A 45245-nucleotide genomic window follows, 5' to 3' on the forward strand; every position below is an offset into this window, starting at 1 on the left:
CTAAAGTATCCCCAGAATTAGCCTTTACATATCAATGAACTAACAGTATTAAAAAATGTGGGTAGTGAGGGAACATTCATGGTGTTTTGTGATCTTATGAATCGCTTAAAAACAACAGAACTAAACACCATGAATGCGTCTACTATTTTGCACAATATGCTCCGCGCTGTCACCCCTAACTCTATTCATAAAGCCAGATTTAATACTCTAGTCGCTGCCGTTAAATCTCTTTTGCACTGTCAGCAATGCACCTTGACGTCTATCGGCCGCAATTTGGATTCAAAAACAACTGAAAAACATGATATTAAACGTATTGACCGACTACTCAGTAACAATGAGCTTTTGCGTGAATCGATATCGGTTTATGTTCGCTTAACCCGTTTTGTGGTCACTGAAAAGCATCCCGTCATTTTGGTCGATTGGAGCCATGCTGATACACAAACCAAATACTGTATTCTGCGTGCCAGCATTGTCAGTGAAGGTCGCTCTTTAACCCTGTATCAGGAAAGTGCATTCAGCTTTCAATATCATTGCCCAAAAGTGCAAAAACGGTTTTTAAAGATGCTCAAACTGATCTTGCCGAGTGATTGCCGCCCCGTGATTGTGACGGATGCGGGCTTTAAAGTCCCCTGGCTCAAAGCCGTGCGGAACAATGGCTGGCATTATATTAGTCGGGTTCGTGGTACGGCACATTTGAAAACGCAGGACAGCGATGAGTTTATTCCATGCCAGTCACTATTCAAGAACAATCAGCGTAAGAGCCAGTATCTTGGCGCGACCGAGCTGACCAAAAGTGCAAAATATCAAACTCATGCAGTGTTGGTTGGCAAGGGACATAAGTTATTAAAAAGAGATAAAAAACGCGGTTATAAGGAGCCTTGGCTACTCGTTTCTTCTCTTCCAAAAAGACACCACTTTCTCGAAAAGGTGCTCAAGCTATATGGAATGAGAATGCAGATAGAGGCAGGGTTTCGAGACCAAAAAAGTGTTAGGTTCGGCTTAGGCTCAGATCTGCACAGAACGAACAAACTCTATCGATTAGACATACTTTTACTGCTCGCAACATTGGCTCATTGGTTCTCAATGATGCTGGGTGCTGTGATAGACAAAGCAGGAAAGACAGGGGCTTTTCAAGCTAACTCAAGCAAAAACAGGCGAGTAGTGTCATGGGCATTTGTTGGGTTGCGATACTTCAAAAAACAGTCCATTAAGCTGCGGCGGCGAGATTACTTGGAAGGGCTAGCCTATTTCGTACAGGTGGTAGTGCAACTCGATTGGAAAAATATGGATGTGAGTGATGTGATTGAAATTTAATAATTATTTTTGGGGATCCCTTAGGTTGTTAACGGTACTTCGCGCATTAACTTTGGATTTACCCGAAAGCTTAAGAAAGACTGGACCGCACTCGCACTCGTAGAATGGGGTGTAAACCCTGTTGGCAGCAGCGATATTATTTATAACAATCGTTTTGAGTCTATCCAGGATGAGTTTTTGTATAACCGTTTAGGTTACGCAGGGCTTTCGCATGAAAAGTACGGGCAACTAACTATTGGTAAACAATGGGGTGCATGGTACGACGTAGTTTACGGCACAAATAATAGCTTTGTATGGGATGGTAATGCGGCTGGTGTTTACACCTATAACAAAGACGATGGCGCTGTTAATGGCACTGGCCGTGGAGATAAATTAGTGCAGTACCGCAATAGCTATAACGATTTTAGTTTTGCAGTACAAGCACAGCTTAAAAACAGCGAATTTTATACCTGTGACGTAACCGACATTTCAGAAGAAGAATGTGAAGCAATTTGGAACTCTGGCGATAGTGCAGCCCAAGAAGTTGAATTTAATTACACATTTGGTGCGTCTGTAACTTATACCCCAACTAACATGCTAACACTTACAGCAGGTGTTAACCGTGGTGAGTTTGATTTAACGTTTGGCGATGGTTCTACTCGCAATGTTGAAGATTTAATTTATGGTGCAGGTATTATGTGGGGCAACATTGATGAGCCCGGCCTATACGTTGCAGCCAACGTAAATAAAAACAAAAACCACGACACAGATAACATTGGTCGCTTAATTAAAGACGCAATCGGTGTAGAAACATTTGCATCTTACCGCTTTGATAACGATTTTCGCCCTTTTATTGCCTACAACGTGTTTGATGCTGGTGATGATTACGTAATTCAGCCAAACTTTAACGCCGACCCAGACGATGTATTTAAGCGTCAGTTTGCTGTTATTGGCCTTCACTACTTAATTGACGAAGACACTATTGCCTACGTAGAAGCGCGTAAAGACTTTAGCGACTTTGAAAGCGATAACAAAGAGCAACAAGCACAAATGGAGCAGTCGGAAGATGACGGTATAGCATTTGGTTTTAGATATAAGTTTTAAATATAAGTTTATAAAACGACTACAACTTCCCTAAGCACAACCCTTTTAGCCCTTTTAACTGGGCTTTTTTTATTTTTCCATACTTTTTTCAATACTCGATTTTGCATTTAAGGCTATTTCAAAAAAGGCATTAACAGCCGCATTGGTATCTGCTTTTTTAATTTGTAATAGCACCATTCACGATGCCCCTATTTTTTACGTTTACCATTTTGCTGCTCATTACAATGAGCGAGGAAAACTTTAATTAATCACTCATAGTCCACACTCGGCATTTATAATTTTAGTGGATGTAGTTATCGCAGGCTTTATTATTTTGACTACCTCCTTGATTACTTTTTATAATTTGACTTTATTGCTAAGTTTAACGTTATAGAAATATTTAGTATGATGTGTTCTTTTGCTGTAAAGCCACCAGCCAACTTATATTAACTGCATTAAGAGTATAAAAAGAAGGTGAAACTATATTGAAATTGCAAAGTACTGACACTGCTTTTTACTGATCACAAATACCTAAGGCTGCTTAAAAGCAGTCACATATAGGTGTGGTATATGCTCATGGGTACTGACGGTATTCTAATTCAATAGTCATGTACTGTATATAAGAACAGTACATGTGATTGCTGTGAAAAAATAATTTAAACCTACCTTTCTTTGTAAGTCGTTAATAATATTGAACTAAGTAAAGTGTTATAAAGTTGATTCGTTATCATAAATAGATAAAACAACGATAACTGTATGTATATACAGTTATCACTTAAACCAATCTATCTTACTTTTTAATAAACGTACTATAACCAGCTAATGCCTTAGCCACACTAATTGATGGATTATCTGAATGCTCAGCACCTTTGTTTATATCACTTTGCCACACAAGGTTATTGTTAGGATTGGTTGATAAAGCGGCCTCTAAATTACTAAACGCTTTTAACATTAGCGGATGCTCTGCCCCGCCCACCGAAAGATATAAATAAGTAGGCGCCTTAACTTTGTTAGCTTGAGTAGTTAAAAACGCTTCTACATTATTAACCACTGTCATGTCGTCATACCAAGCCGCTGGGCTAAATGCAAAGTAGCCATTAAACAGTTCAGGCTTTGTATGCAGTGTATAAAGTACAAAGCTACCACCTGCCGAAAAACCACTTAATACACGGTTATTACTAAGCTTATATTTTGCCGATAAATACGGGAATAACTCAGTTTCAATAAACGCTAAAAACTTGTCGGCTTCACCATTAGGCTCTATAAGTGTTTCGCCCTCTGGGCGCGCTTGTGTATTTACATCTTGGCGAGCATAAGGAGGCACTAAATCGCGATTACGTGTATCTGTAAAAAACAAATTAGGAATAGACACCAATATAGCCTTATCCCCTTTTTCGCTTTTAGCTTGCTTTGTAAGTGCTTTGTCCCATGTGTCTAAATTAAAGTTACCATCGGTTTTAATAATTAACGGATACGCTTTTTTAGGATTGTAATTAGCGGGTAATCTTATAAACACTTTGCGCGACTCGTTAAGCACGCTTGAGTTAATTGTTACGTCTGTATAGGCCGATACATAATGGTTGTAATAACGTATGGCTAAAATACTGATAGCAAAAATGACTACGGCTAAACTTAAATTAATAAAATAGTGTTTTGTTATTTTTATTGCCATGCGGCATTCCTTTAAATGTTTAGGATTTATTTAATCGAGCTTAACCCATTGTTTTATTTCAAGCGCGGTCATAATAAGCTCAACCGAAAATGCGGCTAAAATCATCCCCATCACACGCGTTAAAATAGACGCGCCGCCAGTACCAATAAGCTTAATTATTTTACCCGAAAGCAGCAACAGTATTAAAGTAATACCCAACACACCAAGTGTAACAAGCGCTGTGCCTATTTGAGTAGTAATTGGGTGTATGTGGTTGTCGGTAAGTAGTATCACCGCCAAAATAGCGCCTGGGGTCGCCGTTGCGGGTATAGCTAGCGGAAACACTGCTATATCGTGATCAGGGTCTTGTTTAGCTTTGTTAGAATCGTTTCCAAATATCATTTGCAGGCCAAACAAAAACAATATAATTCCACCCCCTAACTGAAACGACACCAACCTAATTCCCATCGCATTAAGTATTAGCTGCCCTATTAAAATAGAACCCAATAGTACGCAACCAGCATAAAGCACCGTTTTAAAGGCTGTTTTACGACGTTGTTGATCTGTTAAATGAGAAGTAAGCGCAGCAAACAGCGCCATAGTGCCTATTGGGTCAATGGTAGCCCAAATAACAAGCGCATCTTGAGATAGTTTTTCTAGCATATAAAATCCTTGTTAAGCGTAAATATTTAATAAAACACGGGTAACAAATTCATTTGCTTACGCTTAACTATAATAGAAAGCCGTTATTTTTTGTATTTTATTTACACTTGAAGGCGTTGACCTTTCAGGATTGAAAAAAGATAAGCACTTATAATTGCCGTCTTTCGTTAAAGTGATTTATGCCAAATAGAATTTTCTCTTAAACTAAAACCTAACTTAATAAGTAAATTATGGGAACGTGCATTGTGTGCACTCACCTCAGCCGATAAATGTTTAAGCGCAATTTCCTTAAGTAGCGTTTCAATAAAACCGGTGACTACTTCAAACATTACACCTTTATCCCAAAAGTCAGGATGCAGCTCAAATCCTATAAACGCACTACTTTTACACGGGGTTAAATTATAAAGCCCACAAGTACCCATTAACTTTCCAGATATATTATGTTCAATTGCAACTCGAATTACTTCACCTTCGTAATATGCACTAATATCATCTTGTATTAATTGTTTGATTTGCGTTTTGCTAAGTGGTGTTTCGTAGTCGTTAAATTCTGACACGTGCGGGTGATTTAAAATATTAAATAAACACGCTGCGTGTTTGTGGGTAACTAAACGCAGCGTAACGCGCTCAAGCTTTGTGGTGTTAAACATTTTATTTAAGTGGTTATTTAAATTAGCTCTTTATGGGCACGCATTATTAACTTACCATACCCTATTAACAAGCATTATCTTTAAAGCAAAAAGAGTAAGAGAACGTAATGAGTGACGATTTTAAAGTAATACAACCCACTACCACAGTATATTGCCCAAAGCGCGGCGAAGGCTGGACCTTAACAGGCATTACTAATATTAACGAGTTTACCTCAGTAATGTTTGACGGCACACGCTATACGCTTCCAGCACGCGAAATAGTAGAAGAACTTCTTCCTAACCAATTAGCGCGTGAGCAAAATAGCTAACCAAACACATACACAGTAAAAAGGCTGCAATTTTGCAGCCTACTATCTAATCAACGAATTAAAATGCATCGTCTTCGCTGTAAACATTAACGTTTAGCTCGTCATCATTTTCAAATACCACAAACGAAATAGGCTTACAGCACACTTGGCAGTCTTCTATGTATTGCTCATCAATATCTGCTGCATCAAGTAATACTTCTATACTTTCTCCACAATAAGGGCAGCTTATTGATGTTTCTGTTAACTGGTTCATTTATCACCTGCTAATTTATATCACGAATGTTGTCACTTTAATGAACACGTAAGCATAATTCAACACCCCATTAAATAACGCATACTTGGCTAATCCAATTAAACCATGCTACTAACTTAAATAGTGATCTTGTTACTAGCCTTATCCCTATAAAACTTGTCAAAGCACAATATTTTTCACCATAGATAAATTAGTCAGCACTCTACAATGAAATTGTATTAGCACTTAGCGGGTCTAACTTTATAAGTATTTATAAACTCACAGTACAGATGGATAATTTTATGAAAAAATCACTTACGCTTGCATTAACATCTGCCGTTATTTTGTTTAGTACATTCTCCCATGCAGCTAAAACCGAAAAAGCCGTTCTAGCTGGAGGTTGTTTTTGGTGTATGGAAAGTGACTTTGAAAAGCTAGAAGGCGTAACCGATGTAATATCGGGCTTTACTGGCGGNAAACCCGACATACAATGGTAATCATAAAGGCCATTACGAGGCCGTAGAAATCACATACGATCCGGCCATAGTAAGCTATCAGGGCATACTTGATCATTACTGGGTAAATATCGATCCCTTTGATGCCAAAGGCCAATTTTGTGATAAAGGCCCTAGTTACTTAAGCGCTATATTTGTACAAAACGACGAACAACGTAAATTAGCCGAAAAAACAAAAGCAGCAGTAGTTGCCGAGTTCCCTAATCAAACTGTGGTTACACCTATACTAAACGCAAGCACCTTTTACCCTATAAAAGGGAGGGAAAGCTTTCATCAAGATTATTACAAAAACAATCCAATCCGATACAACACCTATCGTTGGCGTTGTGGTCGCGACAGCCGCCTAGAAGAAATTTGGGGCGAAAGAGCAACTCACTAGTATTTATTAAGCAACTAAATTACACCAACAAAAGGCTGCGTATTGTGCAGCCTTTTGCTTATCTACAAAGCTAGCTTTCTCTGCTTCAAAAAGTATACGAACCTTCATTATCAATAAATAGTATATTCTGTTTCCTAAAGCAGGCTGTTTATCTACTAAATCAAATACAATAAATTGCACTCCTAGATTGATATAAACAAAATTTAACAGCTGGAGTTACACAAAATGTTTGCCAACCAATTACAACTAGCGCGTGCTCTAGAGTTACCAACACGACAAGCCATGCTTCACCGTGAACCAGCAGTACAAAACTTTTGGATAAACAACACTGACCTAATTACAAACGCGTGGAGCGAATGGGAAGCAACATCAATAGATAGCTCAACGTTTACACTTGACGACACACTACTTGATAAAAACCTACGCGAAGCAGTAAAGCAAGCATGGGAAGATCCATCAAAAGAGCTAGCCGTAAAAGCGTTATTACACGAAGTAGCGCCTGATGTGTTTCAATTTCAATTTTTTGATCCTGAGCGCCTAGCTGTATTACGCGGATATTTAGAACAAGTATGGAATTCGCAAATTCCTATGCGCCCGCCATACGGCATAGTGTTAAATCGCCGTGGTGCCATGCTTGATAGCCGATCAGAAGGTTATTTAGCCGCGCCAAGCTTTCAAGCATTTTATAACGAAATACTAAACACTTATATGCGCCCTATTTCACGTATGCTGTTCCCGGAAGTTATGGGGTTTGATACACAAACATTTGGCTTTTCAATTTATTATGAGCCAAATACAGATTCATCAATTCGCCCACATACCGACGCATCAGCTGTAACGCTTAACATTAACCTAAATTTACCAGGCGAAGAGTTTACAGGGTCACAAGTGGACTTTTATCACCCGTACACAGGTGACATTAAATCACTTACCTTTAAGCCTGGTACTGCCATGTTACATCGAGGCAATATTGCACACGCAGCCAAGCCTATTACCAGTGGCGANGCGAACTAACTTTGTATTGTGGCTGTATGGGGAGCGCGGTCGATTACCAGCACAAGGTGCACCACGCATTCCTGTTGATGCTAAACAGCGCTGGACTAACCCTAACAAACCAAATGATGGCTACGCACCATTTTAAGTAAGCGCTTTTAACGTTTTAAATATATAAGGCTGCCAAATTTAAGCAGCCTTATAAAAATAAAGCTCATCCAGTAACCAACACGTTTTAAGTTTAGTAATATCAAAAAACCGCCCTATTCATAATCTATATTGTCGCCACTTATAACAATAGATAACACAAATTTTCCGTCTTGCTTTTCTTATGTCCCAGTACTTCGCTTAACAAAGTACAAAATTTAAGGGGATGTTATGTTTTTGTATTCAATTGATAAGCCACTGTAATGCTTAAGTTGGTAATTTAATAAATTGTGCTATCTTTTTACTATCTACATTATAAAAATACGAGCTAACATGTTGCTCCGAGGTACAATTGCCATAGCAATATTGGCAATTTCTGCTGCTAATAAAACCTATGCAAACGACACAGACGTGCAATTTAGTGGTTTTGCATCCTTAACACTCAGCTACACGGACGATTCAGATATTGGCTTTGCATCGAGTTATTCAAATGTCAACGAATCTGGTTTTTCAGCAACGCGAGATTCAATTTTAGGTGGGCAGGCTAATATATCACTCTCAAAAAATTGGGACTCTGTGTTTCAAGTAGTTATTCAAGATCATGCCTTTAAAAGCTTTGATAATTTTTTAGAGCTCGCCTTTGTGCGCTATCGCCCTACCCGTCATTGGGCTATTCGTGCAGGCAGGTTAAATAGCGACCTTTACTTACTATCGGAATACCCTTACGTAGGATATGCCTATTTATGGGTGCGCCCGCCTCATTCGTACTACTCGTTTGCAAACATTGCAGGAAATTTCGATGGTGTAGATGTGGAATACAGCAAAGCAATTAACGACGGTTTTTTACGTTTAAAGCTCGCATATGGAAGCTCAACAGCCAAGCTACAAGCCTATAATAACGACTTTTTTATTGATTTTGATAACTTAACCACCTTTAGCGCAACCTATACATTAGATGCATGGACTATGCGTTTTTCATTATCTAAATCTGATTTTGGTGACTATAAGTTAACCTCTTTAGATGAGTATTTAGCCGCACTCAACTCAATACCACAAAGTATATGGCCGCAAGCGCAAAAAATATCAAACAAATTTAACACCAAAGGTAACAGTATAGAATACGCCGCGTTTGGGCTTACTTACGATCACAACAATTGGCTAATCCAATCTGAGGTGGGTATTTCAGAATCCGATTGGATAGTTGCTCCGTCAGTTCTTAGTGGCTATATTAGTGCAGGTTACCGTGTAGATAACGCAATATTTTATACAGGTTTTACAGCGGCTAAACACCGACATGACGTAATAAAAGTAAACGATCCTGCTTTTCCGCCAAGCACTCCCGAGCAATTTTCAGTGCCTATACAACAACTCGCAGTTGCCAGTCAGTCTGCTGTTAAAGTTACCAATGTTCACCAACACTCAATTAACGTAGGCGTAAAATGGCAACTGTCTGAGCGCATAGCATTAAAAGCCCAGTTAGACCGCTTTGATATAAAACCTCAAGGCGCTGGCTTATGGAGTCTTAGCAACCCTTCAGATGTTGATGAGGGCCACAAAGTACATATACTTAGTCTAAATGCTAGTATGGTGTTTTAATGATGAGCCCTCGTAACTTTTTTATAACTGCATTGCTGCCCTTGTGCCTGCTTTTTATGAGCTTTTATGCTAAATCTACAGAGTTTGTAGTCGTGGTTAATAAAAGCAATGCGATTAACGCATTATCAAAACGAGAAATTATTGATATTTACATGGGCAGGTATTTAACTTTCCCTGACGGTGAGACCTCAAAACCGCTTGATTTGCCCGCGCAATCGACATTAAAAAACGACTTTTACTTAAAACTGGTTAATAAAGACGAGCAAAAAATAAATGCGTATTGGGCAAGGCTTTTATTTTCAGGGCGCGCAAAGCCACCCACGCCTTCAACATCGGTAGAAGACGCAATAAACAAAATAGCAGCATCACAATTTGCAATTGGCTACATTCCGCTATCGCAAGTTACAGATGCAGTAAAAGTGGTATACACATTTGATTAAAATTATTAGCCAAAAACTCTACATACGCGTCGCTATATCAATTGCGTTAGTTGCTATTGTTGTGTCTTTAGTCTCGTCTATGCTCTCTTATTACTCAGGCTTTAAAGAGAAAAAAAACACAAATTACCTACTTGTTCAACAGTTAGCGCAAACAATGGAAAAAACAGCCGCTATTGCCGCTTACTTAAATGACAAAGAATTAAGCCAAGAAATTATTAACGGCCTACTCAGTAACGACTTAGTGCAAGGCGCAAGCCTAGAAGGAGAAGTAAACCCTAAAGGAGAGATGGATTTATTTATTGCAAAAGGCTCTACTAACAAAAAAAATGAAGCTGTTTTAATTAAATTAGTTCACCCCTTTATAGAAGACACTTTTATAGGTGTACTCGCCATATACCCTGACGATAACTTTATTGAACAACAAGCACAGTCAGCGCTTATAAAAGAATTTATCTTAATGCTGATTCAATCCATTGTTATCGCATTTTTTGTATCGCTGGTAGTTCAGCGCTGGCTTACACAGCCTATTCAAAACCTAACCGACAGCTTTGCTAAAATAAATCCAAGCGAGCCAGAAACCCTTAAAATGCTAACCTTCAAGCAAGGCAAGCGGGACGAAATAAGCCGTTTAACCCAAGGTATAAATGCCTTAATGCACGAGCTACATTTAACTATTAGTAATGAGCAAACACTGCGTAAAAAAACTCAAGAGCTAGAAGCTAAATTTAGACTTATTTTTGAACAAGCCAGCGCAGGTATTTGTTTACTCGATGACAAAAACATTATCACCACCTTTAACCCTGCATTTAAGCATTACTTTACCGTACCCGGTGAAGAAGAATTACCAACCTTGCATTTTCCTGAGTTACTTAGCAATGTAGACGAATTACAATGCCTACTGGCAGATATTCGCTCTGCTAAAAACCCACCACAAACCACCTTAGATGTAGAGTGTAAAGTTGGCTATAAAACGGTATGGTTTCATTGTTTATTTGTAAGGTTAACAGACCAAAGAGATACCAAACGAAACCCCAAACAAGAGCAGCTAGTAGAAGTAATTTTACACGATGTAACCGAGCGCGCAGAACGCGAACAGCAAACCCGCTTTGAAGCCGATCACGACCCACTCACTGGCTTATTAAACCGACGCGCCGGTGAAAAACGCCTTAAAAAAGCACTACGTGAATATATTAAACATAATGAACATTTAGTACTAATGATGATTGATTTAGATAAGTTTAAACCCATTAACGACACCTACGGCCACGAAGCCGGCGATAAAGTGCTAATTGAAATAGCGCACAGATTTAAAACACTTTTTCACGAAAAAAACGATATGTGTATCCGCCTAGGCGGTGACGAATTTATTGTTGCGCAGCAAATTAAAACCTACGATAAAACGGCAACACAACAAAAAGCAATCGCCTTACTAAATGAGCTACAACAGCAGGTTAGTATTTCAAACACAAAAACATGCGCAGTAGGTGCAAGCATAGGAATTGCAATAGCCCCATATGATGGTAATGAACTACATCAATTAATGCACAACGGTGATAAAACTCTTTATCACGTAAAAGAAACAGGCCGAGGGAAAGTTGCCTTTTATGACGATATAAAAAATTAGATGGCGTGAATTAGTAACTACATAGTAAATGCTATAATGTTTTTATGGCTTTCAAATAGTCTTTATTATAAAAATAAGCCGCTAAACCAAAATAAGAAATAGCACCTAAATAAGCAACTGGAAAGTGTGAATATACACTGAGGTAAATAAGCAATAATATAAAAAACAGACTAATGCTAAAGCAAACCACTGCCAAAAGTCTGCCTAACCAACATATAGATTGGGCTGCAATATTTAAAACAAACAAGGTAATAGCACCAAGTATTACATACACTAAAGTGTTTAAATCTTCCCCATGCGCTAAACCATCTTCGGTATAGTACATCATGTAATGAGCAAGCGGAGTCAGTGCTAATAAAGCCCAGAAACCATAACTGCTCCAAGTTGATGAGACAAAATAGTTACTACCAATGTCAGGCGCAGGAAACGATGCTTTATATCTATTTTGGTTCATGTGGATTCCAGTTAAGCCGTTTTATATAAGTTGATAGCTAGGCTTTTATTAAAAACACAAAAGGCCAATAGATAATAAAAACTATCTGTATTATTGATTTTTATCAAAAAAATTACAACTTGATTGCACTACTAACCAAAATACAGAATAACAATTGTACTATTAGCAATTAATCAAAGTAATAAAAAATCTAATTAAAAAGAATATTGAACAATAAACTTTTCAATTGATAGAATGCCCTACTTTTTCCCATAAAGAGATACAATGGCAAACTTCAATACTCATCTTAATACTGCCGTAATCATCACAGGCTTAGCCTCAGCCACCTTATTATCTGCAGGACATATTGAATTAAAGGGCGATCTCCAGTTAAGTTGATTATCTCTTAACTGGGGTAGTCGAATCCATTAAACCACGTCATTATGCCATCAGGTGTTGCTGGTGCTTCGGGCATGATTGCAACGTTACTTTTAGCAATATGTTTGATTAGTCTTAACCGTAAACAAGACTAAGGCTTAATACCTTATTAGTAAGGTATTAAGTTAAGTAAGGTATTAAGTTAAATAATGTTTAAACATCGGCGTGTATTAGAGTGCTAATTCGCCGATGTTTTACGTTTAAAGTATACGCTCAGCGCATTCCTAGTTTGTTCCCTCTTAGTAATCTAAAGACTAACTCACAAAGAGGATATGAGGCGCTTCGCTTTTAGAGGGTAAAATAGCTTATATCAAAGCAATTCGACTAATTAAAGTTTTGATGTGTGAAGTCAAGATTTGACTTCATTTATTCTCGTAAATTCTTGTTACTTACGCTTTTTAATAAATCGAATTTCGTAATGATATAAACAGGTTCTTTTTTACATTCGACTTTATAAAGATATTGATTTTTAAGAAAATTAGTTTTTTCTTTTATTAAACTAATTTGCTCCCATGGTATTAAAAAACTCCTGAGAAATAGTAGAATCAACATTCGTTTTTGGCTTATAAATATACCTTGCTGAAATGATTTGATATTTAGCCAAGTCCGATATTCACTGTTTTTCTCACGAGAAATATTTGCCACATTCATCAAGTACATACTGCTTGATTTTAAAAGTGAGGAATCAGAAATAATTAAATTCGTTTTATATTCTCTAGCTAGTTTAGGGTAATACCCAATAATGCTTTGGATATAATTGACTAAAATATAGAACAATAAAAATAAAATTAAGCATATAACAAAGTCCATTTTTTAATACTCCGAAAACTTGCTCTGCACTGCTGACTAAGCTGAAATTAAGATGGGTGTCTTATTAATTGTTCTCTAACTTCGAAAAGTGCAAAATTTAGAGTGGGTGTCTAGTTAATTTGTTATGTAAAACGGTCTTCACCACATAAAAAAGCACGGCGTACGCAACGTGATATACAGTGATAGTACTTTGTATCAACCAAACTTACTTGACGCTTTCTTGCGATTGCCATAAGACACCCTGCTTGTTTTTTGCACTAAATAAAGGCTAGCCTCTAACTTCGAAAAGTGCAAAATTTAGAGTGGGTGTCTAGTTAATTATGATTTAAATTTAGAGTGGGTGTCTAGTTAATTATGATTTTAAAGAATTCTTCATCAACCGCTTCATCTGAAAGATGTTTTACACAATGGTCTTTCAATCGCCTGCCGTTTCTTTTGTAATCAATTGTCCAACCACTTCTTTTATGTATCTTTTCAATCTCAAAATTATCGCCATTTAATCCTACACCAACCCAAGTAGTATTGTTAAATGGGCTCCAGTCTATTGAAAGCACTGATTTCTCAAGAGCTTGTCGAAAATCACTAGCACTTTGATAGCGCTTATCTGGATTATTGTTAATGGCCTTATTTACTATTGCCTTAATTTTTCTCGGAACGTGTGGGTGATATTGTCTATCGGGGTATTTATTCCCTTTAACCGCAACCCGCCATTCGTCCATCGTTGAAAAGTTAAAAGCCATATCGGGGACGTTATTGATTAGACGGTAAAGAGTAATTCCCATTGCGTATATATCACTCAACTTGCCCATTGGTTCGCCATCTATTACCTCTAAAGGTTGATGTGGCCTATAACCCATAGTATCTGATGGGTCTACATGATAATCCAATGCCAAGCCGAAATCTGATAACTTTGCTTCACCATTATCCCCAAAAAGAATATTTCCAGGTTTTATATCTCGATGCAGGACATTACTATTATGGGCATGCTCTAAGCCCAAAAGAGCCTCAGATATTATTTTTAGTGATTCTTGAATCGATATAAATCGATTTTCTAGATGTTTTTGAATGGAACCTTTGGCTAAGTATTCCATTGCTATATAGACGCATGGAGTTCCTTCATATACAAAAACGTCAACTTCCTTAACATCAACGATATGCTTGTGTCGGCATGCTTCCAGTGTTTGAGCTTCTTTTACTGCCTCGACAAATTTATCTGGGTTAGCGACTTTGATTAGCTTTATCGCCCTATCTGCTTTAAGTAAAGGGTCATAAGCTTGGAAAACAAAGCCAAAATTTCCATTACCTAAAAATTCAATAACCTTGAATTTTCGAATTTTATCTGGCTTTTTCATAGTAAGAACCATGCCACTAATGCTGCATCTTTCGTTGGTTTGTCCCAATAAGGTGGATACTTCCCAAGGTTATCGTCTACATACTTGTAGACATCATCTTTCTTCGCAAGGCCAAACTTAGTTGCGTTAATTCCTTGGCTAGTAAAGTGGCTTGCTGTTATATTTCTCTTGTGACAACAGAGATTCAGAACGCCGAGAGGGAATAGTGAATTTTGAATCGGCTTAGTTGATTTTAAAACAAGAGGTAATTTATACCCCACTTGATTAGGACTGTGCTTATCAAGCAGTAAACATATTTGAGTTTCAAGCCAGCCAGACATATTTGTTACATCAAGGGCTTTAGGGTAAATAATTTTGTTTTTATCTAAGAGGGTTACATCATTACCATCTTTTTCAAGTACACAATATCTAAAGTCATTAGTAGTAAAGTTAAAACCTATATTTATCACGATATATCCTTGTGGCAATACTGAAGTGCATAACGCTCATTTAAGCAACTGATAATAGTTTGCTAAAATTTTGTAGCGAAGTGAAACTGAGCAAACTATTAGCGGCCCCGCTTTAAATTCTTGTTAGGAGTTTTGACTCATCAATGTATGTATTTCTTTTTTGAAGGCACTTGCTACAGGAGTTAACTGATCTTGAAATACTTTTACTGCATTTATCCATGCAGGTTGACCAGCATTAAAACCTTTAGAATTAACTAAGTTTTGAATATTATTAACACTACCCATCAGCAAACCTAAATTAGTTTCTAAGTCAGAGCTTTCATCAAAAAATGCAGAATACTGAAGAGTGTAATGCCTAAGATCTTCGTAGGCTTTAGCCATTTTTTTAGCTATATCAGGCTTACTTCCAAAGTTATAACTAGTTGATGGTACAACACACTTCTCAGCCCAAAAGATTAAATCCCCAACAATTTTACTAGCCTCTTCATAGCATATAGCTTTTCTTGTATATAAATGATTCGCTGCATGTGCCTCTTTAGAGAGGGAATTATTAATTAAAGCCATAGAGTCCACATGCACTCTATTCATTTTATTTTCAATTGTTACATGATTACGATTTAACCGATGAACACTGAATAAAAATAAACCCGAAAGCAATGTACCTAAAATTGCCGAACTAATTATAATTTCCATCGATACTCCATGATTTGATTAACTCCTTACAGCTTATTGAGCCCACACTTTGGGGTTTATAGCCCCCCAAAACGGCGTACTTTACGCTGTTCGATAATTACACCAAACAACTCGTTTATAAACAGACAATAACAATTGCTACTCAGTAGCTTTTGTTATTTAACCCCAAAACGACTTTTAATAATGTTATGGAACAAATTGTAAATAACCGCACTTGTACAGCAATTAATTCTATTTTTATTTAAGGCTTTATAGCTCTAGCCTTTAAAACCGTGAATCATTTTCACAAGGTTTTCCATCGCCATCCCCATCCATTTTTGTATTCGGGCAATTATTAATAAAATATACCGCCTCTTCTCGTGAGCGCATTTCAGTACAATATTGCCTGCCATCACACGTAAAATTTTGCGTGCTTTTAGGAATAACAAACTTCGGATATTGCTCATCAAAGGTGGCTAAATCACCATTGGAGGTAACGGGAGTTTGGCTGCTTGAGTGAGTGTTGTATTTATTAATCGTATAAAAACAAAGTGCAGCAATTAGCGCTATTGAGGCAACTTTACCTAAAAAGCTACTGGCAAAATTAGATTTGGCAATGCGGTGCTGCTGTTGTTTGTGTTTTTGATAAGGTGCTTTAAGCTCTGCAACGCCTTCTATGCAGCAGTTAATTGCTTTGGTTTTACCGTCGGGCTGTGTTGCCACTTCAAAGTAAATGGTGTCGCCCACTTTTGGCTTGCGGCTCATATGTTTGAGCGCTGAAATGTGTATAAAGGTGTCGTGCTCTAGGGTGTCTGATTTAATAAAACCAAAGCCCTTTTCGTCATTCCACGCTTTTAACAATCCTTTGTTCATGTATTTACCTGTGCTGATTAAGCTGCGATTACGCAAATTCCATTTAAGTTAAGAATGGTTAGTATACGTTCCTAAATTGCTACCGCGCAACCAAATATTCATATTAGGTTAATTTAAACACGCCAATTAGTTGGCAAAACACTTTACCATATAGGGAAAATACCGAGCTTTGATGTTTAAAATGCAGCAATAAAATAGCCTGTTTTATTTTATAAATTACGGCCATTTGTCCTTTATTCTACGACAGCTAACTTTTGCCAGCCGATTAGCCTAACATCTTGTTTACACACGGTTTTGTTATTAGTTATTTCTATCTGAATTAACCGTTTTTAGTACGATTTTTCATTCGTTATTTACTTAATTTATCTATACAATCCACACCTTATTTTTACGCACGTATTTTAAGTGATTATCTCATGCTATTAACGATTGTTTATATTATTGGTATTACAGCAGAAGCCATGACTGGCGCACTTAGCGCAGGACGAATGAAAATGGATTGNGGTGGTAGCGTACGAGATATATTACTAGGCAATTACCCGCTTACGTGGGTACAACACCCAGAGTATTTATTAATTACCTGTATTGCAGGTATTGTTACTACGTGGCTTGCTAAATGGGTAGTTAAATTTAAAGGCATTTTTATGCGCTTAGATGCGCTGGGTTTAGCTGCCTTTAGTATTATTGGCTGCCAAGTGGGGCTAAATATGGGGCTGCATTACGGTGTTTGTGTAGTGGCTGCGGTTGTTACTGGCGTATTTGGTGGGTTACTGCGTGATTTAATATGCCGCCAAGCGCCGCTTGTATTACATAACGAGCTATACGCGAGTGTATCGTTACTTGTTGCCTGTTTATACTTAGCGCTACACCATTATAATATTGACGACAACATCAGCATTATTGCAAGCCTTGTTGCAGGCTACTTAATACGTATGGCATCAATACGCTTTAAATGGCGCTTACCTACCTTTAGTTTATTAGAGCAGCATGCTAAATAAAAATAAGCTTTAATACAAAGTAAGGCAGGTTATACCTGCCTTAGTTCATATAACTATTGGCGTATTAATTTAATGCCCGCTTACATCGCTTAACGCGGTTTTTAACCCACTGTTATTTTGCTTAAGTACGCTAAAACTGCCATCGGTTTCTAGCACTACTGCGGCTACATCTTCTATGGCTAGTATACCAGCGCCACGAATAGCGGCGCGAATTTCTGATTTTGTTACCCGCTGCGATTTAAGTGCAGCAGTGCAGTATTCACCATCACTCAGTAAAAGCGTGGGTTCTGCTTTTATAAGTGCTGCAAATTTTGACGAGCGCACACTAAGCCACGTAATAATATATTGCAGCCCAATTAATACTACAAAGGCAAGTATGCCCTCAAACAGCGGAACACTTTTTGAAATAATAACAGACGCTAATATAGAGCCCAGCGCAATGGTGACTATAAAGTCGAACACATTCCACTTTGAAAGCGTACGTTTACCCGATATACGCAGCCAAAACACCAGTGCAATATAACCCAGTACACCTATTGTAAGTACACGTAATAATCCCTGCATATCATCATAAAACATAGTGGTTCCTTGCTATTAAAGGTGGCAATTAGCTTTTGCTTATAACCCTACATGGCGCTAAGTTAAATAACGATGAATAAAGTGCCTGCATCTACTTTGTTAGTTGTTTTACAAACTTAATTTTACTTAGCTCTGTGCTTTGATTATCAACGTAGCCACAAACGTGATAACCATTAGTGATTAGCATAGTCAGCATTTGAGGAAACCGGTTCATCGATTTAACGTGTATATTGGTAAAGCCTTTTTCATAAGCCCACTTTTCTTGTTGGACAAGTAATTTTTTAGCAATACCTAATCTACGATAGTTAAAATGCACTCCACCCAGCCAACTATAAAATTGTGTATTAGATAGCTCATAGCCAATTTTAAAACCAACTAATGTATCTTCTTTATGTGCTACTAATATCAATGTTTTTTTGTTTTCTAAACGGTTACGTAAAGTGTCACTATCAATAGCTGTTAGTAGTTCAGGGATATATTCACTCACTGCGGTTACATCATCAATGGTGCCTGTAGTTATAGTTATAGTTATAGCCATAAAATTCCTTGTTTTTATTATATGATTTGACCTAGACAGTTTAAATTTAAACTACGGTTGATTATGATGGTTTAAGCATTAAATCTTTATTTTCGCTTTATCATTTTTGAAAGGATCACCATGTCTAACTATAACGAATCTCCAGAACAAGTTGAACAGGCCACTCAAGGCTTTGTTATGCAACAAACTATGTTACGTATTAAAGATCCAAAGCCGTCGCTCGAATTTTACCAAAATGTATTAGGTATGAAGCTGTTAGGTAAGTATGATTTTCCTGGTATGAAGTTTACGCTTTACTTTTTAGGCTACGAGCAAGAATTGCCACAAGGTGATGATAAAACTAAAGCAGAATGGGTGTTTCGTCGCCCTGCGCTAATTGAGCTTACCCATAACTGGGGCACCGAAACCGACGACAGCTTTGAGGGATACCACAGTGGTAACCAAGAACCTAAAGGATTTGGGCATATTGGTATTAGCGTACCGGATGTTTACGAAGCCTGTGAGCGCTTTGCAAAATACGATGTTGAGTTTGTTAAAAAACCAGATGATGGCTCAATGAAAGGCTTAGCATTTATTAAAGACCCTGACGGCTACTGGATTGAAATACTATCTGCCGAAGGAATTACTGAGATTATTCTTTCTCAGTAATAATAAGCTGCCGTAAAAAGATCTTAGTTGTAATCTCCACCAGCAACTAATTACCAATTTAGAACCACTGGTTTTGTTACCTTGCTTTTAAGTGAGGTAACCCATTTAAAACGTTTAGGTAATTAGTTACCCGCCCCGCTGTATTTTAAGCATAAAAGGAGATTTAAATGCTCATTGGTATCATAGAAGATCATCAATTAGTAAGAGACAGCTTTAAAAAGCTTTTAGAGTTACAACCAGATTGGAAAGTAATTATTGAAGCCTGCAGCGTAACAGAAGCCAAGCTGGCTGTAGAGCTTGAACAACCTGATATATTTATTGTTGATATATCGCTTAACGGCACTGAAACTGGCCTTTCTTTTTTATCGTACCTTGAAGAGTTTTTCCCCCATATTAAAAGTATTGTTGCCTCCATGCACGACCACGAACCTTATGTAAGCAATGCTTTGCGATTAGGCGCTTTGGGTTATGTGTCTAAGCGTTCTGCCTCTGATGAACTAATAGATGCAGTTAAAGCGGTCGCTTTAGGTAAAAGGTACATTAGTGAAGACGTAAATTTTTCGATGAGTAGCGAAAATTTAGCATTAACGGTGCTTACTAACAGAGAGCTTGAAGCCCTTCCGTTATTTTCTAAGGGATTAAACGCTAAACAAGTTGCGCAAATACTCGAAATAATGCCTAAAACAGCACATGTACACAAAGCAAACATATACAGCAAACTTAATGTTACGACCTCGTTTGAACTGCTAAAAATTGCAATTGATGCGGGAGTAATACAGTTAGATGAACTTACCTAACGTTTCTTCTTTATCTAATGTTAGTTTTACTACCGCATACAAAGAGGTAGCTAAACAGTTATTGGTGGGGCTAATTTACTTTATTGCTTCACTCGCCACTTTTTGGGTTAGCCAAAACCTTGAAACCGTACCCGAGAGCAGCGCGATATTTATTCCCGCAGGCGTAAAAATTGCGTTTTACTTACTCACTCCAACACGCTATTGGCTCACCTTATGGGTTGTATCGCGAGCTTTAGCTGCACAGCTTGGTTTAACATACAGTGGGGTTTGGGAGTTTGATTTATTTCATAGCTTTTGGCAGGAACTTTGCTTTATAGCGCTTGTTTATATGTTTAAAAATAGCCGTTGGCCGCCAAGCATTAACGACAGCCTAGGTATACTTTCGTTAATACTGCTTTGTGTTGCAAGTACATCTATAAAGTGGTTTTTGTTTGCCAGTGCGTTTGAATTTACAAATGTATTAGTTGCTAAAGAGCTACTGCAATATCAGTTAAACATGTGCTTAGGCGATATTACTGGCTCATTGTTAATTGCCCCTTTCATTATGTTAATTTACGATTCTAAATACAGCTTTAACACAGTCAGGCTCACTAAATTATTTGGCCTAGTAGCCACTTTGGTGTGTTTTATATTAATTGTATTTTTTGTCTATGCGGTTCGCCCAGACACCTACCCGCTATTAAGGCTTGCATCGTTATTACCAATTATTTGGTTTTCATATAAGTATGGCTCGTTAGGCGCTGTAAGCAGTGCAGCGCTAATTAACGCGTTAATAATTGTTGAAGCAAGCATTACGCACGAGCCTAGTAATACCTACATTAGCCAGTTATTTATTTTAGCAAACGCAATTACCAGTATGGTTTTAGGCGCTGCAATTACTGAGCTTAAACGTAAAAACAATGAGTTAAAGCAAACCAATAAAGAGCTTAAAGAGCAGCTAACTCAAAACATGGCGCTGGCTGCCAAAATGGTGTCGGTGCAAGAAAACGAGCGAAAGCATCTTTCGCAAGAGCTGCATGACGAATTAGGGCAGAACCTAACGGCATTAAAAACAGATTTAGCTATTTTGTCGCACCTCAGTAACGAAGATACCCAATCGTTTGTGACTACATTAAAAAACAATGCTAATTCGATGTATGACTCTGTTTATCAATTAATGCATTATCTTCGCCCGCGTGAGCTAGATGAACTCGGTTTAGAAAAGGCAATAACACAAGGGCGACTAAAAAGCTTACTGCACAAGGCAAATATTAAGTATCAACCACAATTTAAGTTAGATAATAGCCTTTCAAAAGATCACGAAATAGCTATTTACCGAATTTGCCAAGAAGCAGTAACCAATTGTATGAAGCACAGCAATGCCAGCAAACTGATTATAAATATAATAAACAGCGACGAATTTATTGAGTTAACAATTAGCGATAACGGGACTTTAGTAACCCCAACAGATAACTCAGGTCACTACGGTTTAGCGTTTATAGAGGAGCGCACTACGGCATTAGGCGGCACTTTTAAGGTGTTTAAACAAAATGGCTTTACCATTAAAGTAAAGCTGCCTTTGAGTTTTGATAGCGCAATTAACTAGCAAACATGAACTTGTTTGGTATAAAATTTTTGCCTTAATTGGCCTTCGTCAAGGTGGTCGGGATTAACTTGGATCTCGGCTTGATTACCTAATAGCTGTAATAGCATTCCTTTTGATATTAGGTAGTTGCCTAAACTTGATTTTACAATGACTTCTTTGCCTATGGCTTCTTGTAAGCGTGGCGTAGGTAAGCTCGGATGGCTAATTGGTTTTAAGCCCTCAGCTGAGGTAAATAAGTTTATGCAATGCTCTTTAGCTGCAACAATACTTTCGTTTTTACTTTTAATCACATCTACATTATTTAAAAAATGAATTAGTGCTTGGTTAGCCCGATCAAACTCTGCTGATACGTCATCTATATTTCGGGCGGTTGCCCATTTTCGCACAACTATGTATTCGTTTTTTTTAACACGAATTAAGCTTATTGAGGCTCCGGTCATTCTGCTATTCCACTCAATGCGGTAGCAATTAGTTCCTACGCTGTGAAGCAACACGCTCATGCTTCCAAAATCCTTTGTACTTTCATCAATCAAGCTCATTTTCGATCCCTCACTTGCAAGTTACAAGGAGTGTATAAACGATTACTTAAGTAATAAATCATCCATATTCTTAATCGCTCTAGGAAAATGGCTTATATAAATTTTGGATTTAGTGGCTTGCAAGTCAATAACTAATATTACATATAAAAAAGCGAGTGGTTTAGCTAACTGCTAATAATTAATTTGTAAGTGATTTATAGCTTATTTATAAGCCCAGGCATCGGTTATTGTTACTTGGCAATTGTTATAACTGGCCGCTTGTTTTTGCGCAATACCTCTTACTCTAAAGTTTGTTGAGTCATTAGGAAGTATAATTAGGTCTTCGTGGGTTATTGATAGCGTATCGACTAGCGTGTTTTGATCTGTTAAAAAATCGACCTTAAACTTTATATTTTTAAAGGTGAAGTCCGACTCGTTTTTTACCTGCCCTATGCATGCAACATACAATGCATCGTTTTCATTTTTAGTATTAATTTGGCTTACATTAGCGATTAAGTTTTTTTGTGCTAGCTTAAAAAAGTAACGATTTTATAACGCAATACAAATAACTGTATATAAATACAGTGCGTGCGATTTTAGCATTTTAACGTAAACATAAAAAAGCCAGCGGTTAAGCTGGCTTAGAATATTTACTAACTTACATAGTTACTTGCGTAGTGCGTCTATTCGCGCATCAAGCGGCGGGTGCGATGAAAACAGCTCAGCAACGACTTTACCACTTGCAATACCAAAGGCCATCATAGAGCCTTCTAATTGCGAAGGATGGTTTTGCTTTAATCGCTCAAGGGCGGAACGCATTTTGTCAGCACCAACTAGTTTTGCTGCGCCGCTGTCGGCTGCAAACTCACGTTTACGGCTGTAACTTGCAACCACTATGCTTGCTAGTACACCAAATAATACTTGGAATAACATATCGAATAAAAAGTATGTCCAGCTACTGCCGCCCTCTTCTTCATCGCTATTAATAAAGTTATCTACAATGCCTGCCAGTACTTTTGCGGCAAATATTACAAAGGTATTTACCACGCCTTGTATTAGCGTAAGCGTTACCATGTCGCCGTTAGCCACGTGCGATACTTCGTGGGCAAGTACGGCTTCGGCCTGATCTTTGGTCATGTTGTGCATTAAGCCTGTGCTTACTGCCACTAACGAGTTGTTTTTACTTGGGCCCGTTGCAAACGCGTTCATTTCTGGGCTGTCGTAAATAGCCACTTCTGGCATTTTGATACCTGCTTTTTGTGCTTGCGCAGATACCGTTTGTACAAGCCAATGTTCGGTTTCGTTTCGAGGCTGCGTAATTACGTGCGCGCCTGTTGATTTTTTAGCGATCCATTTCGACATAAATAACGAAATAAACGATCCACCAAAACCAAATACTGTGGCTATAAGTAAAATTCCGCCAAGGCTACGATGGCTTAAGCCCAGCGCACTCATTATTATTGAAAGCACTACACCTAATACCAACATAACCGCTAGGTTAGTTAATAAAAACAAAAATATACGTTTCATATTGTCCTCACAAAAATAGGTTTGATCACCGAACATAAAATTAAATTAGGTTAAAGCAACCACTGCGTTATGACACACTATGTCATAACGTTAGCGCTATTCTGTGACAAACTATGTCATAACACAAGTGTTATTTATGTGTTTATTGATAATTTTTTTAAGAAGTGTTTTACAGCAAATTTAAGACTAAAGTTTCTTTATAAATCAGTTTATTACAAGCTGTTATTAAGCTCTGCCATATCAATTGGAAAACCACGCTCGTGTGCCAATATGCGTGCAACTTCGTCAATTTTTTCGCCGCTATTATGTTTAAGATACGACCATTGGTGGGTACTGCGGTGATGATTTACAGCAGGATCGCTACTTATTATTCCTAATTTTATAAACTCACCCACTATTTGATCTGCCGCTATTAACGTTGACGATGCTTTAACATTTTCGGCCCGTGCATAACTAATATGCGAATATAAGCTTACATCGGCTACGCGCAAGGTGTCGTCATCACCCGGGATTTGTTGCCCGCCATACAAGGCATTATTTTGTGTGCTAGCAGTTTTAAATGCAGGGACAAACTCGGCTACATAATCAATTGCTGTTTGGGTACGTGTTTGCAATGCTGCTTCATCCCAGCCACCTTTAATATAATGCAGGTATTTATTAGGAAGTTTAGGCTGTGCGCTCATTGACGTGGCATCAGCTAAGCCATCATTAAACAATGTAATGTTGTTATTCATGCCATGTATTTGAAAATACCCGTTAGGGTAAGGCGTTAACTGCGCCATGCCCTCTGGCGTACCACGGTTACCATAAATAATTATTTCGGGTATTTGCCCACCAGCACCTTGCCAATGAGTAATGTAAGAGGCTTTAAATTCAACCATGCGTTTTACATCTACCCCAACGAGGTCGTCAATAATACCGGTTTGAAAACCACACGCATTAATTAGGTAATCTACCTCAATGGTTTGTGTATTAGTTGATGTATCAGGTTGTTCATCAAGGCTTGGCTCTGATTGGTATTCAATGCGCCACTTAAGTGTTTGCTTATCATTATTGGTATCTATAACTGGCGATACGTTTTTAACACTGGTGCTTGTTAAAACATGAGCGTGTTTGTACTGTGCAAGGGCTAGTTGTGCACTGGCCGATAAACGAAAAATATTCCAACCATATTCTTGTGCAACAATAAGCGGAAACTTTAGCTTATCTAAATCTAAATGCTTAGCAACGGGTATCATCCACTCATCTAATGACGTGGGCTTGGCTACTTGTTTTTGCTTAGCAAGCTTTAGCATTTGCTTATAACTATATAACTGAAAATAATGCTCAGGCTCGCCTAACACTTTATTAGCGCTGTCTTGCTCTACAAGCTCGCTGTAGGCTTTTACTAATTTATTTAAACGCGGAAATAAATCTTCCGGTGAGTCGTCATCGCGCTTGGGTACGGCAAATACTGTGGGGCGAACATCGATGGTGTGAGGATAAAGGCGTGCAATATCTATACATTGCTTGAGTAAATCTATGCAGTCTTCGTCGGGTATTTCACGATATAAGTTGCCACCTGCGTGCAAATGACACATTGGAGGGCCATCAATTAACGACTTTTTCTTTTCAAGCACATAAGTTTCTAACCCTAACGCAGCAAGTCTAATGGCTATTGTGGCGCCAGCTGTGCCTCCACCTATTATACCTACGCGTTTTTTAGGTAAGCCATAGTTTAGTGCTTTTGGCTCAGCGCTTACGTGCGCATCTGGGGCGTAGTTTTCAATAAATGGGGGCGTCATATAGTCGTTATGTCCTTAGTAACATTGTTTTTGAGCAAGCTTTGTATTTATAAACGTTTATATGTGTACTAAGGCTGACTATTTCAAGATTTACCTAAAAAAGTAACTTTTTTAAAACCACTTAAGTATTTATAGATAACGCACTAAACAAGCTTTTGTATATTTGTAACTTAGGCGTTTGCTCGCTGTAAGGGCTTATGGCAAGTATTGGAAACGGTAAACGTGCTTTTAGTGAATCAAGGTTTGCTTGGTACTCGTCCATATTTTTATCTACTTGATTTGCAATCCAGCCAACGCAGTTTATACCCATGCTTTGCATATGCGCAGCGGTTAGTAATGCATGATTTAAACAACCTAGCTTCATGCCTACAACGAGTATTACTGGTAGCTGCTGAGCCTTTACCCAATCGTATAAATAGTCTGTATTATTAATTGGTAGTGCCCAACCACCCGCGCCTTCGGTAAGTATGTAATTAGCACCCTGTTGTTTTACGTTTTTATAAGCATCACTTAGTTTATCAATAGTAATACTAACCCCAACTTTCTCCGCTGCTATGTGCGGCGCAATAGGCGGTGCAAACGCAAACGGATTTACTACGTCGTATTTAGCGCTCACTGTTGCGCTTTCCATTAGTATTAGGGCATCGGCGTTTACTAATTGATCGAATGCCATTTCGCAGCCAGCAGCAAGGGGTTTAAAGCCAATGGCTTGTTTTTTGTGTTGGGCAAGTAACTTTAATAGCAAACTGGTAACGTGGGTTTTTCCGGCATCGGTGTCGGTGCCTGTTATAAAAAATTCTTTCATGCGTTGCCTTATGATCTGAATCTAAGTTTGGTTTAATTTTAAGTTTTAACTTAAGCAATTAATCGCTTTTTTGTAATGGCTTTTTTCTAATGATAACAGCACCACATGATAAGACACACATGCTTTATTATTTATAAGCGGATACGCACTGCATACTTTTTGTAGCGCCGATTTGGTAAGTAACCCTTGGCGCGTATTGGTATGATTTTGCGTGGTAGCGCCAATAGCCTTAATTGAAGCAATAGCTTTTAAAGGTGTTGTGTATTCATCGGTGTAAATACGTTTTTTAGCACTATTAATAGTAAAGCCTGCACTTTGGACTGATTGGTTTATATACAGTTCACCATTAAAGGTATTTATGTGGCTGTTAGAATCAAGCGCGGCAAAGGCTGTTTTTATTTCGTTAAGTGAGCCCTCTACCACAGTGCTTATGTACGCCTGCCCGCCTGGTTTTAATATGCTGTAAAGCGATTGCATTAAAGCCGAAAAATTAGCAGACCACTGCACTGCAAAGTTACTGTAAATAACATCAACACTGTTTGCTTGCAGCGGTAAGTTATCCATATCGGCACATATTTTAGTTGTGGTTAAATCACTACTTTGCAGCATATTTAAACTTAAATCGATTGCCACAACGCTTGAAAACATGCTTTGTAATGTATGTGTATTAACAAGCGGACCTGCGCCTAAATCAACACAAAGCTTATTTTTATTAAAGCCTGGTTTTATAAGTGAAAATAAATCGCTTGCTGCGTGTTTTTGTACATTTGCATGGGTGTTATAACGCGCTGCCGCCTTTGAGAACTTACTTTGGGTGGACTTTTTAAGCTCCTTGCTTAGCTCTTTATTCAATTCGCTAATTAATTCTTTATTTAACTCTTCATTTAACTCTTCATTTAACTCTCTATTTAACTCGCTACTCACCAGGCACGGTTTTACTTTACGTGTTTGTATTAAATCTGTTTTTAATACCGGCTGAGCAGTCATGCTATTGCACCTACTAAATGCTTAACTAAGTGCGTTATGTCTTGCTCGGTATGTGCTGCGGTTAAAGTAATGCGTAAACGCGAGGTGTTATGTGCAACTGTGGGCGGCCTAATTGCAGTGAGCCATATTCCCTGCTGTTTAAGTTTATCTGCCGCTTGCAATGTTTGCTCAGCGCAGCCTAATACAATGGGTTGTATGGCTGTGTTTGAGTGCATTACAGCAATATTATGGGTTTTAGTGAGTTGCTTAAATAATGCAATATTGGCATTTAGCTTATCGCGTTTATCATTGGCTGTTTTTATGTTTTTAATACGCGCAAGAGTGTGACTTGCCATAAGCGGCGACATAGCGGTTGAATACGTGTAATCGCGATTAAATTGCAGCATGTAATCAATAAACTGTTTACTGCCTAATACACACGCGCCACTACTAGCCACTGCTTTACCAAAGGTAATGACTAATATATCTGGCAGCGTTTGAGTAATAAACGCTTCGCAACTGCCCAAACCAGTTTTACCTAATGCACCAAAACCGTGTGCGTCATCAATCATTAGCCATGCGTTATGCTGTTTTGCAAGTACGAGTAATTCTTTAAGAGGCGCGGTATCGCCATCCATCGAAAATACGCCTTCGCTTATAATTAGCTTGTTTTGCGCTTTTGATTTTTCGAGCCGTGAACGTAAATGATTCATGTCGTTGTGATTAAAACGCACTAATGCCGCGTTTGAGTGCATAGCACCGTCAATCAAGCTTGCATGATTTAACTTATCTTGAAAAATAGCGCTGTTTTGCGCAGCGGCTTTATCTTGAAACAACGCTTTAATTACGCTGCTATTAGCGCTAAACCCTGAGTTAAATAGCATTGCTGCGCCATAACCAAATTGCTCACATAAGTATTGTTCAAGCGCTTTTTGCTGGGCCTGATAACCCGTAACCAATGCTGAGCTGTGACTCCCTAATGCGTGGGAGTCATTAAGATTAACAGCCACATCACCAAAGCCTAAGTAGTCGTTACTGGCAAAGTTAAGGTAGGTTTTATTATTAACCGTTATGGTGCGCGCTGTAGCGTGATGTACTACGTGGCGTTTACGAAGTAACGCACCTTGCTGGCGAGCCTGCAGATGCGTATTTATAAAATCAAAAGGCATTGATATAAGCCTACGCTTCGTAAAACAATTCAGAGGTTGCTTTGTCGGCTACTTGCGATGAAAGCGAGGCTTCAACTGCTTCGTCTGAATAGTCGTGACGTTTTTCTGGGTTCATACCTAATTTTTTAATTAGGTTCATATCGGCATCAGCGTCTGGGTTTTCGGTGGTAAGGAGTTTATCACCATAAAATATTGAGTTAGCGCCTGCAAAAAAGCACATCGATTGCATTTGCTCGTTCATGGCGTTACGCCCTGCCGATAAACGTACATAACTGTGTGGCATCATAATGCGCGCTGTTGCTATGGTACGTATAAATTCAAAGTGATCTAAATCGTCTACGTTTTCAAGCGGAGTGCCTTTAACTTTAACGAGCATATTAATAGGCACACTTTCTGGCTGTTGTGGCAAATTAGCTAGTTGCATAAGTAGTCCAAAACGGTCGCTTGCTTGCTCACCCATACCGACTATTCCGCCTGAGCATACTTTCATACCGGCATCGCGTACGTGGTCAATGGTATTTAATCTATCTTGAAAAGTACGGGTTGATATAATTTGCTCGTAATACTCAGGTGACGTGTCAAGGTTATGATTGTAGTAATCAAGCCCTGCGTCTCTAAGCTCATGGGCTTTTTCGTTTGTGAGTTTACCTAGCGTCATACAGGTTTCTAACCCTAGCTCTTTTACTTCTTTAACCATTTGCGAAATGTATGGCATGTCTCTGTCTTTTGGATCTGACCATGCAGCCCCCATACAAAAACGGGTAGCGCCTTTTTGTTTTGCAAGGCGTGCTTGCTCTACTACTTTTTCTACTTCTATTAAGCGTTCGCGTTCTAAATCTGTTCGGTAATGCCCCGACTGCGGACAGTACTTACAGTCTTCTGGGCAAGCGCCTGTTTTAATTGATAACAACGTAGAAATTTGCACTTCATTTGGGTTGAAGTTAGCACGGTGAACCGATGCGGCTTTAAAAAGTAAATCGTTAAATGGCATTTCAAATAATGCTTTAACTTCAGCGTGGGTCCAATCGTGACGAACAGGTGCAAGTTCCATAATACTCTCTTATTTTTTTCATAACGGTGATATTGGCTTAGTCTACGAGTTGAAGTACCATTGTCAACGAAGCCCACCAAGTTAAAGTTTACATATGATTAAAAAGAATACGATTGACCTTGGTTTTGATCGTGAGCACATTTGGCATCCATATACGTCTATGACCAAGCCAATTCCGGTATACCCCGTTACACATGCTAATCACAATATTATTCACCTCGAAACTGGCGAGCAATTAATCGATGGCATGGCCTCGTGGTGGAGCGCAATACATGGCTATAACAACCCTGTTATAAATAACGCCATGATTGAGCAAATTAATAATATGAGCCACATTATGTTTGGCGGTATTACGCATAACAGCGCGGTAGAGCTGTGCAAAAAAATAGTAAATATAACGCCGCCTAGTTTAACTAAAGTGTTTTTAGCCGACAGCGGATCGGTAAGTGTTGAAGTAGCAATAAAAATGGCGCTGCAATATTGGTTAAGCCAAGGCATTACAACAAAACAAAAATTAATGACACCTTACAAGGGCTACCATGGCGACACCTTTGCAGCCATGAGCGTATGCGACCCAGTTAACTCAATGCATAGTTTGTATTCAGGATTTTTACCTGAACACGTATTTGTGCCTGCACCGGTTAGTCAATTTGGGAGCGAGTTTAACCAAACTGAAGCCCAAGAGCTTGAAGAATACTTTAAAGCAAACCACAGCCAAGTAGCCGCCTTTATCATTGAGCCAATAGTACAAAACGCGGGGGGTATGAACTTTTATCACCCTGATTATTTAGCCTGCGTACGTAAATTATGCACCCAATATAACGTACTGTTAATTTGCGACGAAATTGCCACAGGCTTTGGCCGTACAGGTAAATTATTTGCTGTAGAGCACGCCAATATAGAGCCCGATATAATGTGTATTGGTAAAGCATTAACCGGCGGCTCAATGACGCTATCGGCCACTATAACAANGTGATAAAATAGCCATTGGCATAAGCGAAGGTGAAGCCGGTGTTTTAATGCACGGCCCTACGTTTATGGGTAACCCGCTTGCCTGTGCAGCGGCCTGCGCAAGTATTGATTTATTACTTGAGAAAAACTGGCAACAACGAATAAAGCAGCTAAACACCCAGCTACAACAACTTAATAAATGCAGTGAACTAAATGCGGTTGCCAATGTGCGTACCTTAGGAGCAATAGGCGTTGTTGAATTGAACGAGGCTGCGGGCAATGTTGATGTTGCTAAAATTCAGGCTTATTTTGTAGAGCAAGGTGTATGGATACGCCCATTCGGTAAACTAATTTACCTTATGCCACCGTATATAAGTGACGACACAAGTATAAAAACACTGTGTGATGCCATTTATAATGCCATTAAAGGCAAACATTACGCTTAATAGTCGGTCTCAATAACTAATCCTAATACAGGTTATAGCGCTATTTGCTGTAACCTACCGCTACATTTAGTGTTTTTATCTATTAAGCGAGTTTGTAGTTATTGATCTCGTTAACCATTAGCTATATGATAATGTCTATCATTTACAATTACCTTTTGGACTTCTTTGCTATGAAATTACTATTTAAACCAGCCAAAACTTTAGGTGCAAGCCTTTTACTAGCCTCGGCGTTTATGGCTCAACCAGTATTAGCTAACGGCCCTATTGGCGAGCATGTTAATCATCTTCAAGCTAACCTTAAAAGTTACGCAGAAGAAGTAGAATGGATGGTAGGCAAAGTTGATACCATGGTAAGCGACTACGATACTAAAGGCGCAAAAGCTGTAAAAACTGATGATTTAATTGAATATTGGGAATCAGTTAAGTTTCACAGTGCAATAGAAACTAACTTTGTACCAGTATACGCTTCTATTTGGCAGGGTCTTTATGGCGTAAAAATGGCCATTGATAATAAAGAGCCTGCTGAGGAAGTTCGTAAACAGCAAAAAGCGATGAACATAGCCTTGTGGCAAGGCCTTGGGGCTGTTAAGCTTGCTGCAAAATTCCAGCAAAAAGGCTTGTTAGACACAGTAAAAGCAACCGCTACAACTCAAATGACACAAAGTGCCACAATTGATGAAATTAAGCACAAATTAGACCGTGTAGTAGCTAAATTTGCTGAGCGTTTACGAGACGAAGCAACTGAAATTGTTCACGATACTTATCTGCACCTGTTTGAAGGCGTTGAAGGAACTCTTATTGAACAAGATGCAAAACTAGTTGAAGTGCTGGAAAAAGACTTTAACGTAACACTGCCACAAGCCATTACAAACAGCAAAAGCGTAGACGAAGTACGCGATGTGATCAGTGATATGCAAACAAAATTAGACCGCGCTAAGGTTTTAATAGAAAAAGCCGAAAAAGCACGTAAGGATGTATTTTAAGTGAAGCGTAGGACCTTTATTCAAGGCCTAGCCGCGTTAGGGGTGGTTGGCTCATTGCCACTGCCTCTTTCTCGTGCGCTAGCCGCTGATATAGCAAACCCTGTTTCTGTTGACGATTTACCAAAGCTTAAAGGCGAGTTAACGCTTTATTTAGGCCGAGGCGAAGGTGGTTTGTATGAAAACGTATTACAAGCAATCCAGAAAAAAAATCCAGACTTTAAACTCGGTATACGCCGAGGTCCTACTGCTGCTTTAGCAAATACCATTGTTGCAGAAGCTAAAGCTGGCGTTCGCCGCGCTGATTTATTTTGGGCAGTTGATTCAGGCGCAATTGGTTTAGTAACCGATGCTGGCCTTGCACAACCTATCCCAGGTGATTTATCTGCTCAGTTACAACCACAATTTAGATATAAAGAGTGGGCACCTGTAACTGGCCGTATTCGTACATTGCCATATAACACGTCGCGTTTGACTAAAGATCAAATTCCAACAAGTATTATGGAAATTGCCGACAGCGATTTAAGTATTGGCTGGGCGNCCCGCCTACGCTTCTTTTCAATCGTTTGTAACCGCAATGCGAATCTTAGAAGGCGATGACAAAACCGCTAAGTGGCTTAAAAAGATTCAAAAACGTGCTAAAACATACGCCGGCGAGCTAGGTGTTGTTATGGGCGTTGAACGCGGTGAAGTTGATATTGGTTTTGCTAATCACTATTACACTTTGCGTTTAAAATCAGGTAAACCTAATGCCAAGCTAGATTTAGCATTTACACAAAATGATGCGGGCTGTTTAGTTAATGCATCGGGTGTATTAGCGCTTAACGACGATCCGCTTGCAACTAACTTTATGCGTTACTTACTAAGTAAAGAAGTACAAGGTTACTTAGCCAGTGAAGCGTACGAAATTCCGTTAGTAAATGGTATTACCCAACCTGAGGGTTTACCGTCACTTGCTAATATTTCTCCACCTAAAGTAGATTTAACACAGCTAGCTGATTTACGCCCTACTATAGATTTGATGCGAAGCAGCGGCGTATTGTAATGAAAATACCTGCCTCTTATCCAATGGCGCTGCTTGCAGCGCTTGTTGCGCTTACCCCTGTTTATGTATTAATTGTGCTTGCAAGCGATGCGAGCTCAGTGTTTGACACCCACAACCTGCAAATTTTAGGTAACACCTTATCGTTAATGGGTTTAACGGTACTTGGGTCTATTTTAATTGGTGTGCCACTGGCGTTTATTAGCGCGTATGTGCATTTACCATTTAAAAAGCTCTGGCTGGTTGTATTTGCAGCCCCACTGGCAATTCCCAGTTATATTGGCGCATTTACACTTTATGCTGCTTTTGGCCCCGGTGGCGAAATAAACACCTTAACAGGAATAGAAACACCATCAATGTATGGCCTAACAGGTGCCGCCATTGTAATGACACTTTATACCTTCCCGTTTGTAATGATGACAACTCGCTCATCCCTACTGAGCCTTGACGCAAGCATGGTTAATGCCGCACGAACGCTGGGCATGTCGATGACGCAAAGTATATTTAAAGTTATATTACCGCGCGTAGTTAACGGTATTGCAGCAGGCTCATTGTTAGTCGCGCTTTATACGTTATCAGACTTTGGCACGCCGGCAATGATGCGCTTAGATACCTTTACCCGCGTAATTTATGTTGAATACAACGCCTTTGCGTTAGGACGCGCTGCAATGCTTTCACTTCAGCTGATGGTTATTGTCGGTTTTTTACTTTTAGTTGAATCACAAATAAAAACAGCGCCTGAGCGCCATGGTCGCCCGTTAATTTTATTTCCAAGTAAAGTACAACTAAGTGCCATGTTTGTTACGTTTATACCTGTTTTACTGCTTGCTATTGGCTTGCCTTTGGCTATATTTTCGCTTTGGTTAGCTCGCGATGGTTTTAGCTCATTTGATTTTAATATTGCATGGAACTCTACGTATGCATCGGGTATTGCGGCAATTGTAGCCGTTATCGTTGCGATCCCTGTTGCACATGCTGCACTGAGTGGAAAAGCGGGTCGTATAATGGAGCGTGTTACTTACTTTGGTTTTGGTATTCCGGGTATAGTAATGGGCACAGCGCTTGTTTACGGTGGTTTGCAGTTGCCGTTTTTATATCAAACACTGGGATTGCTTATTATTGCTTATATGCTGCGATTTTTACCACTTGCTGTAGGCTCTGTTAGAACAAGCACCGAACACTTAGATCCAAGCTTAGTGAAGTCTGCGCGCGTATTAGGGGCAAGCCCACGTGAAGTATTTACTCGCATAACACTGCCTTTAACTATGCGCGGTATTATTGCCGGTGCAGCACTGGTGTTTTTAGAGTCAATGCGCGAACTAGAAGCCACGCTACTACTTGGCCCAACAGGGTTTGAAACCCTCTCTACATATTTATGGCGTGTATACGAAGCGGGCTATTTTGGTCGCGCCGCTATTCCTGGATTATTGTTAGTAGTGATATCTGCCTGCGGGTTAGCTATTATGATGTCTGGCGAAAAACGCAACCAGTTTGAACATTAAGGATTTAAGAAACAATGCTATCTGTAAGTCAGTTGTCTATAGATTATGGCAGTAACCGCGTAGTAAGCGATTTAAACTTTTCGCTGGGTGAAAACGAAATCCTTATGCTTGTAGGGCCAACAGGTTGTGGTAAAAGTACAATTTTACAAGCCCTTGCTGGCCTTATACCTATTAGCGAAGGCGAAATAAACACAGGTAAATGGCGCGCTACACCCAAATTAACAATACCTCCTGAAAAACGCAGTGTAGGCATGGTATTTCAAGATTTTGCGTTATTTCCGCACTTAACCGTACAGCAAAACATTTGCTTTAGATTAAAAGATACAGCCCCTGCTGAGTATTGGATAAACCTACTTGGGTTGAGCGATTTTAGAGACAAAAAACCAGCAACGCTTTCTGGCGGACAAAAGCAGCGCGTTGCACTTGCGCGTACCCTTGCCCACCAACCTGACTTTGTATTACTTGATGAGCCGCTTTCAAACTTAGATGCCGCTCTTAAAGACATGCTTCGTTGGGATATTAGAAACGCACTTAAAGCCGCTGGCGTACCGGCGATTTGGGTAACACACGACCAAGAAGAAGCACTCTCAGTTGGCGATCGTGTTGGTGTGCTAAAAGGCGGCAAAATTCAGCAAATTGACACGCCAGAGCGCTGCTTTAGCACGCCAAATAATCGCTTTGTGGCACGCTTTTTAGGTGAAGCCAGCTTTATTAGCGGCCAATTTAGCCAAGGACAAGCCACTACCTCAATTGGTAATGCGCCCGCTCATGGCGTTGACTGTGAAAGTGGCGACGTTGATGTACTACTTCGACCAGACGATGTGTTACTTGTACAAAGCAGTGTTGGCAATAACGGCGAAGTAATTTGGGTACGCTTTGAAGGTGGCAGCCGCTTGTGCGCTGTAAAACTTGCGTGCTCTACGGTTGTAACTAGCCGAGTAAGCCATGAAGTTGTGGTAAACCCAGGCGACGAAGTGCATGTATCACTAAGTACCTCGCACCCATTAGCGGTTTATAAATCTATAGATTAATATCTATACCTAACTCAAAATTAAGAGGAAACCCCATGAACGGACCAAACCCCAATAATCCTTCACCAATGGAAGGTTTTCCTCAAGTAGGTTTTTTAAAAAACTATATTACTTCTATCAATATTGAAGTAGGCGATTATACATATTATGACGATCCTGATGGCCCTGAGAATTTTGAAAAAAATGTGCTTTACCATTTCGATTTTATTGGGGATCGTCTGATCATAGGTAAGTTTTGTGCGATAGCTAAAGACGTTACTTTTATAATGAATGGCGCTAACCATCAAACTTCTGGATTTTCTACTTATCCATTTTTTATATTTGGTAATGGCTGGGAAAAATTTGTACCAAAATCAAATGATTTACCCTTTAAAGGCAATACAGAAATTGGTCATGATGTTTGGATTGGTTATAACGCTACAATTATGCCCGGGGTAAAAATTGGCAGCGGCGCTATTATTGCCAGTAAATCAGTTGTTACCTGCGATGTACCTGCTTATAGCGTTGTAGGTGGAAATCCCGCTAAAGTGATAAAAACCAGATTTGACGATAAAACAATTAATACGCTGCTAGATATAGCTTGGTGGGATTGGAGCAATGAAAAAATCACTGCTCATTTAGATGCCATTACACAATGCGATATAAAAGCCTTATCTAATCTCTAAGTGATTACCACTCAAACATGTAGGCCATTTTACTTATAGTTTTTAGCGGCACATTATGTGAGTTTCGTTTAGCGTATAGGTGCTGCATAGCTTTGTCTTTTACTTCACCCACTATCACTTCTTTTACTTGATAACCTAAAGCAACGGCAGCTTGAGAGTAAGCTATAAATTCCCACTTTTTAATATTGGTGTTATCTACAATCACCAATGGAATGCCTTGAGCAAGTGCATTTATAAAGCGCGCCAAATTTAAATTATGAAATTGTGGTAACTTAAATTTATCGAAATGATATTCGCCCTGCTCATTATTAAAGTAATCATCAGTTGAGCAAATTAGATACTGACTTTCGTCGGCTCCACCTAATTCGTCAGCAAGGCTTTGCGCGTAGTAAGACTTACCACTTCCTGGTAGTCCTCGTAAAATAAAAACTTGTTTCATAGCATCGATTTTTTAAGGGTGAATAAATATTAATTTAGTTTGGACTTTAATAATGCCACAAAATCATTAAATTTCAGAGCAACAAATCATAATAGTGGCAATTAAACTCTAAAAACTGTTTAAAAATAAACCGCATGCATAAAAACTTTTAAAGAGTTGCCCACAATAGTTTTTTTATTTAACTTTACTAGGTAAGATACAGGGTTCAAGTGCAGCGCCGTTTATGTGCAATTTATGCCCGCGTGTTGCGCACAGTTAAAATAAAATAGTTAGGCAACTTATATCATTGGAGTGAAGATGAGCCATTTAGCGATTTCAGAGCTATTAAAAGGCAATGTTGCGGTAGACAGCCAAGTAACAATTAAAGGCTGGATCCGTACTCGCCGCGATTCAAAAGCAGGAATTTCATTTTTAGCCGTTCATGACGGTTCGTGTTTTGATCCTATTCAAGCGGTAGTTCCTAATTCACTGAATAATTATGATGAAGTTACTAGCTTAACAGCCGGTTGTTCTGTGTCGGTTACTGGTGTTTTAGTTCAATCTGCTGGCCAAGGTCAATCTTACGAAATTCAAGCTAACTCAGTGAATGTGTTAGGTTGGGTAGAAAACCCAGATTCATACCCAATGTCGGCAAAGCGCCACAGCATTGAGTACTTACGTGAGCACGCTCACCTTCGCCCTCGTACAAATATGATTGGCGCGGTAACTCGTGTACGCAACTGTTTAGCACAAGCTATTCACCGTTTTTACCACGAGCAAGGCTTTTACTGGATCAGCACGCCAATCATTACGGCAAGTGACTGTGAAGGCGCGGGTGAGATGTTCCGTGTATCAACGCTAGATATGCAAAACTTACCACTTACAGATAAAGGCGATGTTGATTACAGCGAAGATTTCTTCGGTAAAGAAGCATTCCTTACTGTATCTGGCCAGTTAAATGGCGAAACTTACGCGTCTGCAATGTCAAAAATTTATACATTTGGCCCTACATTCCGCGCAGAGAATTCAAATACATCTCGCCACCTTGCAGAATTTTGGATGGTAGAACCTGAAGTAGCGTTTGCTGATTTAGAAGACATAGCAAAACTTGCTGAAAACATGCTTAAGTATGTGTTTAAAGCCGTACTTGAAGAGCGCCGTGATGATATGGAATTTTTTGCACAACGTGTAGAAAAAACCGCAATTACACGTTTAGAAGAATTTGTAGACAAAGACTTTGCACAAGTTGATTACACAGACGCTGTAGAAATCCTTAAAAATTGTGGTAAAAAGTTTGAGTACGCAGTTGAATGGGGTGTAGATTTACAGTCTGAGCACGAGCGTTACCTCGCAGAAGAGCACTTTAAAGCACCGGTAGTTATTAAAAACTACCCTCGTGACATTAAAGCATTCTACATGCGCCAAAACGAAGACGGTAAAACCGTTGCCGCAATGGACGTAGTAGCGCCTGGTATTGGCGAGATCATTGGTGGTTCACAACGTGAAGAACGCCTTGATGTGCTTGATGCGCGTTTAGAAGAAATGGGCTTAAACAAAGAAGATTACAGCTGGTACCGCGATTTACGTAAATACGGTAGCGTGCCGCACTCAGGCTTTGGTTTAGGCTTTGAACGCTTAGTTGCTTATGTAACAGGTATGGGCAACGTACGTGACGTTATTGCCTTCCCTCGTACTAAAGGCAGCGCAACTTACTAATACTAAGTTAGCCGTTTATAAATACTAAAAACCAGCCAATTGGCTGGTTTTTTTGTGTCTTTAATTTACCGAATAAAAAAGCCGCAGCACTCAAAGAGCACCACGGCTTTCAACCAGAATAAATTTTGCTTAATTAAGCGCTATAAAGCACTCTCTAACTGTGGCAGTACTTCAAACAAATCAGCCACTAAACCGTAATCTGCAACTTGAAAAATAGGTGCGTCAGGGTCTTTATTAATCGCGACGATTACTTTTGAGTCTTTCATACCGGCTAAATGCTGAATAGCACCGCTAATACCTACTGCAATGTATAAATTAGGTGCTACAATTTTACCTGTTTGCCCAACTTGCATGTCGTTAGGTACAAAGCCTGCATCAACCGCTGCGCGCGACGCACCAATCGCAGCACCGAGTTTATCGGCAATACCATTAAGTAGTGCAAAGTTTTCACCGTTTTGCATACCGCGACCACCCGATATAACGACAGTGGCAGNGCCGTAAGTTCAGGGCGTTCAGACTCGGTTTGTTCAACACTTACAAAGCTACTTAATTGCGAATCAGACACTGTATCAATGCTTGTTATAGCAGCAGCTGATTGCTCACCTTGTAAATCAAAGCTACTGGCACGTACGGTAATTACTTTTTTACTGTCGAGTGATTTAACCGTGGCGATTGCATTACCTGCATAAATTGGACGTTTAAATGTATCTGCGTCCACTACTGCGATAATTTCAGAAATTTGCGCAACATCTAATAACGCAGCAATTCGTGGCATAAAGTTTTTGCCTGTTGTCGTTGCACTTGCAACAATGTGGCTGTACGTGTCGCTAAGCGATAAAACTAAATCGGTCATGCTCTCAGCTAACTGATGTTCATAAACGCTATTATCGGCAACTAAAACATTAGCTACGCCATCAATGCTGGCCACTTGTGAGCTCATTGCGCTTAGGCTATTCCCTGCAATAAGTACATCAACAGGAAAACCCATTTTTACTGCAGCGTTAATAGTTTTTGAAGTTTCTGGTTTTAAGGCACCGTTGTCGTGCTCTGCAATTACGAGTGTTTTCATTTAAATCACCTTTGCCTCTGTTTTTAATTTTTCTACAAGCTGTGCAACGTCTTCAACAATAATTCCTGCGGTACGTTTAGCTGGCTCTTCTACACTTATTAATTGAATACGCGGTGTTAAATCAACACCAAGCGAATCAGCTGCTATTACTTCAAGCGGCTTACGTTTGGCTTTCATAATATTTGGCAGTGATGCGTAACGAGGCTCGTTTAAGCGTAAATCAGTTGTAACAACCGCCGGTAAATTAAGTGCTACCGTTTGCAGGCCCCCATCAACTTCGCGGGTCACGTTTACTTTGCCATTTTCAATAACAACCTTGGATGCAAATGTACCTTGGCCACGTTTAGTTAAAGCCGCTAGCATTTGACCTGTCTGGTTATTATCTGAATCGATTGACTGTTTACCTAAAATGACAAGTTCAGGCGTTTCTTGCTCTACAATTTTAGCGAGTAGTTTTGCAATATGAAGTGACTCGAGCTTTTCATCGGTTTCGATGTGAATGGCTTTGTCAGCGCCCAATGCTAATGCTGTGCGTAATTGTTCTTGTGATGCTTTTGGACCAATAGTTACGGCAACCACTTCAGTGGCGGTACCGGCTTCTTTAAGGCGAATTGCTTCTTCTATAGCAATCTCACAAAACGGGTTCATTGCCATTTTAACGTTGGTTAAATCAACGTCGCTGTTATCACTTTTAACGCGTGCTTTTACGTTGTAATCAATCACTCTTTTTATTGGTACGAGAACTTTCATAGGAACTCCATAATTATTTAAACCTACAAGGTAACGTGCACGTCAACCTATTTATTTTATGAAATTAGACTACTTCCTGTTGACGTAAACGTCAACCTAAAATAACCTTTAACTATTCACAGTCTGTAACGTTTAATTTGCAAGGTTATAAATAGGCTGTACACCTTATTTAAATGCGTAGTAAACATTCAAATAAGTCCGTCATAGATAAAGAGGTTATTATGGTCGAACGTGAAACCATGGAATTTGATGTAGTAATTGTTGGTGCAGGCCCTGCTGGGCTTTCAAGTGCAATTAAACTCGCGCAATTAGCACAAGAAAAACAACAAGAGTGCATGATTTGCGTAGTCGAAAAAGGTTCTGAAGTAGGTGCACATGTACTCTCTGGTGCTGTTTTTGAAACCAGAGCTTTGGATGAACTACTACCCAATTGGCAAGAGCTTGGCGCACCGGTTACAACCAAAGTAACTAATGATGAAATTTATTGGTTTAATAACGAGCAAAAAGCGACACCAATCCCCCACTTTGCTACGCCTAAAACATTCCATAATGATGGTAACTACATTGTGTCTATGGGTAATGTATGTCGATGGCTTGCAGAGCAAGCTGAAAACTTAGGCGTAGATATATTCCCAGGATTTAGTGCTCACTCTTTAATAATTGAAGATAAAGCAGTAAAAGGCATTATTACTGGCGATATGGGAGTCGACAAAGACGGTAATGAAAAAGACGGTTACATGCCAGGCATGGAGCTTCGTGCAAAATACACTATATTTGCAGAAGGCTGCCGAGGTCATTTAGGTAAGCAGCTAATTAATGAGTTTGCACTTGATGCAGATTCATCGCCACAACATTACGGTTTAGGCTTTAAAGAAATTTGGCAAATTGATGAAAGTAAGCATGAGCTTGGCAAAGTTGTTCATGGTACTGGTTGGCCACTTAGCGGCGATACTAATGGTGGTGCATTTATGTATCACACTGAAAACAATCAAGTTGTTGTTGGTTTAATTGTTGACTTAAATTACTCAAACCCACATTTAAGCCCGTTCGATGAGTTTCAGCGAATGAAGCACCATCCAGTATTTAAAAACGTACTTGAAGGCGCAGAACGCATTGCTTACGGTGCGCGTGCTATTGCTAAGGGCGGTTTACATTCATTACCAAAAATGCATTTTGCTGGTGGCTTAATTATAGGGTGCGATGCAGGCACACTTAATTTTGCAAAAATTAAAGGTAATCACACCGCAATGAAATCAGGAATGATTGCCGCTGAGGTTATTTTTGAAGCATTGCAAAATGAGTTGGCAAATACCGATTTAGCTAATTATCAAACTGCGTTTGAGCAATCGTGGGCATATAAAGAGTTATATCAATCTCGTAACTTTGGCCCTGCTATGCACAAATTAGGTAAGTTTGTAGGGGGTGCGTATAACACGCTTGATCAAAACATCTTTAATGGCGCTTTACCGTTTACGTTTAAAGATAATACGCCCGATCACTCTACCCTTGTAGATGCTAACGCCGCTGACAAAATAGCGTATCCAAAACCAGATGGGAAATTGAGCTTTGATAAACTTTCAAGTGTGTTTTTATCAAATACGAATCACGAAGAATCACAGCCTTGTCATTTAAAGCTCAAAGATCCGTCAATCCCTATTAACGTAAATCTATTGAAATTTGATGAGCCTGCACAGCGTTATTGCCCAGCAGGCGTTTACGAAGTGCAAGAAGTAGAAGGCAGTAAAGAGTTTGTTATAAACGCTCAAAACTGTGTGCATTGTAAAACCTGTGATATTAAAGACCCTAGTCAAAACATTACATGGGTAACACCTGAAGGCGCTGGTGGACCAAACTACCCGAATATGTAACTAAATTATGCGCTAGATACGTATTTAAGTACTATTTTTACATATAAATTATAAACATATCCTAAATTGCAGGGGCTTCGGCCCCTTTTTTACGTTATGCTAATAGTAGTTTTAATAAATATGAGTATTATCTATGCCGTCGTCAAAAGTTGTTTTTCGTTTTTTAGCAGAGCCTACCGATGTTAATTTTGGTGGTAAAGTTCATGGTGGGGCCGTCATGAAATGGATTGACCAAGCAGGCTATGCATGTGCTGCGGGTTGGAGTGGTCACTACTGCGTAACGGTTTCGGTTGCGGGTGTTAAATTTAGACGCCCAATTCTAGTAGGTCAAATAGTCGAAGTAGAAGCTAAAATTGCCCATACGGGTAGAAGTAGTATGCAAATATTTATACAAGTGCGTTGTGGCGATCCAAAAACACAAAATATGGTTGAAACAAATCATTGTGTTATCAGCTTTATCGCAATGGATGAAACGGGTTACCCTATAGAAGTGCCTTCGTTTAAAGCTGTAACAGAAGAAGATATTAAATTAGAAAATTACGCTATAAAAATGAAAGAAATAGCAATTGAAACAGAAAACTTGCTTCATACAGTGTAATTACTAGTTTAAATAATTCAGGCTATGTAAAAAACTCATTATACTTTGTAAAACATACAACTTATTTTAAAGTACTCAATTACACAAAAGTTCACTTTGATTATAAAACACGCTAAACACCGTAAAAACCAATACAAAAGAATTAATTAAGGCGTGTTTTTAATTCATTTTAATATTGGCACGCTCGCTGCAAGTAGATAATTGAAGTTTGATTAATGAAATCAAGCATTTGATTATTTTTTGTAAAGGAGCTATTCAATGATTAAAACACTTTCTCTTTCAGCTATTGCACTAGCAACACTGGGTTTTAACTCTGCAGCACACGCTGACATTTCTGATTTCGATTCTCCACGTATTTATACTGGTATCGGTTACGGTCAATATTCTTTTGAATTTGAAGACAGTGACAACGACACTGACTTTGACGACGATGCTCAAATGCTTAAGGGTTACGTTGGTGCACAATTTAACGAGTACTTAAGCTTAGAGCTTGCTTATCAAAACTTTGATGAAGTAAGTGATATAGACAGCAAAGCTGAAATTGATGGCGTATCCCTTGCCGCACGTTTGGGCTACCCTATAACAGAAAGCTTTTCTGTGTATGCAAAAGGCGGTTGGCTTGAATGGGATGCAGATTACACACAAGATTTACCAGTAGGTGGCGTATCAGCGTCTACAGATGGTGGTGATGCATTTTACGGCGCTGGTATTGAATACGCGCTTACAACAAATGTACAGTTTCGTTTAGAGTACGAACGCTATAAACTTGATGACGATATTGACCCAGATATGGATGTAGCGTCTGTATCAGTTCAATACATGTTTTAATTAGTTTTTAGTATGTATAAAAGGTAAGCCTTAGGGCTTACCTTTTTTGTTTTAGGCTCTTTTTAAATATATTAATATAAACCAATCAGTCCAATAAATAACTTTAAACCGTATAGTTTATAATGCCAATTGCATTAAATAAGCGTTCTATTATAACACTAAGAAAATAGCGCAATAACAAGGCAAATATAATTTATAGTTGTTATCACAAATTGCTCCCTGCATTGCTCTACCTCCTGCATCCATACAGTCAACTATGAATAATTCTTAACAAAGTAAGTGCGCTATTTAATGCGGTAGAATAATCATATTTTTAATAAAATTGGTATACGCAATAAACTTGCTTACATTAATGCCATAAATGTTAAATGCGGGTAGAATAGCGCTCTATTTTATTTGTACCCGAGTACTATGAGCGATTATACCATTTCGGCTATTGGCCACATTCAATCTCCTTATAAACAAAAGTTTGCTATACCTAGGCAACCACGTTTAGTGCCACAAGCTAAAGCAAAGCTTATATTTGCCCCCGATTTTAATCGCGAAGAGTTTGTACGTGGTTTAGATGAATTTACTCATATATGGTTGTTATTTCGTTTTCATGAAACAGCCGATAAAGGTTATTCTGCCATGGTGCGCCCGCCTCGTTTGGGTGGCAATGAGCGAAAAGGTGTATTTGCGACCCGTGCTACATTCAGACCAAACGCAATTGGAATGAGCGCCGTAAAACTTGAAGGTATTGAATATAAAAACGGACAACTTAGCTTATTACTCGCTGGCATTGATTTACTTGATGGCACACCGATTATTGACATAAAACCGTATTTGCCGTATTCAGACTCTATGCCGGATGCAAGTGCTGGCTTTGCTGACACGCGCCCAGAAACACAAATGACGGTTGAATTTAGCCCTCAAGCAATTGAGTTTGTTAATGCGCAAACACAATACCCAGATTTACATGATTTTATTGCCAATGTTTTAAAACAAGATCCCCGCCCTGCATATAAAAAACAAAAAGACGGCGAGCAGAGCTATGGTATGACTTTGTATAATTATAATATTCGCTGGCAAGTCAATGGCGAGCATAACGTAGTAACAAGCATAGAAAAAAACTAAATAACTCAGTTAGCGCTTTAGTGTAAAAGCATCCGCTGGTAAACTTAAGCTCTATTAAAAGAATATAATTACTCTATTTCGGAAAAAACATGCGTACAAGCCAATATATACTCGCAACACTTAAAGAAACGCCATCAGATGCTGAAATCGTGTCGCATCAGTTAATGCTTAGAGCCGGTATGATCCGTCGCGTCGCTTCGGGTTTATACACTTGGTTACCCTCTGGTTTACGCGTGCTACGTAAAGTAGAAAACATTGTACGTGAAGAGATGGACAAAGCGGGTGCAATTGAAATGCTAATGCCTGTTATTCAACCTGCTGATTTGTGGGAAGAGTCTGGCCGTTGGAATGAATTTGGTCCTGAGCTTATGCGCTTTACAGACCGTCATAACCGTACATTTGCACTTGGCCCAACACACGAAGAAGTAATAACTGATTTCGTACGTAAAGAAATAAGCAGCTACAAGCAGTTACCAGTTACTTTATATCAAGTACAAACTAAAGTACGCGACGAACGTCGTCCTCGTTTTGGTGTAATGCGTGCTCGTGAATTTACAATGAAAGATGCCTACTCTTTTCACTTAAGTGAAGAGTGTTTAGATGCGACTTATCAAGCGATGCACAAAGCATATTGTAATATTTTTGAGCGTTTAGGCCTTGATTACCGCCCTGTTATAGCCGATACAGGCTCTATTG

General features: G+C 39.1%; 40 protein-coding genes and 8 pseudogenes. 25 read left to right on the forward strand and 23 right to left on the reverse strand.

Features of this window, described 5'->3' with window-relative positions; translation table 11 throughout:
* The first annotated feature begins 96 nt into the window (after positions 1–96).
* Both L655_RS0104855 and L655_RS0104860 read left to right on the forward strand, forming a co-directional pair.
* Positions 97–1314, forward strand: coding sequence for an IS4 family transposase (locus L655_RS0104855; RefSeq protein ID WP_125825536.1), 1218 nt, complete (start codon positions 97–99; stop codon positions 1312–1314).
* Between the two features lie 24 nt (positions 1315–1338).
* Positions 1339–2397: pseudogene (locus L655_RS0104860) on the forward strand (porin); the annotation flags it as partial.
* A gap of 769 nt (positions 2398–3166) precedes the next feature.
* On the opposite strand, the gene L655_RS0104870 reads toward L655_RS0104860, so the two are convergent.
* The 3 genes from L655_RS0104870 to L655_RS0104880 all read right to left on the reverse strand — a co-directional run bounded on the left by L655_RS0104870 (position 3167) and on the right by L655_RS0104880 (position 5340).
* Positions 3167–4048 carry an alpha/beta hydrolase-fold protein gene (locus L655_RS0104870; protein WP_024604286.1) on the reverse strand — a complete coding sequence of 294 codons (882 nt, stop codon included), beginning with the start codon at positions 4046–4048 and terminating at the stop codon, positions 3167–3169.
* A gap of 30 nt (positions 4049–4078) precedes the next feature.
* A complete protein-coding gene (locus tag L655_RS0104875) occupies positions 4079–4690 on the reverse strand; it encodes a MarC family protein (protein ID WP_024593948.1) in 612 nt (203 codons plus the stop codon).
* Between the two features lie 167 nt (positions 4691–4857).
* The gene (locus tag L655_RS0104880; protein WP_024604287.1) at positions 4858–5340 is read right to left on the reverse strand and encodes a GNAT family N-acetyltransferase; all 483 of its coding nucleotides are present in this window, start codon (positions 5338–5340) and stop codon (positions 4858–4860) included.
* Positions 5341–5447: 107 nt separating this feature from the next.
* On the opposite strand from L655_RS0104880, the gene L655_RS0104890 reads away from it, so the two are divergent.
* Positions 5448–5648 (forward strand): hypothetical protein, encoded by a 201-nt coding sequence (locus tag L655_RS0104890; RefSeq protein WP_002962626.1) that lies wholly within the window; start codon positions 5448–5450, stop codon positions 5646–5648.
* Between the two features lie 58 nt (positions 5649–5706).
* Here L655_RS0104890 and L655_RS0104895 read toward each other — a convergent pair whose 3' ends face one another.
* Positions 5707–5901, reverse strand: a complete 195-nt coding sequence (locus L655_RS0104895) for a CPXCG motif-containing cysteine-rich protein (protein WP_002962627.1) — start codon at positions 5899–5901, stop codon at positions 5707–5709.
* 281 nt (positions 5902–6182) lie between these two features.
* Between L655_RS0104895 and msrA the strand changes: the two are divergent.
* From msrA to L655_RS0104925, 5 genes and pseudogenes are all read left to right on the forward strand, one after another.
* A pseudogene (gene msrA / locus L655_RS01000000125100) lies at positions 6183–6774 on the forward strand (peptide-methionine (S)-S-oxide reductase MsrA).
* A gap of 225 nt (positions 6775–6999) precedes the next feature.
* A pseudogene (locus L655_RS01000000125105) lies at positions 7000–7915 on the forward strand (2OG-Fe(II) oxygenase family protein).
* 332 nt (positions 7916–8247) lie between these two features.
* Positions 8248–9510, forward strand: a complete 1263-nt coding sequence (locus tag L655_RS0104915; protein ID WP_029751605.1) for a hypothetical protein — start codon at positions 8248–8250, stop codon at positions 9508–9510.
* Positions 9510–9950, forward strand: a complete 441-nt coding sequence (locus tag L655_RS0104920) for a hypothetical protein (protein ID WP_024604289.1) — start codon at positions 9510–9512, stop codon at positions 9948–9950. The genes L655_RS0104915 and L655_RS0104920 overlap by 1 nt, the downstream gene beginning before the upstream one ends.
* The gene (locus tag L655_RS0104925) at positions 9943–11574 is read left to right on the forward strand and encodes a sensor domain-containing diguanylate cyclase (RefSeq protein ID WP_024604290.1); all 1632 of its coding nucleotides are present in this window, start codon (positions 9943–9945) and stop codon (positions 11572–11574) included. The genes L655_RS0104920 and L655_RS0104925 overlap by 8 nt, the downstream gene beginning before the upstream one ends.
* A 31-nt stretch (positions 11575–11605) precedes the next feature.
* Here L655_RS0104925 and L655_RS0104930 read toward each other — a convergent pair whose 3' ends face one another.
* Positions 11606–12028 carry a hypothetical protein gene (locus tag L655_RS0104930; protein ID WP_024604291.1) on the reverse strand — a complete coding sequence of 141 codons (423 nt, stop codon included), beginning with the start codon at positions 12026–12028 and terminating at the stop codon, positions 11606–11608.
* Between the two features lie 422 nt (positions 12029–12450).
* Here L655_RS0104930 and L655_RS1000000127855 point away from each other — a divergent pair.
* Positions 12451–12540 (forward strand): annotated as a pseudogene (locus tag L655_RS1000000127855) (thiamine biosynthesis protein ThiC); the annotation flags it as partial.
* A gap of 271 nt (positions 12541–12811) precedes the next feature.
* Here L655_RS1000000127855 and L655_RS1000000127155 read toward each other — a convergent pair.
* The 6 genes and pseudogenes from L655_RS1000000127155 to L655_RS0104955 all read right to left on the reverse strand — a co-directional run bounded on the left by L655_RS1000000127155 (position 12812) and on the right by L655_RS0104955 (position 16601).
* Entirely contained in the window at positions 12812–13255 is a 444-nt protein-coding gene (locus tag L655_RS1000000127155; RefSeq protein WP_125825541.1) for a hypothetical protein, read from the reverse strand.
* A 125-nt stretch (positions 13256–13380) separates the two neighbouring features.
* Positions 13381–13488: pseudogene (locus tag L655_RS1000000127160) on the reverse strand (transposase); the annotation flags it as partial.
* Positions 13489–13599: 111 nt separating this feature from the next.
* Positions 13600–14607, reverse strand: a complete 1008-nt coding sequence (locus tag L655_RS0104940; protein WP_158000941.1) for a serine/threonine-protein kinase — start codon at positions 14605–14607, stop codon at positions 13600–13602.
* Positions 14604–15056 (reverse strand): hypothetical protein, encoded by a 453-nt coding sequence (locus tag L655_RS0104945; protein ID WP_024604294.1) that lies wholly within the window; start codon positions 15054–15056, stop codon positions 14604–14606. Before L655_RS0104945 ends, L655_RS0104940 begins: the two co-directional genes overlap by 4 nt.
* A gap of 123 nt (positions 15057–15179) precedes the next feature.
* Positions 15180–15749, reverse strand: coding sequence for a hypothetical protein (locus tag L655_RS0104950; RefSeq protein ID WP_024604295.1), 570 nt, complete (start codon positions 15747–15749; stop codon positions 15180–15182).
* Between the two features lie 264 nt (positions 15750–16013).
* The gene (locus L655_RS0104955) at positions 16014–16601 is read right to left on the reverse strand and encodes a cold shock domain-containing protein (protein WP_024604296.1); all 588 of its coding nucleotides are present in this window, start codon (positions 16599–16601) and stop codon (positions 16014–16016) included.
* Between the two features lie 416 nt (positions 16602–17017).
* Between L655_RS0104955 and L655_RS0104965 the strand changes: the two genes are divergently transcribed.
* Positions 17018–17599: a trimeric intracellular cation channel family protein gene (locus L655_RS0104965; protein ID WP_024604297.1), complete on the forward strand. Its 582-nt coding sequence runs from the start codon at positions 17018–17020 to the stop codon at positions 17597–17599.
* Positions 17600–17668: 69 nt separating this feature from the next.
* On the opposite strand, the gene L655_RS0104970 is transcribed toward L655_RS0104965, so the two are convergent.
* Both L655_RS0104970 and L655_RS0104975 read right to left on the reverse strand, forming a co-directional pair.
* Positions 17669–18178: a YetF domain-containing protein gene (locus tag L655_RS0104970; protein WP_024604298.1), complete on the reverse strand. Its 510-nt coding sequence runs from the start codon at positions 18176–18178 to the stop codon at positions 17669–17671.
* Positions 18179–18269: 91 nt separating this feature from the next.
* Positions 18270–18716, reverse strand: coding sequence for a GNAT family N-acetyltransferase (locus tag L655_RS0104975; protein ID WP_033011465.1), 447 nt, complete (start codon positions 18714–18716; stop codon positions 18270–18272).
* Between the two features lie 120 nt (positions 18717–18836).
* Between L655_RS0104975 and gloA the strand changes: the two genes are divergently transcribed.
* The 3 genes from gloA to L655_RS0104990 all read left to right on the forward strand — a co-directional run bounded on the left by gloA (position 18837) and on the right by L655_RS0104990 (position 21746).
* Complete coding sequence (gloA, locus tag L655_RS0104980) at positions 18837–19364, forward strand: lactoylglutathione lyase (protein WP_024593600.1); 528 nt, start codon at positions 18837–18839, stop codon at positions 19362–19364.
* A gap of 167 nt (positions 19365–19531) precedes the next feature.
* Positions 19532–20161, forward strand: a complete 630-nt coding sequence (locus L655_RS0104985) for a response regulator transcription factor (RefSeq protein WP_024589303.1) — start codon at positions 19532–19534, stop codon at positions 20159–20161.
* On the forward strand, positions 20148–21746 hold the full coding sequence (locus L655_RS0104990) for an MASE1 domain-containing protein (RefSeq protein ID WP_024604300.1): 1599 nt from the start codon (positions 20148–20150) through the stop codon (positions 21744–21746). The genes L655_RS0104985 and L655_RS0104990 overlap by 14 nt, the downstream gene beginning before the upstream one ends.
* On the opposite strand, the gene L655_RS0104995 is transcribed toward L655_RS0104990, so the two are convergent.
* From L655_RS0104995 to bioB, 7 genes are all read right to left on the reverse strand, one after another.
* Entirely contained in the window at positions 21743–22246 is a 504-nt protein-coding gene (locus L655_RS0104995; RefSeq protein ID WP_241764449.1) for a hypothetical protein, read from the reverse strand. The genes L655_RS0104990 and L655_RS0104995 overlap by 4 nt on opposite strands.
* A gap of 684 nt (positions 22247–22930) precedes the next feature.
* Positions 22931–23794 carry a protease HtpX gene (gene htpX / locus L655_RS0105005; RefSeq protein WP_024604303.1) on the reverse strand — a complete coding sequence of 288 codons (864 nt, stop codon included), beginning with the start codon at positions 23792–23794 and terminating at the stop codon, positions 22931–22933.
* Positions 23795–24006: 212 nt separating this feature from the next.
* Positions 24007–25578 carry an FAD-dependent oxidoreductase gene (locus tag L655_RS0105010; protein ID WP_024604304.1) on the reverse strand — a complete coding sequence of 524 codons (1572 nt, stop codon included), beginning with the start codon at positions 25576–25578 and terminating at the stop codon, positions 24007–24009.
* A gap of 121 nt (positions 25579–25699) precedes the next feature.
* Complete coding sequence (bioD, locus tag L655_RS0105015; protein ID WP_024604305.1) at positions 25700–26383, reverse strand: dethiobiotin synthase; 684 nt, start codon at positions 26381–26383, stop codon at positions 25700–25702.
* 45 nt (positions 26384–26428) lie between these two features.
* Positions 26429–27370: a methyltransferase domain-containing protein gene (locus L655_RS0105020; RefSeq protein WP_024604306.1), complete on the reverse strand. Its 942-nt coding sequence runs from the start codon at positions 27368–27370 to the stop codon at positions 26429–26431.
* Complete coding sequence (locus L655_RS0105025; RefSeq protein ID WP_024604307.1) at positions 27367–28518, reverse strand: 8-amino-7-oxononanoate synthase; 1152 nt, start codon at positions 28516–28518, stop codon at positions 27367–27369. Before L655_RS0105025 ends, L655_RS0105020 begins: the two co-directional genes overlap by 4 nt.
* A 10-nt stretch (positions 28519–28528) precedes the next feature.
* Positions 28529–29569 (reverse strand): biotin synthase BioB, encoded by a 1041-nt coding sequence (gene bioB / locus L655_RS0105030; protein ID WP_002961242.1) that lies wholly within the window; start codon positions 29567–29569, stop codon positions 28529–28531.
* A 94-nt stretch (positions 29570–29663) separates the two neighbouring features.
* Here bioB and bioA point away from each other — a divergent pair.
* From bioA to L655_RS0105060, 6 genes and pseudogenes are all read left to right on the forward strand, one after another.
* A pseudogene (gene bioA, locus L655_RS01000000125110) lies at positions 29664–30966 on the forward strand (adenosylmethionine--8-amino-7-oxononanoate transaminase).
* A gap of 170 nt (positions 30967–31136) precedes the next feature.
* The gene (locus tag L655_RS0105040; protein ID WP_024604308.1) at positions 31137–31949 is read left to right on the forward strand and encodes a hypothetical protein; all 813 of its coding nucleotides are present in this window, start codon (positions 31137–31139) and stop codon (positions 31947–31949) included.
* A pseudogene (locus L655_RS01000000125115) lies at positions 31950–32991 on the forward strand (extracellular solute-binding protein).
* Positions 32991–34490: an iron ABC transporter permease gene (locus L655_RS0105050; protein WP_024604309.1), complete on the forward strand. Its 1500-nt coding sequence runs from the start codon at positions 32991–32993 to the stop codon at positions 34488–34490. Before L655_RS01000000125115 ends, L655_RS0105050 begins: the two are co-directional and overlap by 1 nt.
* 14 nt (positions 34491–34504) lie before the next feature.
* On the forward strand, positions 34505–35521 hold the full coding sequence (locus tag L655_RS0105055; RefSeq protein ID WP_024604310.1) for an ABC transporter ATP-binding protein: 1017 nt from the start codon (positions 34505–34507) through the stop codon (positions 35519–35521).
* Between the two features lie 35 nt (positions 35522–35556).
* Entirely contained in the window at positions 35557–36186 is a 630-nt protein-coding gene (locus L655_RS0105060; RefSeq protein WP_024604311.1) for a Vat family streptogramin A O-acetyltransferase, read from the forward strand.
* Positions 36187–36190: 4 nt separating this feature from the next.
* Here the strand turns inward: L655_RS0105060 and L655_RS0105065 are convergent, their stop codons facing one another.
* Positions 36191–36625 (reverse strand): ATP-binding protein, encoded by a 435-nt coding sequence (locus L655_RS0105065; protein ID WP_002961231.1) that lies wholly within the window; start codon positions 36623–36625, stop codon positions 36191–36193.
* A 297-nt stretch (positions 36626–36922) separates the two neighbouring features.
* On the opposite strand from L655_RS0105065, the gene asnS reads away from it, so the two are divergent.
* Positions 36923–38320 (forward strand): asparagine--tRNA ligase, encoded by a 1398-nt coding sequence (gene asnS, locus L655_RS0105070; RefSeq protein WP_024604312.1) that lies wholly within the window; start codon positions 36923–36925, stop codon positions 38318–38320.
* Between the two features lie 140 nt (positions 38321–38460).
* On the opposite strand, the pseudogene L655_RS01000000125120 reads toward asnS, so the two are convergent.
* Both L655_RS01000000125120 and L655_RS0105080 read right to left on the reverse strand, forming a co-directional pair.
* A pseudogene (locus L655_RS01000000125120) lies at positions 38461–39389 on the reverse strand (FAD-binding protein).
* Positions 39390–40139 (reverse strand): electron transfer flavoprotein subunit beta/FixA family protein, encoded by a 750-nt coding sequence (locus L655_RS0105080; protein WP_024604313.1) that lies wholly within the window; start codon positions 40137–40139, stop codon positions 39390–39392.
* Between the two features lie 221 nt (positions 40140–40360).
* Between L655_RS0105080 and L655_RS0105085 the strand changes: the two genes are divergently transcribed.
* The 5 genes from L655_RS0105085 to proS form a co-directional block, all read left to right on the forward strand.
* Positions 40361–42007, forward strand: coding sequence for an electron transfer flavoprotein-ubiquinone oxidoreductase (locus tag L655_RS0105085; RefSeq protein WP_024604314.1), 1647 nt, complete (start codon positions 40361–40363; stop codon positions 42005–42007).
* Positions 42008–42140: 133 nt separating this feature from the next.
* Positions 42141–42605 (forward strand): acyl-CoA thioesterase, encoded by a 465-nt coding sequence (locus L655_RS0105090; protein ID WP_007586808.1) that lies wholly within the window; start codon positions 42141–42143, stop codon positions 42603–42605.
* Between the two features lie 258 nt (positions 42606–42863).
* Positions 42864–43433: an outer membrane beta-barrel protein gene (locus tag L655_RS0105095; RefSeq protein ID WP_007586810.1), complete on the forward strand. Its 570-nt coding sequence runs from the start codon at positions 42864–42866 to the stop codon at positions 43431–43433.
* A 411-nt stretch (positions 43434–43844) separates the two neighbouring features.
* Positions 43845–44549, forward strand: coding sequence for a tRNA (N6-threonylcarbamoyladenosine(37)-N6)-methyltransferase TrmO (gene tsaA, locus L655_RS0105100; protein ID WP_007586811.1), 705 nt, complete (start codon positions 43845–43847; stop codon positions 44547–44549).
* Between the two features lie 89 nt (positions 44550–44638).
* On the forward strand, positions 44639–45245 hold a 607-nt coding region (proS, locus tag L655_RS0105105), incomplete at its 3' end, for a proline--tRNA ligase (protein WP_024592596.1).

Origin of the sequence: Pseudoalteromonas sp. TAE79 (genome assembly GCF_000498015.1) — a bacterium.
Lineage (GTDB): Bacteria > Pseudomonadota > Gammaproteobacteria > Enterobacterales > Alteromonadaceae > Pseudoalteromonas.

Coding starts and splice junctions, on each gene's coding strand:
- L655_RS0104855 (WP_125825536.1), top strand. CDS start 97: ATGAATCGCTTAAAAACAACAGAACTAAACACCATGAATGCGTCTACT.
- L655_RS0104870 (WP_024604286.1), bottom strand. CDS start 4,048: ATGGCAATAAAAATAACAAAACACTATTTTATTAATTTAAGTTTAGCC.
- L655_RS0104875 (WP_024593948.1), bottom strand. CDS start 4,690: ATGCTAGAAAAACTATCTCAAGATGCGCTTGTTATTTGGGCTACCATT.
- L655_RS0104880 (WP_024604287.1), bottom strand. CDS start 5,340: ATGTTTAACACCACAAAGCTTGAGCGCGTTACGCTGCGTTTAGTTACC.
- L655_RS0104890 (WP_002962626.1), top strand. CDS start 5,448: ATGAGTGACGATTTTAAAGTAATACAACCCACTACCACAGTATATTGC.
- L655_RS0104895 (WP_002962627.1), bottom strand. CDS start 5,901: ATGAACCAGTTAACAGAAACATCAATAAGCTGCCCTTATTGTGGAGAA.
- L655_RS0104915 (WP_029751605.1), top strand. CDS start 8,248: ATGTTGCTCCGAGGTACAATTGCCATAGCAATATTGGCAATTTCTGCT.
- L655_RS0104920 (WP_024604289.1), top strand. CDS start 9,510: ATGATGAGCCCTCGTAACTTTTTTATAACTGCATTGCTGCCCTTGTGC.
- L655_RS0104930 (WP_024604291.1), bottom strand. CDS start 12,028: ATGAACCAAAATAGATATAAAGCATCGTTTCCTGCGCCTGACATTGGT.
- L655_RS1000000127155 (WP_125825541.1), bottom strand. CDS start 13,255: ATGGACTTTGTTATATGCTTAATTTTATTTTTATTGTTCTATATTTTA.
- L655_RS0104940 (WP_158000941.1), bottom strand. CDS start 14,607: ATGAAAAAGCCAGATAAAATTCGAAAATTCAAGGTTATTGAATTTTTA.
- L655_RS0104950 (WP_024604295.1), bottom strand. CDS start 15,749: ATGGAAATTATAATTAGTTCGGCAATTTTAGGTACATTGCTTTCGGGT.
- L655_RS0104955 (WP_024604296.1), bottom strand. CDS start 16,601: ATGAACAAAGGATTGTTAAAAGCGTGGAATGACGAAAAGGGCTTTGGT.
- L655_RS0104970 (WP_024604298.1), bottom strand. CDS start 18,178: ATGTTTTATGATGATATGCAGGGATTATTACGTGTACTTACAATAGGT.
- L655_RS0104975 (WP_033011465.1), bottom strand. CDS start 18,716: ATGGCTATAACTATAACTATAACTACAGGCACCATTGATGATGTAACC.
- gloA (WP_024593600.1), top strand. CDS start 18,837: ATGTCTAACTATAACGAATCTCCAGAACAAGTTGAACAGGCCACTCAA.
- L655_RS0104985 (WP_024589303.1), top strand. CDS start 19,532: ATGCTCATTGGTATCATAGAAGATCATCAATTAGTAAGAGACAGCTTT.
- L655_RS0104990 (WP_024604300.1), top strand. CDS start 20,148: ATGAACTTACCTAACGTTTCTTCTTTATCTAATGTTAGTTTTACTACC.
- L655_RS0104995 (WP_241764449.1), bottom strand. CDS start 22,246: ATGAGCGTGTTGCTTCACAGCGTAGGAACTAATTGCTACCGCATTGAG.
- htpX (WP_024604303.1), bottom strand. CDS start 23,794: ATGAAACGTATATTTTTGTTTTTATTAACTAACCTAGCGGTTATGTTG.
- L655_RS0105010 (WP_024604304.1), bottom strand. CDS start 25,578: ATGACGCCCCCATTTATTGAAAACTACGCCCCAGATGCGCACGTAAGC.
- bioD (WP_024604305.1), bottom strand. CDS start 26,383: ATGAAAGAATTTTTTATAACAGGCACCGACACCGATGCCGGAAAAACC.
- L655_RS0105020 (WP_024604306.1), bottom strand. CDS start 27,370: ATGACTGCTCAGCCGGTATTAAAAACAGATTTAATACAAACACGTAAA.
- L655_RS0105025 (WP_024604307.1), bottom strand. CDS start 28,518: ATGCCTTTTGATTTTATAAATACGCATCTGCAGGCTCGCCAGCAAGGT.
- bioB (WP_002961242.1), bottom strand. CDS start 29,569: ATGGAACTTGCACCTGTTCGTCACGATTGGACCCACGCTGAAGTTAAA.
- L655_RS0105040 (WP_024604308.1), top strand. CDS start 31,137: ATGAAATTACTATTTAAACCAGCCAAAACTTTAGGTGCAAGCCTTTTA.
- L655_RS0105050 (WP_024604309.1), top strand. CDS start 32,991: ATGAAAATACCTGCCTCTTATCCAATGGCGCTGCTTGCAGCGCTTGTT.
- L655_RS0105055 (WP_024604310.1), top strand. CDS start 34,505: ATGCTATCTGTAAGTCAGTTGTCTATAGATTATGGCAGTAACCGCGTA.
- L655_RS0105060 (WP_024604311.1), top strand. CDS start 35,557: ATGAACGGACCAAACCCCAATAATCCTTCACCAATGGAAGGTTTTCCT.
- L655_RS0105065 (WP_002961231.1), bottom strand. CDS start 36,625: ATGAAACAAGTTTTTATTTTACGAGGACTACCAGGAAGTGGTAAGTCT.
- asnS (WP_024604312.1), top strand. CDS start 36,923: ATGAGCCATTTAGCGATTTCAGAGCTATTAAAAGGCAATGTTGCGGTA.
- L655_RS0105080 (WP_024604313.1), bottom strand. CDS start 40,139: ATGAAAGTTCTCGTACCAATAAAAAGAGTGATTGATTACAACGTAAAA.
- L655_RS0105085 (WP_024604314.1), top strand. CDS start 40,361: ATGGTCGAACGTGAAACCATGGAATTTGATGTAGTAATTGTTGGTGCA.
- L655_RS0105090 (WP_007586808.1), top strand. CDS start 42,141: ATGCCGTCGTCAAAAGTTGTTTTTCGTTTTTTAGCAGAGCCTACCGAT.
- L655_RS0105095 (WP_007586810.1), top strand. CDS start 42,864: ATGATTAAAACACTTTCTCTTTCAGCTATTGCACTAGCAACACTGGGT.
- tsaA (WP_007586811.1), top strand. CDS start 43,845: ATGAGCGATTATACCATTTCGGCTATTGGCCACATTCAATCTCCTTAT.